Source organism: Alteromonas abrolhosensis, assembly GCF_001953635.1.
Taxonomy (GTDB): domain Bacteria; phylum Pseudomonadota; class Gammaproteobacteria; order Enterobacterales; family Alteromonadaceae; genus Alteromonas; species Alteromonas abrolhosensis.
Genome location: NZ_MEJH01000006.1, coordinates 1 through 57,671, shown reverse-complemented (window position 1 = coordinate 57,671; position 57,671 = coordinate 1). Strand labels below are relative to the sequence as shown.

Below are 57,671 nucleotides of genomic sequence, written 5' to 3'. Positions count from 1 at the left end.
GCAAAGCCAGTGATGAAGCAGTTAATGCTGACGGCGTTCCCGTATGTAAGAACGCTGCCTGTAAAGACCGAACCCTGGTACCGATGCGGTTTGTTGCTGCCTGTAACCACGGTCACCTTCAGGATATCCCGTGGGACAAATGGGCGCATAAAAAGTCCGGCGGCACATGTACGGAAGGCAGTGACTCCCGCGCCCAACTTTATTTTGAAAGCAAATCGGGTGAAGGCAGTGGCCTAGATGCCCTTAAAGTAACCTGCAGAAATCCCGACTGTGGCAGTTCACAGTCTCTTGGTTCCATCATGGCACCTGGCAGCGTGCCCGGCTCCTGTCTTGGCAAGCAACCTTATGAATTCAGGGAAACCCTCACTTCCTGCAATGAAACGCTTCGGGTGTTACAGAGAGGCGCCAGCAACCTCTATTACGGCATCATAAAATCTGCGCTGGATATTCCGGTCGGTTCCTGCTCTGAGACAGATCCGCTTATTGAAAAAATAAAGCAGAATAGTGAATACGAGGACTTGCTGGACGCGGAAAGAAGAAAGAAGGCGGGGCGAGCGGAAGCCATAGCCTTAGAGATCGCCGAAACACTAGGCACTGATACGGAATCCGTACTCAAGGCTATCCGCGGGAAAAACACCGAAAAAAGAGAATTTAAAATACCCAGGGATGAAGATATCAGAAAGGCTGAATGGCAGATCCTGACCTCTGAGGACCCCGCTTCTTTCTCGTGGCCTCTGTTTAAGGCACGGGTGCAGCAACAGCCTTCCGGTTCACCATCAGAACTACGAAAATTAATAAAGCGAGTTGTACTGATTGATAAACTAAGGGAAGTACGTGCTTTCTGTGGTTTTGAACGGATAAAGCCGGACGGTAATATTATTGCCGCAACGACTACCAGAGATGAGAGGAAATGGCTGCCTGCCACTGAAGTATTCGGGGAAGGCATTTTCATCGAGTTCAGCAGTACGCAAATCAGCGACTGGGAAGACCGCAACCACGGCCAGCTCACCAGAAGACTGGAAAATATAAAGGCCAAGCATGCATCCCTGAACAGCCTTTATCTGCCGGAGCCGTCAGCTAAATTTATAGCTCTGCATACTTTTGCGCACATTCTTATTCGTCAGCTCACTTTTGAAAGCGGCTACTCTGCCAGCTCTCTGCGCGAACGTATTTATGCGTTTGACGAAGATCAGGCGGGCATCATGATCTACACCGCAGACGGCGACTCTGAGGGCAGTCTGGGAGGCCTGGTTCAGCAGGGCGAATATCATCGTCTTTATGCAGCTATTGAATCAGCTGTTGAAACCGCGCAATGGTGTTCTAATGATCCGGTATGTTCTGAGGCAGAAACTCAGGGCGTGATGGAAATGAACAAAGCGGCCTGCCATTCCTGTTCACTGATTTCGGAGACAGGCTGTGAGTATAACAACCTGCTGCTGGACAGAGCACTGCTCACCGGCAACGATGAGGGACTGGAAGGACTGCTCAGCCTGGTCGCCGCAACTCAGGAGGACGTTAAATGAGAATGCCGAACGCCCGCGATATAAGCGATGAACAGCAGGACATTTTCGAAGACGCTCCGCTGGATGGTCGCGTACTGGTTACCGGCCCGCCGGGTACAGGAAAAACCGTTATCGCATTCCTGAGAGCCATGTTGCTCGCAAAGAAAAACAAAAAAGTTGACGTTATTATGTACAACCGGGTGCTGAAGAGATTTGCTCAGAATGTCGGTGCTGACTCGCGGAATGTGAGCTGCAGGACATTTCATTCCTGGTTCTATAACTGGTGGAGAAATCTGCAGATTGAAAACCAGGATGAAGAAAGCGCGGAGCTCATCTATCTGACCACCCCGTATGACAGACGTATTGAAGTAAGAGAAAAGGGGGCAAGATGGGATAAAAATGCGCGTTCATGGACTGCAACTCAGGCAGTAATAAACAGGGCGCCCGAAGTCTTTGCACCGTGGTTACCTGATCCAAGGGACGGAACCCCGACAACCAGAGTAAATAAGGCTACGTATGATGCGCCGGAAATACGAAAGTTTAAGCCTGACTGGGACAGGCTCATCGACCTGTACACCGATGCAGAGCCGGAAAAACAAAAAGGCTGGGGACACCTGATCATTGATGAGGGGCAGGACTTCTGCAATGACACCTACAAATTTCTTAAATACGCGTCACGTGTTTCTGAAAGTGACTCAGCCATTACAGTACTTGCTGATGATAACCAGCGGCTGGGCGAAGAGAATTCAACCACAACGCAGATTGCTGATTTGCTGAATATCGGCGAAGACAGAAAGTTTACATTAAGCCGGAATTTCAGGAATACCCGGCCAATCGCTCTGCTGGCACGCAAGTTCTATACTGGCTTACCATCCGGAACACCGGATTTACCCGATAAAAAAGGGAACAAACCGAGACTGGTCTGCGATGCAAACGTGCAGCAGCAGGTTGAATACATCGCCCGCTATCTCAGGCTCCGGGGAAATCATGAAGTCGGCGTTGTGCTACCAGACAATAAACTCAGAGAGCAGTTCTTCAGTTTACTGACCGGAATGCTAACAAATTATACCGTCCAGACTTATGACAGTAATGACCGCAGTACAAGTGACAGTCTCATATTTGACAGGCAGGGGGTTGTAACCGTTCTTAACCGGCAGAGCTGCAAAGGTCTTGAATTTGATGTTGTATTTCTCCCCTGCTTACAGGATTATGAGGCAGAAGATACAGATTCAGACACCTTTAAAATGAACATGTATGTAATGTGTTCGCGGGCAAGAAATGAACTGATCATGATGTCAGAGACCCCTGCAAAGTCTGATGCAGGCGCGATGAAATATCTGCCGGTAAATGAGCCGGAGTTGCTCGAATTAATATCCAGCCGGGAATAGTTAATGCAAACACCCACATTTATCATTATGCCCAGCAAGGCCTTTAAAAGGGTATCGCTGGTTTACGATTTGCTAACGCCAGACCTGCTAGTCAGTGTAAACGGGCAGACCTGTTTTTCGGAACAGCAGCTAAAAAACGTCAGGCTTACCGGGTCGCTGCTGGTTATACAGTTATCAGCACCAGCGGTGGAAAACGCCGCCCTGTCCATTTCGCTGGCAGAGAAGATTTTTGCGACCAGTGAAGCTGTCATAAACAAGCTCACAGCCACGTCTCTGTCTAATTATGACTTTGGCGAGTTTACCTTCGGGGTATTGGCTGAAGAATGGCTACAAGGCGAAACTGAAACTGATGAACCAGCGGACTCGAAGCCTGGTGAAATCCTCCGTCAGACAGATGCAGTACGAGGTTTTCTGTTTCACGCTGCGTTAAAAGGTTCTGCGGAAAAATTTTCATCACAACTGACCGGCTCCTCCATTAACCCTCTGGAAGCACTCGCTGATGTATATTTCAGCCGGTATGGCAATACAGACTTACTCTGCGACCTGATTAGCCTTTGTATAAAGTATGATAAGGAGGCCGGCTGGAATGCGGCAGATATTATCACTGAGCTTTCGCAGCTTCACCCGGAGTCTGGTAACTATATAGCATCGGCCTTTGCATCACTCGAGTCGGGCGCAACAGACATCCCGGATTTCAGCGACGGCGAATACCTGGTTGAAAAAGCATTTTTACTGCTGCTTCTGAATCCTGACGAGAATGCCCTTCGCGCAATAAAGCAGGATACAACGCTGGAAACCGGCACACTGGTTACAGAGCTTGCTCAGAAACTGGCGATTTTTCGCTATGGCTACAGTCGTCTGGACCATCAGGATCGTCTGCGCCCCGGACCGGATGCGGTCAACAGCCTCAGAAATATCGCTGCTGAAATCTACAATCGCCTCTCAGGTTTTGTGCCTGCTTCCTTGCCTCAGCATGTTGAGGAAAAACCTGAGAGAAACGATCAGCAAATGTCTCTCGGTATAACCGGTGAGCCGTTGATCCAGTTTTTCACTGCAGAAACCAGCGACGAACGCAAATACTACAAAGTACGCGATCTGAATCTCAAGAAAGGTTTCAGCGGAGAATTAGTTCTCGGCAAAACCAACAGTGCATACCTCGTTCTGATTAACGATATAGCGAGTGAAGGCAGTAAAAAATTCTCTCCTTCATTAGCGAAAGCGGCAATCAGTAACCAGCACTGTTTACCTGGCGGCAGCCGGTTTGAGGTTATTGATAATTCGTTTGTCCTTAAATTCACATATTCTGCTGACGCAAAGCCAAGTGAGATTCTCGGTATTCTGAGCGCAGACATATTCCCGGTAACCAATGCACTGAACCTTCACCTTAAAAAGTGCAAATATTATATGGAAGTATAAGCAGTGAAATGTAGTCTGGCTGTTTCAAAAGACTGTATGAGGGCAATCGATCGGCTTTCGGGCAGAGCACAGGCTGGTTTTGTTAAATTTGTTCTTAAGTTTACGGATAACCCGGACTCTCCGGGAATTAACTACGAAAAAATTAATGATGCCGCACATCCGGGCTACAGATCCGTCAGAATCGATCAGAATCATCGCGGCATTGTGCTGAAACCAGAAAAAGGAAATAATTTTCTTCTTGTGCATGTTAATAACCATGACAGCGCTTATGCCTGGGCACGACGCAAAAAATGTCTGGTAAATGCCTACACCGGTATGATTCAAATCTATGAGTCTTTCAGTCACACTGATTCTGATGACAGTGCTTATCATGTGAATCAGGGTACTTACGGCTCTGAAAGCCAAGCGGACGAAACAGTTACTGCTGCTGAAGTACCTTATACCTTGGGACTTGAAACTGAACAGCTCCTCAGGATCGGTACACCGGATGACTATACCGGTGTTCTACTTTCAGCCGGAACGCGTGGAGAAATTACCGCTCTGTTTGACAAACTCCCTCAGGAAGTTGCAGAAGCTCTGGAGCTGTATATGGAAGGTGAGCCTTGGCAGAGTATTGAGGATATCTATTCTGAACAGGACGAGCCGGTTTACGATACAGGTGATATCGATGCTGCACTGACCAGAGGGCGCTCGCTTTCCGGATTCCGTGTGATTGATGGCGAAGACGAGCTCAGAGACATGCTCGATAAGCCTCTGGAGCTGTGGCGCACCTTCCTGCATCCTGCACAGAGAAAGCTGGTTACACGGAACTGGAACGGACCAGTAAGAATTCTTGGTGGTGCGGGAACCGGGAAAACGGTTGTCGCGATGCACCGAGCGCGCTGGCTGGCCGCGAATACGTTACAGCCGGGTGAAAAAATCCTGTTTTCAACCTTCAACGCCAATCTCGCGGCTGATATTTCCACTGCTCTTAAATCGCTTTGCAGTGCTGACGAGTTCAGCAGAATTGAGGTTATCCATATCGATAAGTGGATAGCCAACTTCCTCAGGTCCGGTAGATATCCGTTCAGCCCGCTTTACCCCGGTAATTCAAATTCAGAGTTTTTCTGGAATAAGGCGATTAAAAGTACCGGAATAAAACCAGCACCATCAATACAGTTTCTCGAAACAGAATTTCTGAAAGTTGTTGTGAATAATCAGATCACAACCCGTGAAGCTTATCTGAGCGTTTCACGGTACGGCCGTGGTAAGCGACTGACGCGGAAAGAGCGTTTAAACTGCTGGGAGATATTTGAAGCTTTCAGAAAGCACTCTGAGTTCAAAAGATACAGGTACTACCCTGAGTCTGTTTTTGACATTGAGGAAATGCTGCAAAAAGCAGAATCGCTGCTGTACCGGTCTGTCATTGTCGATGAAATACAGGATTTCAGCCTGCCTCATCTCAGACTCATAAATGCGCTGGTACCCGATGCAGATAACAATATCCTTATGGTTGGTGACGCCCACCAGCGGATTTACGGAGACCGGATTGTTATTGGTCATTCCGGCATCGATATTAAGGGCCGGGGAAGAAAACTTAAAATTAATTACAGAACGACTCACGAAACTAAACTCTTCGCACAAGAGCTGCTGCAGGGACTAGAGATTGACGACCTGGACGGACAGCTTGATTCCGGCAGTGATTACTATTCACTGACACACGGTAATGATCCTGTACTGAAACAGTTTACTACAGAGGCAGAGGAGCAGGACTGGATTGCAGAAACACTTGGTGAGCTGTGTTCATCAGGTGAACGGGATTCGGATATTTGTATTGTAGCCAGAACAACGGCAGTAAGAGACAAACTGGCCACAGCCCTGAAAGCCCGTGGTATTACGACAGTCGTCCTGAAAAAAGGGCAGGATGACCGTTCCGTGGAGGGAGTTCGCCTGTCTACCATGCACAGGGTTAAGGGACTGGAATTCAGATTTCTGTTCATTGCTTCAGCCAATGCCAATATTATTCCGGCAGCTGACTACAGTTTTGAATTTTCAGAAAAAGAGCGGCTTGTCAGAGAACGTGCGCTTCTTCACGTGGCCGCCACGCGGGCGATAGTAAGACTACTTATCAGCGGTTACGGTGAATTGTCAGCGCTTATTACTCAACAATAAATTTTCATTCAGAAAAAGCTGGAGCAGGTATTTCTGCATAACTGCTCCGTGCTTCTCGGATCCATTTCCGGAGAAAGCTATTCACTTCATCAGACGGAATGCGTTTCCTCCCTTGCAAGCCACATTCCCATACAACCATTACCCGCCAGCCTAACTCTCGCAGGTTATCCTGCACAGCTTCATCTCTCAGCCTGTTTGCTGTCAGCTTCCTGTTCCACCACTCCCTGCGGGTAGCAGGTAACCTGAATACATCACAGTCATGCTTGTGCCAGAAGCATCCGTTCACAAATATGACGGCTTTGTAGCGGGGCAGAACAATATCCGGTTTACCCGGCAATTTTTTACAGTGTAGCCGGAACCGGAATGCCATAGCATGTAGTGACCGGCGAACAGTGAGTTCGGGTGTGGTATTAGAACCGCGGATCGCACTCATGTTTTTTGACCGGATTGCTTTGGAATGTATATCAGTCACTCTGGGCACTCCCTGACTATTTGTGTGCTCAAGCCAGAATCGGGCGAGAGGCTTTTAAATACATACTTTCCTGCAGAGACATGGATCAGCCATCGAACATGCCTCCTGACTGCAACAGTTCAGGGAATATTTAAGTTTGCTTTAATTGAAATAATTGCTAACCTGCTCGATTATATGTATATCCGTACAGCTCATGCAGACTGGTATTCCTTTACTTCCCTATATAAAATCTGCGAGAGGCTTTTCCGGACTTTATCTGTATTCATAGCACGCTGAATTACGGAAACAACTTTACACCATTACAGACTCTTACAGCTTTAGTAGTAATAATATGACGAATAAAAACGACGCGCTTAATCAGGCAGAAGATCTGCTTACCCCCCTGGCAACTCCGCATTTTCCGCAGGAAAGCCATGTCGAAGCAGTCGTTGACCAGTGGTTACATGCAATTGCCACTGACAGCCAGCTATATTGCAATCCGGATATCTCCAGCCCAGAAGCACTGAAAACTTCTGTGATATCTCTTCTCAAAGAACAGCGGCTATATGAATCCCGTGAACAGTTTTATGATGTGGTATTCAGCCAGTTGTCGCTCAAACCAGCCCTGAATCCGGAGTTCAGGTTTATTGACTTGTTTGCCGGGATTGGGGGAGTGAGACTAGGCTTTCAGCAACACGGCGGAGCCTGCGTTTTTTCCTCCGAGTTTGATAAACATGCTCAGCAAACTTATAAGGCCAATCACGGCGAGGTTCCGTTTGGCGACATAACACACGTTCCTGCAAATGAAATCCCTGACCATGACGTACTTCTGGCAGGCTTCCCTTGCCAACCTTTTTCTCATGCAGGCCTGAAACTAGGCATCGAAGACACGCGCGGTACTCTGTTTCACAATATAGCAAACATTCTGGATACTAAAAGGCCAAGATTTGCGTTACTAGAAAATGTGAAAGGCTTAATTAGTCATGACAAAGGCCACACACTAAAGGTTATCCTTAATACCCTGACAAATATAGGGTATAGCTGCAACATCCCTAAAGATGTTATTGAACACGGTAGTACGAAAGAAATACAGAAACTTGCTAAAGAAATGGTTTTAAAGTCTATAGATTATGGAATACCTCAAAACAGACAGCGAATTTATATTGTACTATGGCGTGATGGCGAGATTGAAAATTTTACTTACCCCGATCCATTTGAGCAAACAATGAAAGTCGGCGATATTCTTGAACAAGAGCCGGAGCCAAAGCTCACAATTTCTGACCGACTATGGGCAGGTCATCAAAGGCGTAAAGTTCAGAATAAGCTAAATGGTAAAGGTTTCGGATATGGTCTTGTTACGGCAGAGTCACCGTATACTAATACTATATCTGCCAGATATTACAAAGACGGAAGTGAAGTTCTTATCGAGCAGCTGGGCAAAAATCCAAGAAAACTGAGTCCCAGAGAAGCTGCGCGATTACAGGGATTTCCAGATGAGTTTAAATTAAACCCATCCACGGTTCAGTCATATAAGCAATTTGGAAACAGTGTTACAGTGAATGTTATCAATGCAATAGCGAAGCAAATCACCAAAGTACTGTAGTAAAGGATTACAATGTTAAAACGTTTATCGGATTTCAGCACAACTAAACCATTTTTGAAAAAGAAAGATCTGTCTGACCATAAGTTATCTCCCAAGTTGATCTCTATTTTGACGCCCAGTTTCAGAGCTATCGGATATGATTTTGACAGATATACTTCATACGCTATTACGGATAAGGAAACAGTGGGCAAATCTGCTAATTATGCGTTGATTCCGAATCAGTATTTTATATATGCCGTAGAAATGTATGAGCTGGCCATCGAGATTTTTAAATATTTTGAAATTTACGATAAGTTGCGCTCAACTCCAAAATTAATCCTAGGCAATTACCCCCATGTTTTACAGAACCTAAACTCCAGCACCAATGCTTCTCGGCATTTCCAATCTAATGAAGATAAAGAGCTTTTCGCTAGATTCATTGATAAGGATGACAATACCTACAGATTAGGGGCGAAAAAATTTATCAGTGATCAAGGTAAGCCAAGAGGCTCCACTGATTGCTTCGGCTCAATGATACTTAAAGAGATAAATTTACCAGATGCATCCTCCAGTATCTTCGGAAGACTTGTGTATGACCTATGCAAGCATCCCCAAGTTTATCAAAGTTTACGAGATGCCTATCTTGTCGAAAAATCAGTCAAACATGAACAGCCTGATGAAGATATTAGTTTCACCCACCTCCCTAAACCCTTCGTTCTGCTAGCAGGCATATCCGGCACTGGTAAAACCCGGTTTGTCCGCGAACAAGCAAAGCATGGAGCTTACAAATTGGTTTCCGTCAGGCCTGACTGGCATGAGCCAAGTGATCTTCTTGGATACGAAACTCGCCTTACCAAAACTGGCGATTCCGAATATTCTTCAACAGAAGTGCTTAAGTTTATAGCTTCTGCTTGGAAAGAACTCGTTGATAACGGCTTTGAATTGGAAACTTACGAACAGGATGGAATTAAATCGTTTTATGTTTCCGGCGAACAGGATGCTCTGACCCGAGTTCGTGCCCACTGGTTGTGCTTAGACGAGATGAATCTTGCGCCAGTAGAACAGTACTTCTCAGATTACCTTTCGGTTTTAGAAACTCGAAAATGGCATAAAGAGAATGGTTTGTTTAGTTATTCCTGCGATGCCCTACTCGACAACGGAAAGTTGAGCGTGGGTGGCGAAAAACTAAAAAAAGAGCTGGGTATGGATGCGGCTGAATATACTGCGCTGTGGGAATTGTTTCTGGAAGCAGGGTTGCCTATTCCTTTCAATTTAATTGTGGCTGGAACTGTTAATATGGATGAGACAACTCACGGATTTTCCCGCAAGGTTATCGATCGTGCAATCAGCTTTGATTTTAATGAGTTCTTTCCAAATGATTTTGATGCTTTTTTTGATGATGAAGAGGCTAAAAGGAAATATCCAGTGAAGCTTAGTTTTCCGTTGTCTTCACATTCAAATGCTGCGACAGCCGCTGCAAAAGAAAGCCGCTCTTTTCTTAAAGCCGTTAATGAAAAACTGAAAGGAACGCCTTTTGAACTTGCATTCCGCGCCCTGAATGAATTGTTACTTACAGTGGAGTCATTTGACGGGGACGTGGCTGACAAAGCCAAACTGCAAGCTGTCTGGGACGACTTCCTAATGATGAAACTACTCCCAAGAGTTGAAGGTGATGCAGACAAAGCAAGGGATATACTGGATTCTCTGGAAGACGTGTTAAGCACCTTACTCTGCGATATATGGAGTGGGGATAATGTTCGTCCTGATCTATGGCGAGAATCGAAAGAGTACATTGCATGCCGCTCTAAAAGAAAGATTGAGTTGATGAAGCAAAAGCTAACAAGCGGATTTACCAGCTTCTGGCCATAGAGGGAGAATACAGACGTGCCAGATATTATCACGGTTGATAGGCAGGATTTCACGCTGATCGTATGGACAAGGGATGTCAGCGCAAAACAAAAAAAATTAAAAGCCGCACTAACTAAAAGATCTCAGCCTGCAGATCTGCCTGCTCAGGATTTCTCTTTGCAGCAGGAAGCAGATGACGAGCAGTTTGAAAAACCGCTCTTTTTTGAAAATACTGAATATGAATTTGAATTTATATTCAAAGACCATCTGTCCGTTGAAACTATAAAGCCTGAAATAGCGCATCACTACACGGTATTCGCAGATGCTTTTCACGTTAAGAATCGCACAAATAGCCTTTCTGGTACCATAAATTTTCGCAACCATATAGGCAAAGCCACTCTTCCCTTGCGTTACCAGTCAACTGACGGGCAGCAGGACGTCTCCGTATCGTTTACGGTCTGGCCGACTAAAATGGACCTACGAAGCGACTTCGAAGCAATTTTCAGGGATTTTTTACCTGACTACGATGAATGGCGTTATACTTTAGTTGCACCTACGGAACACAGCTTTGAACGCCAACGCTCCAGACAAAAGGACTTTCCGTTACTATGGCTGGCTCATTTCAAAAGTCTATGGAACGAATTGCGGCAGCAAACTCAGCTCATCATTAATGCTCCGCATAACAGATTACTTTCATACGAGAAAAAGCTCCGCGCAGAAAAAATCAAAGGGAAGATTCCATCACGCTTGGAGCAAAAGATTTCCAGCGATTTTGCTGCTGGGGAGTACACCAAAAGATATACTGTAAACAAGAAAAAGTTGAGTGTTGATACACCTGAAAACCGCTTTATAAAATATGCGCTCACCACAATGATCAACCTCTTGGTTCAGTTGGAGAAAACGACCCGCAAAGCGGAAGCAGCCCGTGATAGTGAAGATTACGGATTATCAGCTCACTTTTTCTCCGATCTTCAAACTTGGAGAGATACGTTAACCAAACTACACCGAGCTCCGTTATTCAAAGAACTTAGTACGTTCAGTGGTATGAAAAAAGAGTCGCTGGTGCTGCAGCAACGAATTGGATATTCGGGGTTCTACCGTACGTGGCAAGAGCTTAAGATGTATCTGGATTTATTCGGGAAGGGCGCCTTTCTTTCAGTAAAAAGCATGGACGAGCTTTATGAGGTCTGGTGTTTTCTCAAAATTAAAAAGCTACTGCAAGAGTGTGGTTTCGAGGTTACATCTCATGAAAGCGCAACAGTACGACAGGAAGGGCTGGAATGGCAAACAAAGGATGGATTTGGCGGCGCGTTCAAGCTGGTAAAAAGAGGGATTACGGTCCGCCTTTCTCACGAAGTAACCTACGGTAAAACGAAAGGTGAGGTTAGAACGCTTACTGTTAACCAGAGGCCAGATATTGTCCTAGAAGCAAAATTTGATTCAGGTGAAACGCTTATCTGGCTGTTTGATGCCAAGTACCGCCTCGAGAGCAAATCTGACGATACCGACCGCGTTCCTGATGATGCAATAAACCAAATGCACAGGTACCGCGACTCGCTGGTATATAAGTCTAAAAATGGATACAGCAGACCCGTCTTTGGCGCATTCGCTTTGTATCCGGGATACTTTGAACAGTCAGACCCAGATGTCAAAAATGTATACCAGACTGCCATAGATGAAATAGGAATCGGAGCTTTCGCACTACTTCCGACGACTGAGGATTCAGGTCATTACTGGCTTAAAAAGTTTCTCAAGACAAAATTCGGTGATAGCTCACGTTTCTCTTATGCAACTGACTATGATTCAGTTGATCGTTTTTACGTTGAGGAACCCCCACGAATCCCAACTTATGGAATGACTCAATTTAGAAATGTCAGCCGAACTTTACTTGTTACCGGAGCTGAGGATTTTAGGACGCATGGATACTACGAACGATTCCATGACGGAACTGCAAATTTCTTTCATATGCGTTGTGAAGCTACCCAGCGTGAGCACATTGAAGAACAAATCATTAGATCACTGAAATATTTAGTAATAGTAAGTCGATCTTGCAATGACAAGCGACCCCGTATTGCGACAAGGCGATGGCGGGTCAAAGCAGTATCGAAGGCGATGCGAAAGGATCTGACCGTCGAGCAGACAGGAAAATCGAACTTTCTTCGCTCAAGTGAGAGCTACTGGCTGTTCAGTATTGAAGACGACGGTGAACTTAGCTCCCCTATAAGTAAACCCGACGGTCATCATTTATTAGAATTTTTATAATGCAAATTAACTGCTGAATATTTGATACCAACCCATTAAAAACCTCAATTGCCCTATCAAAGCTTTTAATGTTGTCGAAATAAAGCTGGCTTAGTCGGCTGTTCTTTATCTTGCAGGTGGCGCAGGCAAAGGCTAGTGTTTCTCTATAGCCATTGAACTCTCCTTCGAATTCTTTAAACACCTCACGCTGCGGTTTTGCCAACCGCTTTTTTAATACGGGTAATTATTAGCGCTAATTGAGTTTATAATAGCGGTTAAACATTTTTTTGAATTACATCGACCAACTTGAGTAGAATATGGCCCATAAAGTACGTTATAAGTTTAAAGGTGTGGCAAAGGAGATAAATTTTTCTTACAGCCGCCATCAAAATATGCATGAAGCTGTAGCCGATGCTGAGGGAATAGACCTTTCCCAGTTCCTGCAAACTGAACAGCAACTTGCCGCTATCAGTAAAGACAAAAAAACTGTAAGAAACTTCAGAGATACCGAATTTGTAAAAATGGGTTTTTCTGAATTGTACTTCTTAAAAAACGGGCAAGAATGATGGTTGCGCCCTTGCAACACATACTAGACCTTTGAACTACTTTGCTTTTGGAGATTAACGGTCAAACCTTAAAAAATGGTAGACCCGACAGGGTTCGAACCTCTGACTCCGGAGCGCAAAACCACCAATTAGCGCATTATGGGTTACCCTCAACCAACCCATGAAAAGCCTCAATCGCCCTATCAAAGCTTTCGTCATTGTCGAAATAAAGCTGGCTTAGCCGGCTTTTCTTTATTTGGTAAGTGGCGCTGGCAAAGGCTAGCGCTTCTCTGAAGCTGCTAAATTCTTCATTGAATACAGTGAATACCTCGCGCTGAGGTTTTGCCACCCGCGTAATACTCCCATTCACTTCATAGTCGAACCCTGCAAATTGAAGGCGTGAAAAGGTTTCTTTCCCCAAACGCATGCCGCCTTCTAGGCTTATTTGAAATGCCGCGTCCATTTCTTCAATTTCTTCCACGCTCCAATGGTTGAACACCCTAATGGCTTTTTTGTACTTTTCGGCTAACAGCTTTTTTAAAACAGTAACTCTAGGTTCTAACGTGGCGTTGTTTTCATTCTTTAACAGGTCAAAGCATTCATTACATGAAGGCACAGAAATAAAGTCGGCCTGTAGGTTTCCATCTTGCCAGTCGTGAATGAATTTTAAAGGTGGGATAAAGTCTTGGCGCGCCGCTTCGCAGCCGCAGTAAATACAGCGATTAAAGTCAGCCGAATGCACCGCATTTAGTGGTTCGTAATATTTTTGGTAATTCTTAACTGACATACTTTTAATTTGTTAACCTTTGAATGCTATCGATTGGCTAAAGCGGCGTATAACCACAAAGATACCTGAACAGCTTTAGTCTGTAACGTATAACGGGCTTATAGCTGTGTAGCGGAATAGAAGGTAGCAGTTAATTTTTTAGAAGATAAGAAATGGCCCGCCCTAGAGGATTCGAACCTCTGACCTCGGCCTCCGGAGGGCCGCGCTCTATCCAGCTGAGCTAAGGGCGGATCGTGCTACGGTTGTAATAACCATGTGACGTTTGCAAAGAAAAATACGCGGTTAAATGCACGCTGCAAACGGGGCGTAATAATACTTACGCCGTGGGTTAGCTTCAACTCATTTATTAAAATCTCTTTAGGTGGCTTGGCACAAGTGTTAAAAATCCTTACTTTTTATGGGTAATTGGCCTCAAATAGTTGTTCAGCCCCAATTAACCGTTATAATCTGGCCAGTTATATTTTAAACAAATTCATCATTGCCTGGAGACAGATGTGAAATTAAAGACTTGGTTAACTGTTGCTGCTACTGCGCTAACCGTTTTTGCAGCACAAGCACAAGAAATGAGTAACGATGAAATTGCCGAGCGTATTAAGCCGGTAGGTCAGGTTCACGTAGCGGGTGCAGCGGCGGCAGGTAATGCTGGAGCAGCAGGTGGTGCGAAGTCAGGTGAAGACGTTTACAACTCTGCTTGTGTTGCGTGTCACTCAGCAGGCGTTTTAGGTGCACCTAAAGTTCACGTTGCAGCGGACTGGCAACCACGTCTAGACGAGCGCGGCCTTGACGGCGTATGGCAAAATGCACTGAATGGTATTAACGCTATGCCTCCTCGTGGTACATGCGGTAACTGTTCTGATGACGAAATTAAAGCTGCAATCGAGTACATGATTGAAGGTATCTAATACCCGCTAAATCATAACAACTTGATGGAAAAAGTAGCGTTTTACCCTCTAATCGGGTAATTTAACTCTTTGGGAAAACGTTACTTTTTTATACTGGCGAGCGGAATGTCACAAGATTCGACGCAACACGAGTTGACGGAAGAAGAACTGCGCGAACTTATACCGCAGCTCCAGCAACTCACTGATAAGTACAAGCGTGCTGAACGTGTTCAGAAGGCGCTTTTTGATATTTCTGAGCTTGCCAGTTCTGTAAGTCACCTTAACCGTCTTTACTCCGCTATTCATGAAATCATTGCCGATTTTATGAACGCCGATAACTTCTTTGTTGCCTTCTACGAACCCGACAGTAACGTTGTCGATTTCGCTTATTTCATTGACGAATTCGACGAACAAACCGTTCGCCAATTGCCCGCTGAATCGTTAATGGATGGCATGACCGGTTATATTCTTAAAACCGGCGATTATCTATTTTATAAACGTGACGATGAGGAAACTTTTGCCTCTCAGCACGATATAAAACTGGTTGGCTCGCAGCCTTTTGAGCTGCTGGGCGTTCCCCTCAAGCGAGGAAGCCAGGTTATAGGCGCAATGGTAGTGCAAACCTATGATGAAGGTGTGCATTACACGCAGGAAGATTTAGAAGTACTGCTGTTCGTTTCTCAACACATCGTTACCACGGTGGATAGAGTAAAAAACCGAGAACTCACCGAACGCACCATTCGCGAACGCACACGCCAACTTCGTAAAATTAACGACGATCTTCAAGAAGAAATATTAGAGCGCCAGAAGGTAGAGTCGCTACAGCAGGCTTTATTCGAGATTTCTGAGCTAGCCGCCAACCTTGAAGGTGACATGGATGTGTTTTATTCCAGCCTGCACGAGATTCTGGCCAGGCTAATTAGCGCACCTAACTGTTACATTGCCATTCTTGATAAAGAAAACGATCTGCTTGCATTCCCGTATTTCAGTGACGCACAAGATAAAGACATAAGTTCAAGGCCTTTAGGGTTAGGACTTACTGAATTCGTACTGAGAACAGGGCAAGCTGAGCTGGTTAACCCGCCCAGAGTATTGGAACTAGCAGAATCTGGCGATTTAGATGTGTCGGTTGCGCAAACCATGCTAAACAGTGCGAACTCGTGGTTGGGTTCGCCGCTTGTTGTTGATGGGGAAATTGCAGGTGTTATTGCCGTACAAACTTACGGTAAACACGCTAAATACAATTCTCGCGACCAAGAGCTTTTACGCTTTGTATCGCACCATATTGCGGTAGCCATTGAGCGAAAACGCAATACCGAGTCGATGCAGCGCTATAACATTGAGCTTGAAGAACGCGTGAAAGAACGCACTGCCGAGCTAAACCGCGCTAATAAGTTCTTAAAACAACAAATTGAAGAGCGTAAAGAGATTGAGCTTAAGCTTATTCACGATGCGCATCACGACTCACTAACCGATTTACCCAACCGCGCCATGTTCACCAGCCGCTTAGAGCTAGCTATAGCCAGTAAGCAGCGTTACAGCGAAAACATGTTTGCGGTACTGTTTATCGATTTAGACCGCTTTAAAGTCATTAACGATACCTTAGGCCATCACGCCGGCGATGAGTTCTTAATTGAAGTAGCCAGACGTATTGCGCTGTGTATTCGTGGCCACGATCTGCTAGCGCGATTAGGCGGCGATGAATTTGTTGTGCTGCTTGATAACTTTGAAGACGAAGCAGATGTAGAAGAAGTAGCTAGCCGTATTATCGCGTCTATATCTGAGCCCTTCTTGCTTGATGGCCGTGAGATGTATTCTGGGGCAAGTATTGGTATTGCGCATTTGGAAACCTATTACCGCGCCGCCGATGAAGTGCTTCGCGATGCTGACGCTGCAATGTACCAAGCGAAAACGCTAGGTCGCGGACGCTTTGTTATGTTCGACAAAAGCATGCGCGATAGGCTTATTGAAGAACTTGAGCTTGAGAATGAGTTCAGGCGAGCACTGCGCGAAGAAGAGTTCGATTACTTCTTACAGCCGGTTATAAGGCTTAATGACGACAGCACGTTGTATAAAGAGATGTACATTCGCTGGTCGCACCCTGCCTACGGCAAGATTGCTAGAGAGCAATTTAGACAGGTGGCTGAGCATAGCGGCCTGACGCTAGATTTAGATCTGTTCCAGCTAACCAAGGCTTGTGAGCTGTTAAACCACTATAAAAACACCGACGACCCTATAAATAAAATAGCGGTTAACGTTTCGATTAATCATTTGCTACAAGCTTCTATGGTAAACCAGATGATTAATGTAATTGAAACATCTGGCATAACGCCCAGTCAGTTGGTATTTGAGTTTGATGAAAACGACTTAAATCGCCGTTCTCAGTTCATTCTTCCTGCTATTAAGAAGTTGAAACGTGCTGGAGTGACCTTGGTGCTGGATAACTTTGGAAGCGGATTGGCTTCACTCAGTTACTTGTTTGCCTACCCCTTCGACTTCATCAAAATTGATCACCGCTTTGTTAAGTCACTGCCTCGCTCTCAACGAAACTTAAAGCTTATTCAGTCTGTCATGCTTATTTCTGAACATTTGAAGTTTCAGGTTATTGCTGAAGGCGTAGACTCTCAGGCACAGTTAGATGCGCTTAACGAAATTGAATGCATTTATGGCCAGGGCAAAGTGCTGAAGCACGCAAAAGTGCTGGATATGACATCGCTAGCAAGCTAGTAGTTAGCACTCACTTGCTTGCAAAGCCCCACTCTAAGAGCAGACTATTTTTTACCTAAGATATCTCTTAGGTTTGCAATCCCCACCTGCGCCTTTTGCTGGCGCTCTTCTTTTGTTGCCTTTGGCTTTTGATTTTCCCACTGTACATCGTCGGGCGGCAGCTCGAATAGAAATCGACTTGGCTCTGGGTTTATGACTTCACCAAACTGTCGGCGCTCTTTGGCAAGGCTGAATATAAGTTCACGCTGGGCACGGGTAATACCTACGTAAGCAAGTCGGCGCTCTTCCTCTACGTTGTCTTCATCAATGCTGCTTTGGTGCGGCAATAGTCCTTCTTCCATACCCACGAGAAATACAATAGGAAATTCCAAACCTTTTGAGGCGTGCAGCGTCATTAGTTGTACTTGGTCCCCTTCTCCGTCGTCTTCGCCGCGCTCCATCATGTCGCGCAGAATTAAGCGGTTCACCACTTCTGTTAAGGTCATAGGTTGGTCTAGGTCGTTACCTTCCAGCATATCGTTAACCCAGCCGAATAAAGTACTTACATTGGCCATGGCCATTTCAGCAGCTTTGGGGCTGGCGCTGGTTTCATATAGCCATTCTTCATAACCCATGGTGCGGATCATGGTGCGCACTGCGTCAGCGGTGTTGCCACGCTCTGCATTGTCCGACAACTCCACTACCCAGCGGGCAAAGGTCGAAACCGAATGAAAGGCTTTGTCGGGCAACACGCTATTTAAGTTAGGGTGCGTCGCCGCTTCGAACATAGATACGCCCAAGCTATTCGCAAAATTACCCAGCTTTTCTAGCGTAGCACGGCCTATACCGCGCCCTGGCGTGTTAATAATGCGAAGCAAAGCGTTATCGTCGTCTTGGTTCACCAACAGCCTTAAATAAGCCATGATGTCCTTCACTTCGGCACGGCCAAAGAACGACATACCGCCGCTAATTTTGTACGGAATGCGGTTACTCATTAACAGCTTTTCGAAAATACGACTTTGATGATTCCCGCGATACAAAATGGCGTAGTCTTTAAACTGGGTGCGGTTCATAAACTTGTGCGCCAGCAACTCTGCCACCACGCGCTCACCTTCATGCTCTTCGTTCTTGGCCTCTATGACTTTAAGCGGCTCGCCATACTGCAACTCAGAGAACAAGGTCTTATCGAACAAATGCGGGTTGTTTTGAATAAGAATATTCGCGCAATGCAGGATACGGCCTGACGAGCGGTAGTTTTGCTGTAGCTTAATTACGTTTAAGCGCGGAAAGTCCTGTTGTAACAGGTGTAGATTTTGCGGTTTAGCGCCACGCCATGAATAGATAGATTGGTCATCGTCGCCAACCACGGTGAAGCGCGCGCGCTCACCTACTAATAGCTTTACCAGCTCGTACTGACTGGTATTGGTATCTTGGTACTCATCCACCAGCAGGTAGCGAATTTTACTCTGCCATTTGGCTCTTATTGCTTCGCTGCTTTTTAAAAGCAGTGTGGGCAATAAAATTAGGTCATCGAAGTCTAGCGCATTATATGCCTTAAGGTTGTCTTGGTAGCGTTTGTAGGCTTCTGCAAACTCTCGTTCGCCCGTGCTGGTAGCTGATTTTAATAAAGCATCGGGCAAGATAAGGTCGTTTTTCCAGTTAGAGATACAGCTTTGTAAAAGCTGAAGCTGATCTTTATCGCCATCGAGGGTGTCGGACGTCAAATCGTTAAGCAACGCGAACGAGTCTTTATCGTCGAATAACGAGAAGCCTGGCTTTAAGCCAAGATCTTTCACATGGGCTTTAATAATGGTTAAGCCCATGGTGTGGAAGGTCGACACTTTTAGCCCGCGCGCCTCCGGCTTGCCCAAGGTTTGCGCTACACGTTCTTTCATTTCACGTGCTGCTTTGTTGGTAAAAGTAACCGCTGCAATATAGCGTGCCGGCATATCACAGTTTCTAACTAAATGAGCAATCTTGTTGGTAATTACACGGGTTTTACCACTGCCCGCCCCTGCCAGCACCAAACATGGGCCAGACACATAGGTTACGGCAGATTCTTGAGCTTCATTTAGTTTCATTTAATACCTAAAACAACGTACATTTTGAGCACAACACGGTTTTCATTGCATGTCGTGTCGATACCGATAGAATAGCTTTCATATTTTGAGCTGCGCATTATAAGGGAATTCCATGTTGGATCCGAAGAAACTCGAAGATTTAGCGAAACAAATTGCTGATGCCGTACCACCTGGCGTTAAAAACATGGCTGAAGAAGCCGAAGGCCGCGTAAAGGCGGTATTGCAGTCGCAGCTATCTAAGCTAGATTTAGTGACTCGCGAAGAGTTCGATATTCAAAGCCAAGTACTTATTCGCACTCGCGAAAAACTAGACGCTATGGAAAGCCGCATTACTGAGCTTGAAGCGAAACTAGCACAGAAGTAGACCTTAGCGGTTTGTAGAAACCAAAAAGCGCCTTAGTGGCGCTTTTTTAATGGGTGGACGTTATCCACACGGATTGTAGTTGGTTAATTACTTTTGTTGTCACACCAAATAAAAATGCAGCGCCGTGCCAAGCGTAATAGCTAAGCCAATGTAGTGGTTTTCAATAAACGCAGTGAAGCAGCCTTCGCGCTGACGGCGTTTAATAAGCTGATATTGGCGCACACATAACAAAGCCGAGAACAGCACTGCGATGTAGTAAGGCCATGTGGCGTTAATAGCACAACCAATACACCAGAGTATGCTAAGGGCAGCAGCCTGTAGCAGCATAACTATTAGTACGTCGTATTTGCCAAACAATATGGCTGTAGATTTAATGCCTATTTGCAAGTCGTCATCGCGGTCAACCATGGCGTACATGGTGTCGTAGGCGACCGTCCATAGTAAGTTAGCAATAAACAACCACCAGCCGTACATTGGTACTGTTTCTATTACTGCCATAAATGCCATAGGAATAGCCCAACCGAACGCTGCACCCAATACCACCTGCGGTAGGTTGGTGTAGCGCTTCATGAAGGGGTAGCTTGCTGCAAGAAGTAACGCAACCACCGACAGCGCTATTGTTTGCCAGTTGAGGAATAGTACTAAGACAAATGCCAACGCGATAAGCGCACCAAAAAGTTGTAATGCTTGTTTGGCCGACACTTCCCCGGTTGCAAGCGGACGCTGCGCGGTGCGCTTTACGCTACCGTCTACTTTTCTGTCTGCATAGTCGTTAATTACACACCCAGCCGAACGCATAACAACCACTCCGGCGACAAAAATGAGCGTAATACCTAAAGGCGGTAAACCTTGAGCCGCCATTAACAGCGCCCACAGCGTAGGCCACAGCAGCAAGTAAATACCTACTGGTTTATCAAGGCGCATAAGTCGCGCATAGGCGTTCCAGTTGTGTTTCATATTTGCTTTTCGCTTTCCTTTTCATTACTGGCAGAGCGGCTATAGGCCGGCGAGTCAGGAAGAAAAACCTCTGCCACTATCATGCTGTAGTTTCCTAACGTAAACAACGAGCGTCTTCCCCACAAGGTTTGTTTGCTGTTAATACCAAACTGGGAAGCCGACACTGTGCATAGTTGAAACTCTGAGCGTGTAAAGCGCTTATCATTAAACAGGCGCTTTCCCAAAGGCTCCCGGCCAAGATCAGAAAGCTCGCTATCAACAAAGGCTTGAGGAATGATAGAACGTGCGAACACCCATGGTTTGTGGTCGCCACACAGTAGGATTTCTCGCGCTTGATAAGAGGTTTCACCATTGTTAAGCAACAGCGAAAGCTCGTTGTCGTGAGGTACTTGCGTGCGCTGGCCAATAAGTTCTAGAGAGAAATGGCCGCTTAAAGACTGAACCCGCTCGGTTAACGACCCGGTGTCTAACAGCCAGTTTTTTAGCTGTGCATTAGGAATTGTGATGCCAGAAGGTGCTTGCCAGTCAACCGCCAAACCCACTGGAAAAGTGGCATTAAAACTCACACGAAAAGCCCGAATAATGAATCTGTTAGTATGATAACACGTCATGTTCAATTATTTTCACTCGGTTAAACTTTTGCAGTAGTGTCTTTAATCAGAGTTTTGCTACACTACCAAGTGAATTTATTACTTTGGTGTTTCGGACTTCACTATGCTTAAGTCTCTAGTTTTACGCGTATTTGCGGTTAGTTTTTTCGTTTTTGGATGTAACGCGGCATTGGCACAAGAGAAGGCCAACTATGCTTATTTAGGTTTAGAGCCAGAAATCGTTACCAACTACATAAGCGACAGCGCACAAAAGCTAGGTTATGTTCGCGTGTCGGTTGAACTGATGATCCACGATGTTAGCCAGCTTGAAATTGCTGAACACCATATGCCGTTACTGCGTTCTACAGCCATTGAAATATTTGGTCAGCAACCAGCGGAAAAAGTAAAATCACTGACCGGTCGAGAAGACATTCGTCGCGCAATTCTTAAAGCGCTTCAAGAGCACATGAAGCAAGAAACAGGCGGTGAAGTGGTGAAGAACGTTATCTTCACAAAGTATCTGTATCAGGGCGGCTAAAAGCAGGTAAAGCGCTAAAAGGCTGACGTGCGCCTTTTAGCTATTTCCAAATTATTACTAGCGCTTTCCTGACCCTAGGCTTAACGCAGCAGCAAGTAAACACCCAGATATAAGCCCTGCGGTATGTGCAGCATTTGCCATGTTCACCCATAGAATGTCGGCATAGCCGATTACCAACCACACCAGCATAAAGCCAACAATTGAGTTTGGCAGCGACAACCCCCAGCTTGGGCGTAACCAACCTAACCACCACACAAAACCCATTACTGCGTATACCACGCCAGATAAGCCTCCGAACAGGTATAAGTTTGCCTGCACTGGTTCGCTAAATAGGGCCTGTGCGGCGTTTGAAATAGCCGCCGATACTAAGAACACAATAAGCAACATACTCATGCCAAGGGTGCGTTCAATTTTGGCTCCCAGCATACCCCACCACAGTAGATTAAATATGATGTGAAGCGCTGAAAAGTGAATAAATGCGGGACCAAGTAGTCGCCACCATTCGTGACTCTCCGACAACACAGAAAAGGGCTGCATCAATAAATGTTTCGCTATGGGCGCAAACAACCCAAACAACGACAACAAATAAACGGCAACACAAAGAATAAATACCACCGAGGTAAATGGTGCTTTTACTGCATCGGCAATAATATTTCCCATTGAAAAGCCACCACTGGAAGGTGCTAACTGTACATTTTTTCCATTGTCCCACGCGGCTTGCTGATACTTAGGATGTGTGGGGTTCGCCAAGAAGTCTTCAGCAATGATTTTTGCGCGGTCAATGTGTTCTGAATTATCTAGTACCACCACGAACTCTTTATCGTGCTGTACTACGTTGGCCTGAATATGCTGACTGGTTAAATAGTTGGCGAGAAGATGCGCAGGACTTTGCTGGTTAAACGCAATTAAAGGATGACCCATAAGCTAGTTGTTACCCCGAAGCAGAAGAATGTGAGTGTGATATGGCAGATACCAAGGGCGCGGTATATAACCTATTTATACTGAAATACCTCCCTTGCTGCAAAAAATAAAGGTGCACATTGTGCACCTTTATCAATACGTTAAGCGGTTACTACCGGATTCGCCAGTCGCCAGGCTTCAAAGCCACCGTCCATACTATAAACAGTTTCAAAACCTTGCTGTGCTATTACTTGCGCCGCCTGTTGGCTACTTACCCCGTGATAGCACACTACAACCACTGGAATATCCTTCGGTGCTTGTTCAATAAACGCCGCAAAGTTGTCGTTGTTTAACGGTGCAGCATTTGGCATATGTCCATTAGCAAACGATTGCGGATCGCGAATATCCACAATAGTTACGTCGCCTTGAAAGTTAGCTACGTCATTTACGCTAATGTGTGAGAATGTTGTCATTATTGCCAGTCCAGAATAACTTTACCTGAGTGTCCAGACCCCATGGTATCAAACCCTTTCTGAAAGTCATCAATAGAAAAGGTGTGAGTAATGATAGGCGATAGATCTAAGCCACTTTGCAGCAAACTCGCCATTTTGTACCACGTTTCGAACATTTCACGGCCGTAGATACCTTTTATCACTAAGCCTTTGAAAATAACTTGGTTCCAATCGATAGCAACGTCTTGCGGAGGAATGCCTAGCATGGCAATTTTGCCACCATGGTTCATTTTGTTCAGCATGTCTCTGAAAGCCGCAGGTACACCAGACATTTCCAGACCCACATCGAAGCCTTCTGTCATACCCAGTTCGTTCATTACGTCTTTCAAATCTTCCTTGCTTACGTCAACAACGCGGGTTGCACCCATTTTTTTAGCAAGCTCAAGACGGTAAGGGTTAATGTCGGTAACCACGACATGACGAGCACCTACATGCTTCGCAACAGCAGCAGCCATAATACCTATTGGGCCAGCACCTGTTATCAGGACGTCTTCACCTACCAAGTCGAAACTTAGTGCGGTGTGAACAGCGTTGCCAAACGGGTCGAAGATAGAGGCCAGTTCATCACTGATGTTGTCTGGAATTTTGAAGGCGTTAAAAGCAGGAATAACCAAGTATTCAGCAAACGCACCAGGACGGTTTACGCCAACACCCTCGGTGTTACGGCACAAATGTACTCGGCCTGCGCGACAGTTGCGGCAGTGACCACAGGTAATATGGCCTTCGCCTGAAACACGGTCACCAACTTTAAAACCTTTTACTTCTTGGCCCATACCTACAACTTCGCCCACATATTCGTGGCCCACAACCATAGGAACAGGAATGGTTTTCTGTGACCATTCGTCCCAGTTGTAAATGTGCATGTCGGTGCCGCAAATAGCGGTTTTGCGAATTTTAATCAGTAGGTCATTGTGTCCTACTTCAGGCTCTGGCGTGTCTTGTAACCAAATGCCTTTTTCTGCTTTCGCTTTAACTAGCGACTTCATGAAATTACTCCCAATTCACGGCCAACTTCAATAAATGCATCTACCGCTCTATCAACGTGTTCTAGGCTATGGCCTGCTGACATTTGTGTACGAATACGAGCCTGACCTTTCGGTACCACTGGGTAAGAGAAACCAACAACGTAGATACCTTTTTCCAGCATTTTGTCAGCCATTTCACTGGCTAAACGTGCATCGCCAAGCATAACAGGAATAATAGCGTGATCTTTACCAGCGAGTGTGAAGCCCGCTTCTTCCATGCGCTTACGGAAGTGATTAGCATTGCGCCATAAGTTAGCGCGAAGCTCGTCACCATCTTTCATCATTTCAAACACTTTAAGTGACGCTGAAACGATAGGTGGCGCAACCGAGTTTGAGAAAAGATAAGGACGCGAGCGTTGACGCAACCATTCAACTACTTCTTTCTTGCCTGAAGTGTAACCACCTGACGCACCGCCTAGTGCTTTACCTAAGGTGCCGGTAATGATGTCTACTCGACCCATTACGCCACAATATTCATGGCTACCTTTACCGTTTTCGCCAAGGAAGCCTGTTGCATGGCAATCATCAACCATCACCATGGCATCGTATTTGTCGGCTAGGTCACAAATTGAGGCAAGGTCGGCAATTACGCCGTCCATTGAAAATACACCATCGGTGGCAATAATTTTGAAACGTGCGCCATCGGCGTCAGCTTGCTTCAACTGCTCTTCTAGTGCCGCCATATCGTTATTGGCGTAGCGGTATCGCTTAGCTTTACACAGGCGTACACCGTCAATAATACTGGCGTGATTTAACGCATCAGAAATAATGGCATCTTCAGGGCCTAACAGGGTTTCAAACAAACCACCGTTTGCATCGAAGCACGACGGGTAAAGAATAGTATCTTCTGTACCTAAGAAATCGCTGATAGACGCTTCTAGTTGCTTGTGAATGTCTTGTGTTCCGCAAATGAATCGTACAGATGCTACACCAAAACCATGGCTATCCAGGCCGTTCTTCGCCGCTTCGATCAGGCTTTCGTTGTTTGCAAGACCAAGGTAGTTGTTGGCACAAAAGTTAATAACGTGCTCGCCGTTTGCAACATCAATATCCGCTTGCTGCTGCGAGGTGATCACACGCTCTTTTTTGTACAAACCATCTTCTTTCGTGGCTTCAATTTGCGATTGCAAATGAGAAATAAATGCCGCAGACATGCCATTCTCCGAGTGTAGATATATAAAAACCGCTAGTTTAATGAAAGCGCGCTAAAGGGTACACACCCTTGCGCTGTATTTAATGGGTTTGTCGACTAAGTTTGTAAATTATTCAGCACACTAGATTAAAGGTAGCCTGCTCCTGTCAAAATACTAATGGAGTATCAGGCGGAGTCTTTCCAAAAGCCAAATTCCACTTTATCGCTCAATACGTCCCATATATCGACTTCGGGAATAGGCCTGCTGATAAGATAACCTTGACCTAGGTTGCAGTCGAAGTGACACAACAGTTCGTACTGTTCGCTGGTTTCGATACCTTCTGCCACCACCTGCATTCCCATGTTGCGCACCATAGAAATAGTAGAGTGCACGATGTTTCTATCATCTGCACTGCTGGCAATGTTGGCAACAAACGAACGGTCAATTTTGATGAAGTCAGCGGGTAAGGATTTTAGATAACTCAATGACGAATAGCCGGTACCAAAGTCGTCGATAGCCAGCATACACCCCATATCGCGAATGTTTTGCATGATACTGGTTGCTCGTTTGATGTCGGAAACCAACACAGTTTCAGTTAACTCTAAACACACCTGGTCGGGCGCTATGTCGTTTTTGATAATTTGCTGTTGTAGAAACTCGGGCAAACTCGGGTCTAAGAACTGCCCTGCAGATAGGTTGATCGCTAGTTTCACATCAGGGTAGCCGTTATTTTTGAGCTCTCTGATTAAATAGGTCGCACGTGTAATAACCCAGTAATCAAGCTCAAGCATGAAAGATGTATTTTCAAGAAGCGGTATAAAGTCGGCAGGCGAAATATTTCCCTTCTTCGGGTGATGCCAACGCAATAGTGCTTCAAAGCCCACCAACCTGCCGGTGTGCATTTCAATTTGAGGCTGAAGTGCAAGACTAAATTGATTGTCTCGTAGCGCTTCACGCGCTTCCGATTCCAGCTCCACTTTTTGCATCACTTTCAAGTTCATGGTGGCGTCGTAAACGCGATATTCCGCCCCTTTCTTGGCTTTGGCTTCGTACATAGCGATATCAGCATGTCGAAGTAGCTCTACCGGCGTGGCGCGAGAGTGGTTGGTGATAGCAATACCTATACTGATAGAGACATAAAAGGTTACGCCGTCGACAATGATTGGCTCTTTAAACTCTTCTATCAGCTTTTTGGCTACTGTATCTACGTGCTTTTTACTTTCGATATTAGAAAGCAAAACCACGAACTCATCACCGCCAAATCGAGAAGCAATATCCGACTCTCGGATAGGCTTAGAGATACGCATAGCAGCAGCTTTTAAGAGTTTGTCACCGACGTCATGACCGTGACTGTCGTTAACCTTTTTAAAGTCATCAAGGTCCATGAACATCAGTGCCACTAATCTATCGTCGCGAATTGAACTAGCTAGCTGCTTTTCGATTTGAAAAGTAAGCATGTTGCGATTGGGAAGCCCGGTTAACACATCGAACATTGCCATTTTCTCGAGTTTCGCGGTGTTAATAGCCATTTGTCCGTCGAAACTCTCTAGCTGGCGCGCAAGATTATTTGCCGCGTCTTCAACTACATCTAATTCGTCAATTAGCTTAAAAATGGGAGACTTCCTGCGTTTCGCAGCAATGGTGTAAAACTCGCTAAACTTGTGTTCCGCCAGCATAGGCAAGCGTTCGCTTATGTCTAACAAGCGTATTCTGTATTGGTTTAGAAACAGATAGAGCAGTGAAGAAAAAAGAAAGAACAAAGCCACGGCGCTAGATATAACAATGTACTGATATTGTTCGTTCTGACGCACCATCGCTGACACGTCTTGTACGATAATCAGGTAAGGATGGTCTCCCGAAGCGTGGTTAAACGGCAATAAGCTAACCAACAACTGCTTATTTTCTAGCGAAACATTGGTACCTCTGATGACTAAGTCGTCAATGCGCCAGTTTTTCGGTAGTGCTTCGAATAGCGATTGGAAGTACTGTCTGTTAGCCGCTGACAATTGGCTTGCCACTCTTAACTCTGAGCGCTCGGATGAAGCTTCTTTATGCTGCACCACCGCCACTTTGTGCACGTCGGTAGCGCGGCTGAATAAGTATAAAAGCTCTCTCATTGATGTAGACACAACGATGACCGGTAGCTCTTCACTATTTGCCATGATGGGTATTGAGATGTAATGCGTACAGACATCTTCACACGACAGTAAAGAGCGGCTTTCAAACGAAGCGCGTGTTGTGTTTACTAGCCTTTCGATTGTTTTGTTTATCGGCTGTAAGGGTTTACCTACAACCCCGTTTTCGTCAAACAAGTACAGCGATTCAACTTGAAAGTTAAGATTCAAGTACTCGCTCAACCCGCTAAGAGTTTGCTGGAGCGATTCGAGACTATCCGCATTTCCTCCACTTTTTAGGCTAATAAGATCAATGAGTGTGATCATTCTGCCGTGAAGAATATCTTCGAAAAGCTGGACTCGTCGTTGATTACTAACCTGGTTTTCACGCTGTTGCAGTAGAATGCGTGCGTCAGATTCCTTAATTAGCACTGTCGATATAACAACAGCAACAGTCAGAACCATTGCCAGTAAAATAATGATGGTTTTAGTGGTGAAAGATACCTGAACCTTCATCTAATACCCTTAAAACCAATACATCAATTGCACTGACCACATTTCCCAATGTTTATCTGCATGAGATGCCACATCAAGGTTCAGCAAACTGACTACCCGTGTAGCGCCTTCCACCCAGTGATATTCTCCCTGAAGCCGCCACTTTGGCGCAATGTCCCAGCGCAAACCTACGGTATAGGTGTCTTGGTAACCAAAGTAGGCAGGAATAACGCCATCTGACATAGCTTCCAATTTTTTTCCATCTCTGTCAGACGCATTATTAACATAGGTATCGTAACCTAACAGGCCGCTTACCTCGTTATTGAACAAATATCTGAATTGGACAAAGCCACCTTCGCCCCTTCTTTTGGTTTCGAAATCTGGAAAAAACAGCCCCTTACTATCTTGAAACTCGCGAATTACCTCTGCTGACACTTCCCAATTTTCCGCAAAATATTGGCCAGAAACCACAAATCGCTCAATATTTGCTTTACCCGCAACCCTATTATCATCCTGTGATGGGGTGTATCTGAAATCAGAGTTTAACCAACTGGCACCTAGTTTCCACGTCATGGTAGCCGGTTGCCAGAATACGCTCGCCTGATGAACAAAGTCTTGTTTAATACTACCGTTAGCTTCATCGCCTAGCAGAAAGTCTCGCTGGGAGTCATTGATATTAGAACGACCGTAGCTCCAGTTTAATTCCCATATATTGTTTGCACTAAAATGTGAAAAGCTAGTCTGAATTCCGTTACTTCCCAGTGCAGCATCACGAAAGCCATCAAAGTACACAGACTGAGGAAGCACTGAGGTATATCGTGTGTGGGGTACGTCCCTGGCAACAGAATACAACCAATGTCGGTTTTTAAAGCGTCCGGCGTGAATTTGCCCTTGCCAATCACCAGGTAGGTCAGGTAGTTTCCAGTCGATAAATAAATAGTCTAAACGTGCGCCCTGCTCAAAGCGATTTCCACCGTCTAAATAGTTAACTTGCCCAGCGATAGAGATGTTTTCTGCGATTTGGTAATAACCGTTCAAGCCAATTTCAGTAAGTTCTCCTGTAATTGAGTCATTATCGGTAATCGCCCTACTCCCCTTCGATTGAGTAAGCCCCTGAGAGACATAACCGTGCCAAGAAAAGTCGCTTTGTGAAGCGAATGTCGGCAGGCTAAGTAGTCCTAACGCAAGAACGATGTGCTTATTCATTCTATACCTACCTCCACGCGTCGTAGCTTCACAATTTCGGTGTGTTCTACATAACCAATAGAACCCGATGTGCTTTCTAGTGCTTCAATCAATGCTTGATACGAGGTCACTCTGACCGGCGTAACGCCCTGCCCTGAATAAGTGATTTGGTCCCATAAGCGAGACAATTGATAAGGAAACATATGGAGTACTTCACGGCAGAATTGCTTATGTAGTTCGTGATTATCGTTCAATACAAAGACCGTGATTTTGGTGCCATCACTCCAATACTGTCGATGGCCAGTGAAAATTTGACGAAGCTCAGAGCGGTTTAATTTAGAAACCGTCACACTCTCATTTACCATGACGTTTAGTTCTGCTGCGTGTGCCGCAGGCACACCCGAAAAAAGTGCAACGTTTAGTAGTAGCACAATTCTAATGTGAGTATGAGCAAGAACAGTAGACAGCCATCGCAAAGCGGGCTTTTTCATTCAGTAACGACTCCCTGTTATTTCAAAGGAACACTTCGCAACGCTAAGTGTAGATAATAGTTGATAGTTTTACCTTACAATTAAGTAAATTAAGCGACAAATAGCTTGAGATAATGTTTTTGTCTATCAACGGTGATTTCTCCAGAAGTTCGCCTGTTTTAGCATGCATTACGCTGTGTATATTCGCCCAGGTATTGGCTTTTAGCGCTGTTTATACGCGCATTTTTTCACATCGAACCATCCCGGGTCGCCGCAATCTACCATGCATATATATTTTTTTTGGATATTGTCAGCGATACGCGCGTATGAGTGTAACAACTTAGGCTTTCATGGCTCAGTGCTTGATTTAGGCTCATAAATTCAACAATTTATATAAACCTCTTAAAATGAAGAGTAAATAAAACCATCTTTTTTATCTCAGACGCGAAGCGGTTGCTGAAAAACCAAAATAAATCATTAGAATAAAGAATTTACCATAACTTGTGGGCGACATGGCGACAATACGACGAGACATCGGTGCTGGGCACCACTTTATTTTCGACGACACTTTAGTCAGTCACCCCAACGCGGAGATGTTTAGCCCTGAGTTTTGGCAGCTCCAAAACAAGATAACAGGTCAAGCTAAAGGACGTGGTACAACCATTTTCATTGAGCACGAGGGTCAGCATTGGGTTCTGCGCCATTTTAAACGCGGCGGCCTGGTGGGCAAAGTGCTGAGCGATCAGTATTTGTTTGTTGGTGTTGAGCGCTCTCGTCCATTTGAAGAATTTAGGCTGCTTGAATATATGCGATCACAAGGTCTTCTTGTGCCGATTCCTGTTGCCGCGCGTATCCACCGCATAGGCTTGATTTATCGAGGCGATTTAATCACGCTAAGTATTCCGAATAGCCAAGATTTACATCATGCACTGTGCAATGGACCATTGAGCGAGGATGAGTGGTACAGCGTTGGCCAGTCACTTGCAGCCATGCACAATTGCCAAGTTTATCATCACGATGCCAACGTCCGAAATATCATGATCGATAGCGAAAAGCAGATTTGGCTTATCGATTTTGACCGCTGTGAGCAACGCCAGGGAGACAACTGGAAACAAAGTAATTTAGACAGGCTGCGGCGCTCTTTACATAAAGAAAAGGCTAAAAATCCCATCTTCCATTGGCAAGAGAGCGACTGGTCAGCGTGTATGGATGGTTACCGCGAGGCAGTAAAATAATAAAAGCACGTGAGATTAGCTTATTGCTGGCAACGCTCAACATACCCCATTAATGTGTTACATTAACCGTGTTGAACATATAAACCCTCTACAACGAAAAGACTCGACTTTATGCACACTAGAGCCCTTTACCCTGGTACTTTCGATCCGATCACTAACGGTCATGCAGACCTTATTGAACGCGCATCTCAATTGTTTTCTCATGTAATTGTAGCGATAGCTTCTAATCCTAGTAAAAAGCCACTGTTTACATTAGAAGAACGCGTCGAGATGATAAAAAAGGTCACTGCTGACTTACCAAACGTTGAGGTGGTGGGGTTTACCGGTCTACTCGCCGACTTTGCTGACGAACAAAATGCGACGATACTTATTCGAGGTCTACGTGCGGTTTCCGATTTCGAATACGAGTTCCAACTCGCCAACATGAACCGCCGCTTAAACCCAAAACTAGAAAGTGTCTTTCTTACCCCCGCAGAAGAGAACTCATTCATTTCTTCTACCTTGGTAAAAGAAGTCGCCCTTCATCGCGGTGCTGTTAGTGGTTTTTGTCACCCGGTTGTTGAGCAGGCGCTAAAAGACAGGCTGAGTAAAAAAGATTAAATGCCCGCAAGGGGCGCGTTAACGTTGGCAGTGAGTACAGAAAAAGGTATTTCGCTGCCCGATAACCTTACTTTCAATAGCTTTGCCACACACTTCACAAGGCTCGCCTTTTCTTCCATATACATTTAGGTGTTGCGCAAAGTAACCAGGCTTACCGTCAGTTTGTGCAAAATCTTTGAGTGTTGTACCACCTTGCTCAATCGCTTTCGCCAATACTTGTTTAATAGTAGCGGTTAGTGATTTGTAGCGCGCTGCACTAATATTTCCTGCGGCTCTTCGCGGGTCTATACCAGCTAAAAACAGTGCTTCGTTCGCGTAGATATTTCCTACCCCTACCACAATGGCATTGTCCATAATGAAGTTTTTAACAGGGCCTTTTCGATTGCGCGACATATTGAACAAACGCTTATCATCAAAGTCGTCTGTAAGCGGTTCTGGGCCTAAATTATCAAGCATGGCAACTTGCGTATTAGGCGCTTGAAATAATACCGCTCCGAAGCGCCGAGGGTCGTTAAAACGTAAACACTTACCTGTGTTTAGAACAATGTCTACGTGGTCATGTTTGATAGTCGGTGTAGACGCATCGATTACGCGTAGTTTACCCGACATGCCTAAGTGTAAAATTAGCGTACCTGTGGCAGTTTCAATAAGTAAATATTTGGCGCGGCGTTTAACTGCTGTAACAGTCTGCCCTTCAACGTTTGACACCTCTTGTGGTATTGGCCAGCGCATCCTACGCTCACGCACCACTACTTGGGTAATGGTATTGCCAATAAGATGTGGAGATACGCCCAAACGGCTTACTTCAACTTCTGGTAGTTCAGGCATTTATAATGTCCAAGGTAAAAGTTTATCAAGTTCGGTGTTGGTTAATGTGTACCAATTATTTTCAAATTTGATCACCACAGGTGATGTATTCGGATATATAGCGTAGACGTTGCCGTTATTATTGCCTGCTAGCCACACAACGACGATATAAGGCTGTATGTTGGCAATCGCTTCGGGCACTTCGGTGGCTGGCTCAAGCATCGCCCGTTGCCAGTGTGAAAACTGTACATCCGGCTTTATAGCGAGAGCGGTGTTTTGACCAGTCTGCCGCCACTGCTGCCCAATTCGTTCTAAGCTATTCCCATCGTGTTCTATTTTTAACACATAGGCGTCTTCAGGTAACAGGCTTTGAGATTGCGCAACGTTCTTTTTGGGAACAAGACTGTCTAAATTGAACAATGCAATCATGATAAGCATGGCAATAATGACCACATTATTCATTGCTCGCTGAGAAATTCTAGCCACCTGTCTTTCCATTAGATATGAATACTGAAATTAGGAATATAGTAATACCTCGCTAATTCATAAGCTAATTCAATTCAAAGAAAGCCTAGAGGCTAATGATCTTTGCACTACGAATTTTGGCCTAAATGGAAGTCTTTTAATCGCGGACGGTCCTGCAAGCCTAGTAAGCTAAGTCAGTGATCGCATGAAAAAGATAAGGGATCTTAATGAGATAAATGATGGATCTGATGGGATCGTGACATGAAGAAGCAATGTTATTCCTTCAAAACGCAAAAAACCCAGCAAGGGCTGGGTTTTCGTGGAGACAAAAGCAAGCTAATTACTTGATTTTGGCCTCTTTAAACATAACGTGCTTACGCACAACGGGATCATACTTTTTGATCTCCATTTTGCCAGGCATGTTACGCTTGTTTTTATCAGTAGTGTAGAAGAAACCTGTACCTGCTGAAGAAACTAGTTTAATTTTATCACGCATTGTCGGCTTCCTTAGATTTTCTCACCACGGGTACGGATGTCAGTTAGAACTGAATCAATACCTTTCTTGTCGATGATACGCATGCCTTTAGCAGACAAACGTAGTTTTACAAAACGGTTTTCGCTCTCAACCCAAAAACGGTGTGTTTGAAGGTTTGGCAAAAAGCGACGACGAGTCGCATTTCTTGCGTGTGAACGGTTATTACCAACCGTTGGACGCTTACCTGTTACTTGGCATACTCTTGACATTGTATTTGTCTCCAGAACAACGATAACTGTCGCGTCAGTTAATCCCAAGCGCTCAAACAGTGGTTGGGTCAAATGACGTATTACTATAAATTAGAGGGCGCATTTTATACAGCAAAGGCAGGATCATTTCAATAAGAAAGTACAAAAAGGTTACTTTTTGGCTTTTTTTTGCTCGAAAAACTACCAACACTCATTTTTCACGGCCTGTATTGTACTTTTCCCTAAGCGGTTAGGCTATGAATAAATACGCAATCTACGCTTTAATTTTTTAGATCGTATAGAAGGTATTTAAAGATACCCTCATACGAAAACACGCTTTAATGACGTGAGGTGCGTCTATTTAATCGAAAAACGGCGACCTTATTTCAGTCACGTCAATCAAACGAATAGGTCGACGTAGCATCTGACCGCCATCACGAGAAATCGGCACCCATGGGAATAATCCACGACCTTTCGATGGTTCTAATAAGAACAGATCGGTAGGTATAGAGATATAGAAGCCTTTGGTAAAGCTTCCTTCACCATATTCTTCTGACGATACATCTGTGAATGCCGCGTACGCACCAACAATGATACCGCTATCGAAACGCTTCGCGTAATCGATATTCACGCCTTTATCTTTAGCTAAGAATTGCCCAGCACTTACGGTAATTTGCGTGTCGTCTAAGAATTCAGGCTGCCAATAAACACTCGCGTGCCCGGTAAGTGCAGTGTAGTCTTCAAGACCTGTTTGACTATAAGGATCGCGCTGTTTTACGTAGTTGATATCAAGTCCGTAGGCCAAGTTACTATCAACTGGGCGATACAGAATTTCACCACCAACACCTGAAAACATGGTTTCTAGATAACCTGCGTACGCCTGAGCATAGAGGTCTTCAGCGATATTGTCTTTGTAATGTAAGAATGCAGTATCTAGCCATACATCATTTGCCGACACATATTCACGAACACGAGTACGTACACGCGGTAACGACACTTCTTCGTTGTCTACCAAGTAGTTAAACTTGTCGAAGTTATCAAGAAGCGTAACCCTAGCGCTGCTCATGATGGCGAAGTTTTCGTTAAAGGCATAACCGCCGTTTAGCAATAATCCGGTTTGATACAGGTAAAAGTCTTCTGGGTTACCAAATGACTGGGTAAAGAAGAAATCTGTACTGTAGTAAAAGCCTGACGTATTGGCAGGTTCATAGGCATCGAGCACTTCTTTTGACGGTGATGTTCTGAAGTAGGTTTCAGTGATATCAGCATCAACAGATTCATAACGCGCAGCGGCAATAAAGGCCTCGGCGTCCACCTGCGTATCGACTAAAGGGAGACCTGCACGATTGTCTACTACGTGATAGGTTTTTACAGAATCAGGAAGCTCTGAAGCGGCTACACGACCAATACGCTCAATGGCTTCATCCTGGTCACGGTAGGCAACCTGAGTACCATAAAACGTAGCGCTGTCTTCTTTAATTTCAGCATCGGACAGCACAAAGCCCCCAGAATTATACAGGTCGTTGTAAAGACGAGATTTATCTACGTCTTTTACATCTGTTGGCACTTTCCTGCCCAACAGGTTCTTAGGCGGTTCATCAAACTTTATCTGAGAAGCCGTATTCATGTTAAAGCGATAAGTGACACCGAAGCCGACCGTATTCCCACGTTGATAATTCAATGTGAAATCAAAATCTTTGTAACGGTAAACCGCACCAATGTTCCAGCGAGAATCTTGCTCTAGCTGACCTGCTCTATCACGAGAATAATCGTTACCCTCGAACTCAAGTTTTAACGTTAGTGGCTCCCATGGCGTTTGGTATTCCACACCACCGAAGAAGGCGGTTGTTCCTTTGAAAAACTGGTCGTAGTCTACCTTTCCGCCGCGGCCAGAGAAGCCTCCCGGGCGTTCACAGAAGCTGTCTTTTAGCTCGCAAAACGGGTTGCTGATGTCATCGGCTGTACCAAGATACCCCCAGCCCAAGCCAAGGTGAAAGTCGAAAGGCCCAATAGATTTACTGGCATTAACGTATTCACTTTCAAAAAAGCCCGTTCCACCAAAATCCCTGAAACCAACGCTGATATCTGGTAGGTAGTAGCTTTCTTTCCACAACCTGAATTTAACGTCTAAGCCCTTATCTTTCAGCGTTTGATCACCGCTGAACGATTCCACTTGGCTGTAGAGTCTTGTGCGCACATCGGTATAACGCGCTGTCGCTTCCATCCAATCGTAAAGTTGAATATTGACAGACCAGAAGCGATATTCACCATTGTCGGTGTAGTTAATGGCCATTCCTCCTTCATCGCGCATACGAGCCGTTGGCGTTTGAATAAGACCATTTCCGCCCTGCACCATCTGTGAAGGGGTAACGCGAATTTGAGTATCAGCAAATGCGGTAGAGGAAAGCGCGCTGCCAATTACAAGCGCGAGTGTTTTTTTCTTAGAAAGTAGTGGCGCACTCATTGAGGTAAAACCCTATGTACTGCTAAAGCGGCTACGCGCTCATTTAGTTGCTTAAGTTTATTGCTGAATAGTTCTGAAGAGATAGGAACATAAACCTGACTGCCCGGCATCAGCTGGGCAAAATCTAAATTCCAATACGCAATTCCCTTTTCTTCAATATTTCCCATTGGGTCAATTACGTAGACATGACTTCTGTCGGCATCAACCGCTTTTTTCACCGTGTGAACCGCCGTATAAACCGACGTATCGCTTTGATGCTTGTACGCACCAGGCTTTACAACAGCGCCAGAGAAATGCACAACGTCAGGTCGTCCATTTAGTCTAATCCAGTATTTGCCTGGCTGAAACATGGGGTTATCTTCAAAAAATAAACGTGCTCTGTTGTAAGAAATTGGCATGTCTATACGCGTAGACACTGTCCAAGAGCTTACCTGTTCATAAAGGTTCTGAAGGGCTTTGTGCGTTTCAGAGTCGGCATCAAATTGATTGAGCAGCGCGTTAATTTGAGATAACGCCATTTCTTTCTCTTTCTCAGCTTCAGGGTTAGCCAAATCAAAGGCCGAAGCTGATGGCCAGTACCAATCACCGTTATCAGCAACAATGGACAGTACACTTGATAGCCGTATCGGTCTGTCAAACTGATAGGTTTGCTTGTTAATCATGACACTAACAAGGTTATCATTGGCACATAACTTAGTAGATGCGGTTAGGCCTAAGGCAATAAAAAGCGTGTAGATATACTTCATTATTGCGTTGCTCCTTGTTTCTTCATCTCACGTACCACACGGCTTAGATAAACCATGTCGTAAACATCCCCTTCGGGGCTGAACTGCTGCTTTGAGGCCAGAAGTTCCTTTGAGTACTTGTGTAAGAAATACGTGTTTTCCCACGATAATCCTACGTCGATAAATGGGGTGTATTCAGAAAACTCTACGGTTTCAATAATCTTAATTACAGGAACAGAAAACCCCAGATACTCGCGAGTTTCTTCCCCTTCTATTCGCCAAGACGAATCCACAGGCACACCGTATCCTATAGAAGCAATATCAACTTTACGTTTCCAGTTGAATGGCAGTACGTTGTTGGTGGCAAGCGGGTTGTGCTGAAGGTTTCCCGTATAATAAAGGTCGTGATCCAAACCTTCTGTTTTCACAATGATGCCATGATGCATGGTAAAGATGACTTTATCACCAGACACCCATCGATACTTTTCACCATCGATATACGCAAGGGCAAGCGAAGCTGCATCTCTGTCACCCGCTTTTATTTGCATTAGATCAGCTTTACTCGCTGCAATCTCTTCAACGGTATAACTGACAGTTCTATCTTTTAGCGCTAGCTTCAGCGTGTTGTAATACGCTAGTGACGTGGTGGAACATCCGGAAAGAAAAAGGCAAACAACACCCGAAAGGGCAAATAAAGTGTGTAGTTTCATTAAAATGCGCCGACAAAAACTAAAAACAAATGTACTTTGCTATAAAAATAAAAAAAGCCGCTAAAAAAAGCGGCTTTTTCGAATACTCTTAAATTTACTGTACGGTCGGTGCGTAAGTAAATGTAACAGGTACGGTGATGGTTTTTGTTACAGAACCAGAGGTAGTTACAGTAACAGTTTCGGTTGTACCTACGCACACACCATCAACGATTTGGTCGTCACCTTCACAAGTAGGTTGACCTGGAGTAGTGCCGCCATTTCCTGGTGCATCAGCAGAGTTGTTGTTTACAACACCCGCAACGATACCCGCAACAACAACACCAGACGCGATCATACCGCCGCTTACGCCACCAGCGCCAGTGGTACCTTCACCACCTTGACCATCTTGTGCGTTAACGCCTGCAACCATAGTTGCAGCTGCAAATAATGCAATGATTGACTTCTTCATAACAGTCCTTTAATAAAATAACCCACTAAATCCTATGCTAAATCATTTTCAACCTTTTGACTAGATTATAATCGACAAATGACTTAGATTTCTTATCTTAACAAGCCTCGCTGTGCGAATGAAACAGTTTCTTTATCACCAACTACAAAATGATCTAAAACAGGCACATCGATCGACGCCATTGCGCTTTTGATCTCTGCGGTTAATCTTATATCCGCTTGACTAGGCTCAGCAACGCCTGAAGGATGATTATGAACTAAAATGATCGCTGCTGCATTATCGATCATTACTTGTTTGATCAATTCTCTTGGATATACGGCGGCACTATTGATCGTGCCATTAAACATGGTACGAAAAGCAATCAGTTGATGCTGGCTATCAAGCATTAGAAGCGCAAATTTCTCCCTCTCACAATCTCTTAGTTTCGCTTGTAGATAACGCTTGGTGTCGTCTACATTATTAAAAACGTCCTGACGCTTCAGCTTTATTTCTAAATTGCGTTTAAATATTTCAAAACCCGCTTGAAACTGCGCATATTTACACGGTCCGACTCCCGTTATTTTGGCAAACCGTTCTTTCGTTGCCGTTACCACACCCCTTAAGCAGCCTAGCTCGTTGATAAGTTCATGTGCCACAGACACAGCGCTTTTTCCTTTTACACCTTTTCCCAGCAATACAGCGATGAGTTCAGCGTCACTTAAGCTCTCAGCCCCATGCTGCAATAACTTTTCTCTTGGCCTTTCATTCTTTGGCCATACTTTTATCGACATTCATCTAGCCCGACTATTCTATAAAAGGTTGTTTATAGATGAATGGTGACAAAGAAACGACTGTATAAAAGACGGGTTTACTAACGGTTTTTACCACCTTTAAGGACTGCTTATACGCCGCTTTCGAAACAAGACCTACTTTCGTTCAGCTATCCGATTTTCTGTCACCATGGTAGGCTAACGCTAATTTAGAGATTTTGTGTTCTTCTATGTCTATTGCTAACAAAAATATTTTGCTAGGTGTTACTGGCGGGATTGCCGCTTATAAAGCACCTGATCTTGTGCGCAAGCTTACTGCGTTAGGCGCAAACGTGCGTGTGGTTCTAACAGACTCTGCTGCAGAGTTTGTCAGTTCACTATCGCTTCAGGCTGTGTCAGGAAACCCTGTGCATCGCCAGCTACTTGATCCTGCTGCCGAAGCCGCTATGGGGCATATTGAATTGGCAAAATGGGCCGATATCTTACTTATCGCTCCCGCAACTGCGAACACTATTGCCAAGCTTGCTCACGGTATGGCGGATGACTTGCTGACTACACTGTACCTTGCAACAACAGCGAAACTCTTTATTGCACCTGCCATGAATCAACAAATGTGGAAAGCGATAGCAACAAAGCGCAATATCGATACTTTAAAAGAACACGGCGTAACCTTTATTGGCCCAGCAAGCGGTGAACAAGCCTGTGGCGATGTGGGTTCAGGTCGAATGGTTGAGCCTGTTGATATTGCTAATGTTATAAATGATGCAGAGAGAAACGCTTTATCCCTTTCTTCAGCGCTAAAGGCGTTATCGGGTAAGAATGTAACGATAACTGCGGGACCAACCAGGGAGCCTTTGGACCCTGTACGATATATTTCAAATCACAGCTCGGGAAAAATGGGATTTGCCATTGCTGAGTCAGCAGCACTGGCCGGTGCAAATGTGACCTTGGTAGCGGGCCCCGTATCGCTTGAAACACCTAGTCAATGTGACCGTATCGATGTCACCACTGCCGATGAAATGCTTAGCGCTTGTGAAACGCTTAAGTCTGCCACTGATATATTTATTAGTACGGCAGCTGTAGCAGATTACAAGGCCGTGAGCGTTGCAGATAATAAAATTAAGAAAACTGGTGATGAGTTAACACTTACTTTTGTTAAAAACCCTGATATTCTAGCAACTATATCCACCAGCCAAGACAGACCATTTTGTGTGGGCTTTGCAGCCGAAAGCCAAAATGTGGAAGATTATGCTCGTTCAAAGCTAGCCAAAAAGAAGCTAGACATGATTGCGGCTAATGATATTACTGCCGAAGGTTTGGGGTTTAACAGCGATAAAAATGCACTGCACGTTATATGGCAAGATGGTGATAAACGTTTACCTGCAACTAGTAAAAGCGAGTTAGCGGGTCAATTGCTTGCACTTATTGCAGAGCGCTATGCTTTAAACAATAAAAACTAACAGATGCTTATTAAGTGTCGATAATAAAAACGATAAATATAAACGCTTTGGTGTAAGCCAACTTAACATGGAGCCCGAGTTGCTATAACTCGGTAGCGGAGGAAATACTTTCGTCATGCCTGCTGTCAAAAAAACAAATCGCAGAGCTCAAATTCTGCAAGCACTTGCTGGAATGTTAGAAACCAGCCCAGGTCAACGTATCACTACTGCTAAATTAGCGGAAAAAGTGGGAGTGTCTGAAGCAGCACTGTATCGCCACTTTCCAAGTAAAGCGCGAATGTTTGAAGGGCTTATCGAGTTTATTGAAGAAACGCTTTTTACGCGTATCAATAAGATTGTGAATGAAGAAAAAGACTCGCTTACGCGCTGTCAGCTTATCCTTCACCTTATTTTAGGCTTTGCCGAGAAGAACCCAGGTATTACCCGAATATTAAATGGTGATGCACTAATGGGTGAACAAGACCGATTGCGCGCGCGCATAGCAAAGCTTTTCGAGCGTTTAGAAACGCAACTCAAACAAGTGCTAAGAGAGCGCAAGCTACGCGAAGGTAAAACCCTTTCTGCTGACGAAGCGATTATCGCCAACATGATGATTAGCTACACCGATGGCCGTATTAACGGTTTTATCCGCAGCGGGTTCACGCGTAAGCCAACGGAACAGTTCAATGAACAATGGGCTGCTTTCAAGCAAATGTTTGTTTAAAACTAAATTTCGTAACAAAGGCGCTTTATAGCGCCTTTTTTATTTCTTGAGAGCCATCCTAAATAGCGTTAGCACTTCTCAATATTAATGGGGCAAGGGCAATTAAATTAAGTAAATGCCGAAGGCGATTCCCCCGCGTACTAACATGCGCATAGTTCATTACTGTAGTCACTATCCGTAAGCTTCAGGCACAAAAAAAGCAGCATAAAAAATGCTGCTTTTTAGCGTTTAGTAAATATGAACTTACTTGCTAAACGTGTTTCCAAAGAAATCGCCGTCGTTCCACTTTGGCTTGTTCTTTTGGTTTGCTAGTGTCCAACCAATTTGCGCGTTAACTTTGGTAAACGTCTCTGCCGCATTCCAGTTGAATGGCTGGTTAATATCGTCGCTAGGCTTGTGGTAGTGCATAGATAAAAACTGACCGAACACCTTACTTCCGTCTACGTTAGGATCTTTTGATTTAAGACCTGGCACCATAAACACTGAAGGTACACCCTGTTTTACAAACGCATAGTGATCTGAGCGCGTGAATAACGCTTGCTCTGGCCATGGGTCAGGGCTTAGCTCGATATTGGCATTGGCCGCCGCTTTTTCCACTGATTCTTGCAAGTCACTGTGGTTCGCACCAAACGCAATTACGTCTGCAAACTCGTAAGTCAAAATTGGCATATCTAGATTTACGTTCGCCACCATTGAAGTAACCGGTACGGTTGGGTTACGAGCAAAATAGTCAGCACCTAGCAGACCTTTCTCTTCACCGGTTACCGACACGAAAAGAATTGAACGCTTTGGCTTTTCTTTCATTTCGCTAAACAGACGTGCAGTTTCTAACATTACTGACGTGCCAGACGCGTTGTCCATAGCACCGTTGTTAATGTTGTCTTTCTTCACCGTTTTAGCAAAACCAATGTGATCAGAGTGAGCAGAGAAAACCACGTACTCGTTTTTAAGCTCTGGGTCTGAACCTTCAAGTACACCCACAACATTTGGGCTTGTGATAGTGTCATGTACGCTAGTCTTACTGATATCAACTACGCCGTTTAACGCAAAGCCCTGCGGTACTTTGTCGGCTTCAAGCTGAGCATAAACATCATCAAGACTCTTTTCTGCGCCTTCAAATAACTTACGCGCAGCGCCTTCACTCATGTAAGCTCCACCTTTAAGCTGAGAAAAGCTGTTAGCAGGCTGACCGCTGTCGTCTAACCAAGCCATACGCGGCGTATGGATGTAGTTCAAACGGCTTTGATAAGGACGTACTTTTTCGTTCTTTGGCGTGGTTATGGTGATCATGCCAATAGCGCCATTGTCTACCGCATACTTTTGCTTTTGATAGCCAGACGCAAAGTGAGCGCCCTCTTCTGATGGAAAGTCGCTTGGCTTACCCGCTAACGCTACTACAATCTTGCCTTTTACATCTAAGTCTTTGTAATCGTTGTGAGACAATTCGTCAGCCACGATACCATAGCCTACAAACACCATTTCACCTTTTAGGTTGGCCTCAGTGCTAAGCAAGCTCGGGCTAGCTAGGTATTCTTTAGGGTAGTCAAAATCAATGGTTTCGCCGTTTTGCGTGAAAGTAAACTTGGGTGACTCTTGAACCAGATTCGCTTTGCGAAACGTTACGTTCTGCATGTAGCCGTCTGTACCCGCTGGCTTTAAACCATATTTGGCAAATTCGGTCGCAATATAAAGCGCCGCAATTTCATGGCCACGAGAGCCGGTGTCACGACCTTCAAGCAAATCATCTGCTAGGAAAAACAGGTGCGATTTGATTCGCTGCGTATCAGGGTTAAAAGTGTTCTCTGTCGATGCGTGGTTATGGGCAGTAGCAGCAAAGGTCATTGCTGTCATTGCACTACCTATAAGGAGTTTTTTTATCATTCTAATTTCACCATATAACTAAGTGTGCATCATGGTAACGCAGTTAATAGGCGGAATACCATTAAACTGCTTACGTTTACCATGTGTTTCCTACCGTTGCTCGCATTTTAGGAGCAAGGTAAAATTGTTAGCCATATGCCGGCTCAGCTTCCGGGTGTTTTTATATTTTTTAGTGAAGAGCAGCATCTATGTCAAAAGACGACATTCTTTACCGCGTTCAGTTCATCAGCAACGGTGAGCGCTATGAGTTATACGTGAAAAGCCTTATGCAGGGCGCTTTGTTTGGCTTTATCGAGATAGGTGACTTTGTGTGGGATACTCACACAAGTGTTGTTGTAGACCCTAGTCATGAAAGGTTGAAAACCGAATTTTCTGAAGTAACAAAAACTTATGTTCCGATGCACAACATTTTGCGCATTGACGCCGTAAACAAAAAAGGTTCAGCCAAAATTACTAAATTAGAAAATAAATCTGATAAAGTAACTGCTTTCCCTAGTCCAATATATACACCAACGAAAGAGTAACCGCCGGGTCATTCCGGTGAAGGTTGCCGGAGACCCTTATGTATCGCTATGTTTTAGCAGCATTATTATTTATTTGCAGCGTTAGCTCATCTGCAAAGGACCTTAACGATGAAAGCTTGTATCAACTACTTGATGACATTTGGCAATACGAGCTTTCGGTTTCCCCACTTCTAGCTTCTCGCGAAGGCGATGCTTCACTTGCCCACGTATTACCGGATATTTCTCCCAAGGCTCTGAAAGCACAAGATGAACAATGGCGTGCTTTTCAAAAGGCCTTAAGTCAGTATAAAAAAGAAGATATCTCTACTGATGCCTATATTGCCTTGCTGATGCAACAATATCGTTTGGCTAACTATGTGGACGAATATACGTACCGCGCGCATTTAGTACCGATCAATTCAGAATATGGCTTTCACGGTGCAATGGCCTCGCTTCCTAATTTATCCACCTTTAAGCGCGTAGAAGATTATCAGGCCTACATTAGCCGCCTAAACGCGCTTAAGCCTTATTTTGACCAACAAATTGCGTATATGAAACAAGCGCTAAAAGAAGGCTACACGCAGCCTAAAGTAGTGTTAAAAGGGTTTGAGAACTCGGTAGCGTCGTACATTGTTGAAAAGGCTGAGGACAGTGGTTTTTATTCTCCATTTACCCGCTTTCCAGAGTACTTTACTGCCGAGCAAAAATCAGCGCTAACGGAACAAGGCAAGGCTGCTATAAACAGCAGCGTGTTGCCTGCATATCAAATGTTCTACGATTTCATGGTAGACGAATACATTCCCAATGCCCGTGAAGATATTGCCGCAAATAACTGGCCTGACGGCGTGGCGTATTACGCCAATAGAGCAAAGCATTACACCACCACAGATATGACACCTCAGGAAATCCATGATTTAGGTTTGTCTGAAGTAAAACGCATTCGCGCGCAAATGCAGCAAATTGTGGATGAGCTTGGCTTTGATGGCGACATTAACGAATTCATTGCGTTTTTACGCGAAGACCCGCAATTCTATGCCACCAGCGCTGAAGATTTACTAAAAGAAGCGTCGTTTATTGCAAAGAAAATGGACGCAAAACTACCTTCGCTCTTTGAGTATCTGCCAAGAACGCCCTACGGTGTAGCGCCTGTACCAGACGCTATCGCGCCCAAATATACAACAGGCCGTTACATCCATCCTAGCCGCGACGATCAGCCTGGATATTACTGGGTAAACACTTATGCCCTTGATAAGCGCCCTTTGTATGCATTGCCTGCACTGACCTTGCACGAAGCAGTGCCTGGCCACCACCTTCAAATATCGTTGGCAGCAGAGCTTGAAGACTTACCTATGGTGCGCCGTAACACCTATATTTCAGCCTTTGGTGAAGGCTGGGGACTGTACTCTGAGTTTTTAGGTATTGAAGCAGGTATTTATGAAACGCCGTACGACAACTTCGGTCGTTTAAGCTACGAAATGTGGCGAGCATGTCGTTTGGTTGTGGATACCGGTATGCACACGATGGGCTGGAGCCGTCAACAAGCAGTTGATTATATGATGGAAAATACCGCGCTTTCAGAGCACAACGTAAATACTGAAATAGACCGCTATATCTCTTGGCCAGCGCAAGCCTTGTCTTACAAGATTGGTGAAATCAAAATTAAAGGCCTTCGCAAGAAAGCAGAAGAAGCGTTAGGAGAGCGTTTTGACGTGCGCAAATTCCACCGTGCCGTGTTAGAAAACGGCTCAGTTCCACTGTTTATCTTGGAGCAAAATATCAACACGTTTATAGAAGAACAAAAGGCACAATAAACATGATCGTTGCATTTGGTGTTATTGGATTACTTATCCTGTTTTTAATTTACTTTGTGCTGCGAGCGCAGAACTTACAGAAAGAGCTGGCGCTGTTGCGCCACTCAAATAAGCAGACCAGTAATAAGGTTACGTATGCTTACCGCAACCTTGTTCTTGTTACAGATGCGTTGGAAAAAAACCTTACTGCTCGTATTGAAAGTGCCTACAAAAGTCGCCTTATCGACCAAACTCAATACAATGCGCTGCACCCACTTATGCGCAACTTTTCAACTATTGTCATGACCTGTTGTGAAAAAGGAATGTCATTTGAGGAATCGTTAAATAAAGTGCTGCTTAATGAAGAAGTGACACTTGAGGAAATTCGTGAAGTGGTAAAGGCTCTACCTAGCAACGTTCGCATGGTGTGGGCAAAAAATACCGCAGATGGATTTATTGCTTTTTGCCAAACCGTTACAGCAACAGTAAGCGGCACGACAGCAAAGGCTCAAAAAGAACCATCATCTGAAGAGTAACATTTTACTCTGTGTCTCTCGTTAGCACTGATGCAGCGCTAACTGTACAACAGGGTCGCCCGCTTTGCTATGTAGTAAGGTCAGCGACCCTAGTCCAAATCCCTACACTTTTAAAAGTTTAATCTTTTTACCTTTCCAAACTAATCAGTAAGTTAGCGCTTAAAACAACAAGCCAAAAACCTTTTGTCTTGAAAAGGGTTATTGCTGCACTATAATACTGTATAAAAATACAGTTTATTTTGAGTGCCATGAACAAATCGTTATCCGTGCTTAATAACCACCCGCATATTTGGCGGGCCAGAGATCAGAGACAAAGTGAAACCAAGTTTTCGCTGGGTTTTCCGCGTCTGGATAAAGCACTTAACGGTGGTGTAGCATCTACAGGCCTTGTCCGTATCTCTTCGTTAACCGGTGTGGGTGAGCTTTCACTCTTTAAACAGGTTATATGCCAACACCGCACGCACAAACTGGTTGTATTTATTAACCCTCCCGGGCTACTACAGTCGCCATGGTTAGAAAATCTGGGGCTTAAAGCGCAACAAGTTCTGGTAGTAAAACCAGGTTCTGAACAAGAGTCGTTGTGGGCAGCAGAGCAATGTTTAAAAAGTACGGCTTGCCATTGCGTAGTGCTGTGGAGTAATGCTGTAAATCAAAAAGAAGCACGACGCCTACAGGTAGCAGCAACGCATAATGATGCGCTGTGCTTACTGTATACTCCACCGCAACAGCAGGCATCACAGTTAGGTTATCCGAAGGCCAACTTAAGTGATTCACCAGCCACTCCTTCGAATCAAAGCGACAGTGCATTACCCATTACGTTGGATATCGCGCTAAAGGGTAAACCCCACGCTTTGGCAGTGAACATACGCAAGCAGCGTCATGGGTGGCCAGAAGATAACATTGTTATTTCCCACCGGTGGACACCTGACAATCAGGCCATTAAATGGGCCATGGCACACAACACGCTTTCCGATCAGGCATTACACTCTGTGAGCTAATGATGCTGTGGGCTTATATTTACTGCTATCAACTAACTTTAGACAGCCATACCAAAGCGGCTAGAAGTAAGCGTGCACATAGCCAATTGTCGAAACACGAAACTAACAACCAGTATTCAGCGTTAGCGTCGAATACTCCCGTTGCAGTGTACTGCAGTAAAACAAACAAAATTACGCAGTGTAATGATATTGCGAAAAAAGAAGGCATTGAAATTGGGCATGGGCTAGCCCAAGCGGCGGCGCTATGTCCTTACGTACATATTCTGCCTTTCAGTGAAGAAGCCGAAAAGCATATGCTGACGCAGTTAGCCCATCGGCTTTATCCACTGGCTTCTGATATCGTATTAGACAACCACATTCACTCAAATAGTGTAAACGGTCTAGCAGTAAGGCTAGATAACCTAACTCATTACTATGGCGGTCATACGCCACTGTGGAAAACTTTAACCCAAGCTCTGGCAGAAGCAGATATTCGCTATCATTTTGCTAGCGCATGGACGATAGAAGCCGCAAAAGTATTAGCGCTTCATAAATTTAACACCTACTTACATACACCCGATGAAATAAAAAAAGCGCTAAGTTCCTGCCCGCTTTCTATTACGGCTTTATCACCCAAAGTCATTGACTCGCTGGCAAGGGTGGGCGTTTCCTGCGTACAACAGTTGCTTGCCATGCCGGTACAAGAGCTGGGGCGGCGCTTTGACAATAACACTATTATGTATCTTACTGCGTTAAGGGGAGAAACCTTTCCACGCGTTACGTTATTTAGGCCTTTGGAGCACTTCGATAACTTTATCCTATTGCCTTTTGATATTGAAAACACGCAGCATCTAACCCCTTTTGTCACCCAGCAGTTTGAGCATTTGTCTCACTATTTACGGGCAAGAAACTTATATACATCCAGCATCAGTGTACATATTCATTTCAGAGAAGCACCTGTAATGGATATTAATATACGTTCGGCACTTCCTCAGTCCTCAGTACAAAGTTGGCTGCCGTTGTTTAGTCTTAAAACTGAGAATCTGGTGTTGCCTGAGCCAGCTACAGCCATTGCGCTTACCTGTCAGCAATTTGAAGAAATGGATACGCAGAATGGCGACTTTTTTAGCGACAGATTTAACGATATCGCACAGAAGAAATTAATTGGGCGCTTAAACGCGAAGCTAGGCGATAACAGTACGTTTCAACCTCGCGCTGCCGACAGCCATCAGTTTGAATATATGACGGTGACGGAGCCGAGCGTCGGTAACTGTGCCGGTAATTACGCTTATAGCAGTGACATTACGCCCACCTTCACCTTTGATATACCTAAACCGCTTATTCAGGCTACCCAAATTTGCTTTGGCCCCGTGCGATTACACAGTGAGTGGTGGCATGACAGCCCAACAAAGCGTGATTATTTCATCGCCCAAACTGAGCAATGCGTAAAGCTTTTAGTGTTTAAAGATGAAGAGAGCCGCTGGTGGGTGCAGGGCCTTTTTTGCTAGCGGTATGCGGTTAAAGAAAAAGGTAAAGGCAATATCATGAAATACAGTGAGCTCTTTTGCCAAAGCAATTATAGTTTTCTTTGCGGTGCCTCTTCCCCCGCAGAGCTTGTTACCACGGCTTCTTTCCTTGGTTACGACGCACTTGCCATTACCGATGAATGCTCAGTAGCGGGAGTGGTACGGGCTTTCGACGAAATTAAGCATCAGGGCCTACCGATTACGCTTATTGTGGGTAGTTACTTTGTATTTGATGACACTTTATCTTTTGTGCTGTTGTGCCCGAACAAAGCGGCCTATAGCGAACTGTGCCGAATTATTACTAACGCGAGGCGTCGCTCTGATAAAGGTGAATACCAACTAGCTGAGTGGGACTTGCGTACCATTCGCCATTGCAAATTCATTTGGTTACCAAGCGGCAAAGAAGCTAAAGACAAGCATTGGGCTGAATGGCTGCAAAAACACCCTAGTATTGATGCCTATATTGGCGCTCAGCGCCTATTAGACGGACGGGATCACCACAGGTTTGCGCATTACAATCATCTGCAGTCTGCTTATCCTTTTCCTGTTATTGCCTGTACAGGTGTACTCATGCATCACGCTGACAGACTGCCGCTTCAACATGTATTGCATGCTACTAACGTGCATACCAGTGTAGATAAAATAGGTCGGGATGCGTTGAGTAATGCAGAGCGTAGTCTGCGAACCGTACAAAAAATTAAGAAGCTTTACCCTGAGAAATGGATTGCCAATACCAATGCCCTTGCTCACGCTTTCACATTTTCTTTAGAAGAGCTGCGCTACCACTACCCTGCGGAACTTGTACCTGAAGGGTATACACCCACATCGTATTTACGGGAACGTGTAGAGGCCGGTATAAAAGTGCGCTTTCCTGAAGGTATAACCCCTGATATCCGCCAAACCATAGAAAAAGAACTTACGCTTATTGCCGAGCAAGAGTATGAGTATTTCTTTTTAACCATTTACGACATTGTTCAGTTTGCCAAGCGACAACGCATTTTGTATCAAGGGCGCGGCTCTGCGGCCAACTCGGTAGTGTGCTATTGCTTGGAAATAACCGCGGTAGACCCCAGGCAAATAAGTGTGCTGTTCGAACGCTTTATTTCCAAAGAGCGTAACGAACCACCCGATATTGATGTGGATTTTGAGCATCAGCGTCGTGAAGAGATCATCCAATACATTTATAAAAAATACGGCAGAGAAAGAACCGCTATCGCGGCTACCGTTATTTGCTACCGCTTTAAATCAGCGTTTAAAGATGTGGGCAAAGCGCTTGGTTTTAGCGAGTCACAACTTGATTTTGTAGTTAAACAAATCAATCGTCGAGACAGTGTTATTCCGTGGAAGTCTCAGCTAGCAGGGCTTGGACTAAACCCTGAAGAGCCTAGAGTACAGCAGTTAATTACCCTTACCGAAGCTTTACTAGGCACGCCCCGACATTTGTCGCAACATGTAGGTGGTTTTGTTATTAGCGCAGGGCCGCTCTACGACCTTGTTCCTGTTGAGAACGCCGCGATGGAAGACCGCACTATTATTCAGTGGGATAAGGACGACATTGAAACCTTAGGCCTATTAAAAGTGGATGTACTAGCCCTTGGGATGTTAAGCGCTATTCGTCGTGCATTTTCTCTTATCAACAAGCAATATCCGGTTGAAACCAGTATTCCATTCATTACTAAGCTTGGGGATGACAAACAGGTTTTCGATATGATTTGTCGGGCCGATACGGTAGGCGTTTTTCAAATAGAATCACGGGCTCAGATGTCTATGCTGCCAAGGCTAAAACCTCGTCGCTATTACGATTTGGTCGTACAAATAGCCATTGTACGGCCAGGTCCAATTCAGGGTGATATGGTCCACCCTTATCTGATACGTCGACACGGCAACGAAACCATTAGCTACCCATCTAAAGATGTGGAGAAAGTTCTGTCTCGAACCATGGGCGTGCCTATCTTTCAAGAACAAGTGATCCAGCTTGCCATGGTTGCAGCAGGCTTTAGTGGCGGAGAAGCCGACCAACTGCGGCGCGCCATGGCAAGCTGGAAAAAGGACGGTAGAATTTTTGAGTTCAGAGATAAACTCATTAAAGGTATGACAGATAAAGGCTATGACAGTACGTTTGCCCACAACTTATTTGAGCAAATAAAAGGCTTTGCAGGTTACGGCTTTCCTGAATCTCACTCAGCATCTTTTGCCGTATTAGCTTATGTGTCTTGCTGGTTGAAGTTTTACTTTCCCGTTGAGTTTTACGTAGCGCTGTTAAATAGCTGGCCTATGGGATTTTATTCGCCGTCTCAGTTAGTTCAGGATGCTAAGCGTCATAACATAAGGGTAGAGGCCCCCTGCGTTAACCAGTCTGAGGTTGAGCATTCTCTAATGGTACAAGGCCAAGAAAAATATATTCAGCTTGGTCTTACGCTTATTAAAGGCTTAAGTGAAGCTTCGTCTCAGCTTATTGTGGAAAACCGCTCAGATAAGGGCTACACCAATGTCGAGCAGTTGCAGCAGCTTTCGCTTAAAAGTAATGAACTAGAGGCACTGGCTAGCGCCGATGCTCTTCGCACGATTTCAGGCAATCGGTATGAAACCCGCTGGCGAATTATGGATACCCAAACCCGTCTACCACTTTTCGATACCGACGAATTTTATGCAGATAAACATACCACAGCGCTCGGCGCTACGCCTTCTGAGGCAGAAAATTTACTAGAAGACTATGCTTCAACTGGCTTATCGGTAAATAACCACCCTATTTCTTTACTCAAAAAGCAACATAAGCTTAAAGACATAAGCTGGTCCAATTCCCTAAAAGATAAGACCAATAAATCTCTTGTAAAAGTACTCGGCGCAGTGACAGGTCGACAGGCCCCGGGTACAGCCGCAGGCGTTACCTTTCTAACTTTAGAAGATGATATAGGCAATATGAACGTTGTGGTATGGCAAGCCACCGCTCGTGCTCAGCAACAAACATTCTTAAAGGCTAAACTACTACAGGTAAATGGTATTATCGAACGCTCAAAAGAAGGAGTTATTCATATCATTGCAGGTAAGCTAATTGATCGTACGCCTTGGCTCGAAAAGCTGTCATTAAGTTCAAGAGATTTTCACTGAGTATTTTACACCCGCAAAACGATAAATTATGGTGTATAGATACGCGATTTATTTTTGTATTAAAAAACTTCCTCTCAAGGAAATGCTTCAAAGATAATTTATTTGTATATTGTAAATTGCTGTAGTCATTTTGGAGTGTAGAATGATGCGATGTATTGGGCTTTTTATTGGCTGTTTGTTTAGCCTTAATATTTATGCAGAAAAATATGTGATTGGCGCACAAAACTTAGCTTATTTCCCCCATTACGATTTTGCATCATCCACAGATAAAGGGGTTGCCTGGTCAATTTTAGAAGCTTTTTCTGAAGCTTCGGGACACGAGTTTGTGTATTTAAGCTTGCCTATAAGACGGCTTCAACTCGAGTTAGTTAAAGGTAATGTTGACTTTGTATACCCTGATAATAGAGGCTGGTATAACAGCATTACCACTTCAAATGACAAGTACTTTTCCCTCCCATTAACCAGCGCAGTAACGGGGACAATTGTAAAACGACAGAACGCTGGGAAAGGCATCAAAAAGATAAAAAACCTCGCCATGCCGTTAGGCTTCACACCGGTAAATTGGCAAGAAAGAATAGACACCCAACGTACCCAAATAACTTGGGTTACGGATATTCAACAAGGCTTGGCGCTTTTGTACCAAGAACGTGTAGACGGGTTAGATTTAGAGTATTTCGTTAGCCAGCGATCTGCTCCTCTATCATATGAGCAAGATGCATTTACTTTAGATTTGACGCTTCCACATAATGAAATTCCTTTTTCCCTATCTACGCTTTATCATCAAGACATTATTAGTGAACTTAATAAGTTCATATCCTCAAATCCAGAATTAATTGATAGTATAAAAACAAAATACGGAATAACCCCTTTCGAGCAGTTGTCTCAGAAGCTTTTGATAGAACAAGGATTGAAAATTGAAGAGGTTTGGAAATAGTATTCGTCGCTTTGTGCAAATGGTTGTACTACCAGTTGCATGCACACTTTCAAGCCCTTTTGTTTCAGCCGACACCTATATCGTAGGCGCTCAAAATATTGAATATTATCCGTATTACAACTTCTCATCGGATTATGAAAAGGGGTTGGGTTGGGCTATTCTTGAAGCATTCTCCAAGAAAAGTGGACATGAATTTGTTTACTTGAGCATGCCTGTCAAACGCCTTCAAATAGAGTTAAAGAAAGGCAATGTAGACTTTGTCTTTCCCGACAACTCTAGATGGTACGATCAAATAACCCACGGCCTTAAAAAGGTTTACTCTAAGCCGCTAACTGAAACGTTCGCAGTCACTTTGGTTAAAAGTGAAAACGTAGGCAAGGGAATGAACCATATATCTAAAATTGCGACACCAGACGGATTTTCACCTGTTAAGTGGGAACAACAAATTCGACAAGGAAACGTTGATGTGACTGGCGTAGAGGGTATTCACGACGGCTTAAGACTACTTCAGGACAAAAAAGTAGATGCTTTAGATGTAGAATATAATGCTGCCCAGCACATTGTTCGTCGTTTTCCCCAAATGGGACCGTTCACCGCAGACTTAACCCTGCCCCACAATGTAGTAACCTTTTCGTTATCTACCTTAAAGTATCCAGACATTGTCGATGAGTTAAACGCGTTTTTGGTTTCTGAGTCTGATGACATAAATAAAATTAAAGCCAAATACGGTATAGAAGATAGTAAAGAGCTGATAGATAGGTTAATGAAAGAACAAGGCATTAGCGAAAATACGCGCTGGAAACCTTTGTAAAAACTTCTTTTTTGTCAGTAAATTACACTTTTCTTTAATTCTCTCACTTTACAAATCATTCTTTATCCAACTGAAATTACTAGGTTTTTTAGTTGGATAACTTTTTGCTTGTTGATTATTAAATCAAGGAGCAAACATGAAACAGATATCACTACTTTTATTTTCTTTTTTAATTATTTTCATTACCAATAGCGTACAGGCAAAACAAACCGTGAGTGTTGATTATATGCATGGTTTTGATGATATCGACGGAATGCGCTTCGCATACAGACCGGTCGAACAAACGCTATTAACGGATTGGTTTGGCGACATAAAGCTATATTGGGAAGTAAGTGCTGTAGTATGGGAATATGGTGAAAATGATACGCATAGTACAAGCTACGGCGCGTCATTAACTCCTGTATTTATGAAACAGGTTTCAACGCTCTATGACAAATACCCCGTATATATAGAAGCGGGGATAGGGGCGAGTTACATAGGTAACCAGAAAGTCGCTGGTAAAGATATTGGATCTAACTATCAGTTCGAAGATAGATTGGGTGTGTTTGTAGAGATCGATAAGAAACAACATGTAGCCCTACGCTATATGCACTTTTCAAACGGCGGCTTTAACAACGATAACCCCGGATTAGACTTCCTTAACCTATCCTACGCCTACCACTTTTAAAGAAATGGGGTCAGAGTACATTTCTGCACTGTAAACAATGAGGCTAAGCGCCGTTTTCACGCTGTTAAAATCATCCGTTCAAAAAAGTACACTGACCCCATTATTCTATGTTCAAGCTGATGTCCCTCGACCTATTTATCATAAGGGAGTAAAGCCTTTAGGCTGCCCATAAAATGAGATGGAAAAACTTTGGGGTCAGAGTACATTTTCATTTGCCATCATCTGGTTAAGGGCTGTTATTACTTTGATGAGAATTGAAAATATTAATGTACTCTGACCCCATTTCGATGTTTTGAAGGGGGAATTGGGGATTAATGTACTCTGACCCCAATTTTTTATTTCTTCCAGACGCAAAAAACCCGCCGTTAGGCGGGTTCTTCTTATTGGGACCTGGCAGTGTCCTACTCTCACATGGGGAAACCCCACACTACCATCGGCGCTAATACGTTTCACTTCTGAGTTCGGAATGGAGTCAGGTGGTACCGTATCGCTATGGCTGCCAGGAAAAACTGGTTTGCAGTAGCGTTTACTGCGTAAAGCTGATGCTCTATCAAATTTACTAAATTCTGTTAGCTCGCATACATAAAATGCTATAGCTTCTATATAAAGCAAAAAACCCGCCATTAGGCGGGTTTCTTTTAATGGGACCTGGCAGTGTCCTACTCTCACATGGGGAAACCCCACACTACCATCGGCGCTAATACGTTTCACTTCTGAGTTCGGAATGGAGTCAGGTCTAAAGCTTCTTGGGCGTTGTATGGTTAAGCCTCTCGGGCAATTAGTACAGGTTAGCTTAACGCCTTACAACGCTTCCACACCCTGCCTATCAACGTCATCGTCTATAACAACCCTTCCAGACCTTAAAGGTCAGGGATGACTCATCTTTGGGCCGGCTTCCCGCTTAGATGCTTTCAGCGGTTATCCGTTCCGAACATAGCTACCGGGCAATGCCATTGGCATGACAACCCGAACACCAGCGGTTCGTCCACTCCGGTCCTCTCGTACTAGGAGCAGCTCCCATCAATCATCCAACGCCCACACCAGATAGGGACCGAACTGTCTCACGACGTTCTAAACCCAGCTCGCGTACCACTTTAAATGGCGAACAGCCATACCCTTGGGACCGACTTCAGCCCCAGGATGTGATGAGCCGACATCGAGGTGCCAAACACCGCCGTCGATATGAACTCTTGGGCGGTATCAGCCTGTTATCCCCGGAGTACCTTTTATCCGTTGAGCGATGGCCCTTCCATACAGAACCACCGGATCACTATGACCTACTTTCGTACCTGCTCGACGTGTCTGTCTCGCAGTTAAGCTAGCTTATGCCATTGCACTAACCTCACGATGTCCGACCGTGATTAGCTAACCTTCGTGCTCCTCCGTTACTATTTGGGAGGAGACCGCCCCAGTCAAACTACCCACCAGACACTGTCCACATTCCCGATAAGGGAACAATGTTAGAACATCAAACATACAAGGGTGGTATTTCAAGGACGGCTCCACACAATCTAGCGACTGTGCTTCAAAGCCTCCCACCTATCCTACACATGTAGGTTCAATGTTCAGTGCCAAGCTGTAGTAAAGGTTCACGGGGTCTTTCCGTCTAGGTGCGGGTACACAGCATCTTCACTGCGATTTCAATTTCACTGAGTCTCGGGTGGAGACAGCGTGGCCATGGTTACACCATTCGTGCAGGTCGGAACTTACCCGACAAGGAATTTCGCTACCTTAGGACCGTTATAGTTACGGCCGCCGTTTACCGGGGCTTCAGCCTACTCACTTTCACTTGGACAACCAACGCCAAGCTTGCCTAGCCTTCTCCGTCCCTCCATCACTGATTATATAAGTACGGGAATATTAACCCGTTTCCCATCGACTACGCATTTCTGCCTCGCCTTAGGGGCCGACTTACCCTGCCCTGATTAGCATGGGACAGGAAACCTTGGTCTTCCGGCGTGGGAGTTTTTCACTCCCATTATCGTTACTCATGTCAGCATTCGCACTTGTGATATGTCCAGCAAGCTTTACAACTCACCTTCATCCACTTACACAACGCTCCCCTACCCAGCAWGTAAACWTGCTGCCGCAGCTTCGGTATATTGCTTAGCCCCGTTACATCTTCCGCGCAGGCCGACTCGACTAGTGAGCTATTACGCTTTCTTTAAAGGGTGGCTGCTTCTAAGCCAACCTCCTAGCTGTCTATGCCTTCCCACATCGTTTCCCACTTAGCAATATTTTGGGACCTTAGCTGGCGGTCTGGGTTGTTTCCCTCTCCACGACGGACGTTAGCACCCGCCGTGTGTCTCCCGGATAGTTCTCATTGGTATTCGGAGTTTGCAAAGGGTTGGTAAGTCGGGATGACCCCCTAGCCTTAACAGTGCTCTACCCCCAATGGAATTCGTCCGAGGCTCTACCTAAATAGATTTCGGGGAGAACCAGCTATCTCCCGGTTTGATTGGCCTTTCACCCCCAGCCACARGTCATCCCCTAACTTTTCAACGTTAGTGGGTTCGGTCCTCCAGTTGATGTTACTCAACCTTCAACCTGCYCATGGCTAGATCACCGGGTTTCGGGTCTATACCTAGCAACTAAACGCGCAGTTAACACTCGCTTTCGCTACGGCTCCGTTATTCACTTAACCTTGCTACTAAATATAAGTCGCTGACCCATTATACAAAAGGTACGCAGTCACCACACGAAGTGGCTCCCACTGCTTGTACGTATACGGTTTCAGGTTCTATTTCACTCCCCTCACAGGGGTTCTTTTCGCCTTTCCCTCACGGTACTGGTTCACTATCGGTCAGTTAGGAGTATTTAGCCTTGGAGGATGGTCCCCCCATATTCAGTCAAGATAACACGTGTCCCGACCTACTCGATTTCACTGTAAAGAATCCGTCGTGTACAGGGCTATCACCTTGTATCGCTCCTCTTCCCAAAGGATTCCACTAAATTCTAAACAGCTTAAGGGCTGCTCCCCGTTCGCTCGCCGCTACTAGGGGAATCTCGGTTGATTTCTTTTCCTAAGGGTACTTAGATGTTTCAGTTCCCCTCGTTTGCCTCGTTAACCTATGTATTCAGTTAACGATACCTGTTCAGTCAAGATAACACGTGTCCCGACCTACTCGATTTCACTGTAAAGAATCCGTCGTGTACAGGGCTATCACCTTGTATCGCTCCTCTTCCCAAAGGATTCCACTAAATTCTAAACAGCTTAAGGGCTGCTCCCCGTTCGCTCGCCGCTACTAGGGGAATCTCGGTTGATTTCTTTTCCTAAGGGTACTTAGATGTTTCAGTTCCCCTCGTTTGCCTCGTTAACCTATGTATTCAGTTAACGATACCTATAAATAGGTGGGTTTCCCCATTCGGACATCTGTGGCTCAAATGCATTTTGTCGGCTCACCACAGCTTTTCGCAGACTTACACGTCCTTCATCGCCTCTAACTGCCAAGGCATCCACCGTATACGCTTCGTCACTTAACCATACAACCCCAAACAGCCTTTTGACTTCTGTCCAAGTTACGTTGCATGAATGACAAGCTAATCGGAAGAATTGCCTTGCTATCAAATCATCGATTGATAACAAGCAATTCAGTCAAGTAGAGTAAAAAGTTCATCTTTCGATTTCTCAGTTACTCAATTTTGATTGATTACTATTAATATCAGCTTTCCAAATTGTTAAAGAACATAAGTGTTGTTCAATAAAAACAAGACTATCTGTGTAGGCACTGCATCAAGGCGTCTTTCGACGTAATGGTAAGGAGGTGATCCAACCCCAGGTTCCCCTAGGGTTACCTTGTTACGACTTCACCCCAGTCATGAAACACAAAGTGGTAATCGTCCTCCCGAAGGTTAGACTAACTACTTCTTTTGCATCCCACTCCCATGGTGTGACGGGCGGTGTGTACAAGGCCCGGGAACGTATTCACCGCAGTATTCTGACCTGCGATTACTAGCGATTCCGACTTCATGGAGTCGAGTTGCAGA

Annotated in this window: 47 protein-coding genes, 1 tRNA gene, 2 rRNA genes and 1 other annotated feature (1 of these 51 running past the window's edge); of the genes, 25 read left to right on the top strand and 25 right to left on the bottom strand. The window is 44.9% G+C overall.

The annotated features are described in order from the left end of the window. The 4 genes in view from drmB to BGK61_RS10585 are tightly spaced (at most 36 nt apart) and all read left to right on the top strand, a layout consistent with a single transcriptional unit that may run on beyond the window. Window positions 1-1,523 carry the 3' portion of a DUF1998 domain-containing protein gene (gene drmB / locus BGK61_RS10600; RefSeq protein WP_076026058.1) on the top strand. Its footprint begins 277 nt before the window's first position, so 1,523 of the gene's 1,800 nt are visible here — the last part of the coding sequence; its start codon lies beyond the left edge, outside the window; the stop codon is at window positions 1,521-1,523. Beyond that, window positions 1,520-2,890, top strand: a complete 1,371-nt coding sequence (locus tag BGK61_RS10595) for an AAA family ATPase (protein WP_076012899.1) — start codon at window positions 1,520-1,522, stop codon at window positions 2,888-2,890. The genes drmB and BGK61_RS10595 overlap by 4 nt, the downstream gene beginning before the upstream one ends. 3 nt (window positions 2,891-2,893) lie before the next feature. Then, complete coding sequence (locus tag BGK61_RS10590; RefSeq protein ID WP_076012898.1) at window positions 2,894-4,306, top strand: hypothetical protein; 1,413 nt, start codon at window positions 2,894-2,896, stop codon at window positions 4,304-4,306. A gap of 36 nt (window positions 4,307-4,342) precedes the next feature. Continuing rightward, window positions 4,343-6,457 (top strand): 3'-5' exonuclease, encoded by a 2,115-nt coding sequence (locus BGK61_RS10585; protein WP_076026057.1) that lies wholly within the window; start codon window positions 4,343-4,345, stop codon window positions 6,455-6,457. 4 nt (window positions 6,458-6,461) lie between these two features. Here the strand turns inward: BGK61_RS10585 and BGK61_RS10580 are convergent, their stop codons facing one another. Continuing rightward, on the bottom strand, window positions 6,462-6,929 hold the full coding sequence (locus BGK61_RS10580) for a very short patch repair endonuclease (RefSeq protein WP_076011425.1): 468 nt from the start codon (window positions 6,927-6,929) through the stop codon (window positions 6,462-6,464). 331 nt (window positions 6,930-7,260) lie between these two features. Here BGK61_RS10580 and BGK61_RS10575 point away from each other — a divergent pair, with 331 nt between their 5' ends. The 4 genes from BGK61_RS10575 (at window position 7,261) to BGK61_RS10560 (ending at window position 13,145) form a co-directional block, all read left to right on the top strand. Further along, window positions 7,261-8,511, top strand: a complete 1,251-nt coding sequence (locus BGK61_RS10575) for a DNA cytosine methyltransferase (protein WP_076011424.1) — start codon at window positions 7,261-7,263, stop codon at window positions 8,509-8,511. Between the two features lie 12 nt (window positions 8,512-8,523). After that, window positions 8,524-10,359 (top strand): McrB family protein, encoded by a 1,836-nt coding sequence (locus BGK61_RS19675; protein WP_199820710.1) that lies wholly within the window; start codon window positions 8,524-8,526, stop codon window positions 10,357-10,359. 15 nt (window positions 10,360-10,374) lie between these two features. After that, window positions 10,375-12,600, top strand: coding sequence for a DUF2357 domain-containing protein (locus BGK61_RS10565; RefSeq protein ID WP_076011423.1), 2,226 nt, complete (start codon window positions 10,375-10,377; stop codon window positions 12,598-12,600). A 296-nt stretch (window positions 12,601-12,896) separates the two neighbouring features. Beyond that, window positions 12,897-13,145, top strand: a complete 249-nt coding sequence (locus BGK61_RS10560) for a DUF2960 family protein (protein WP_012516628.1) — start codon at window positions 12,897-12,899, stop codon at window positions 13,143-13,145. Window positions 13,146-13,281: 136 nt separating this feature from the next. Here the strand turns inward: BGK61_RS10560 and BGK61_RS10555 are convergent, their stop codons facing one another. Together BGK61_RS10555 and BGK61_RS10550 are read right to left on the bottom strand one after the other, a co-directional pair. After that, window positions 13,282-13,911, bottom strand: coding sequence for a hypothetical protein (locus tag BGK61_RS10555; RefSeq protein WP_076011421.1), 630 nt, complete (start codon window positions 13,909-13,911; stop codon window positions 13,282-13,284). A gap of 153 nt (window positions 13,912-14,064) precedes the next feature. After that, window positions 14,065-14,141, bottom strand: a tRNA-Arg gene (locus BGK61_RS10550). Between the two features lie 264 nt (window positions 14,142-14,405). On the opposite strand from BGK61_RS10550, the gene BGK61_RS10545 reads away from it, so the two are divergent. Next, the gene (locus tag BGK61_RS10545; protein WP_014996819.1) at window positions 14,406-14,813 is read left to right on the top strand and encodes a c-type cytochrome; all 408 of its coding nucleotides are present in this window, start codon (window positions 14,406-14,408) and stop codon (window positions 14,811-14,813) included. A gap of 105 nt (window positions 14,814-14,918) precedes the next feature. Continuing rightward, entirely contained in the window at window positions 14,919-17,519 is a 2,601-nt protein-coding gene (locus tag BGK61_RS10540; RefSeq protein WP_014996818.1) for a sensor domain-containing diguanylate cyclase, read from the top strand. Window positions 17,520-17,563: 44 nt separating this feature from the next. Here the strand turns inward: BGK61_RS10540 and rep are convergent, their stop codons facing one another. Further along, window positions 17,564-19,579 (bottom strand): DNA helicase Rep, encoded by a 2,016-nt coding sequence (gene rep / locus BGK61_RS10535; RefSeq protein ID WP_076011420.1) that lies wholly within the window; start codon window positions 19,577-19,579, stop codon window positions 17,564-17,566. A gap of 112 nt (window positions 19,580-19,691) precedes the next feature. Here rep and ubiK point away from each other — a divergent pair, with 112 nt between their 5' ends. After that, window positions 19,692-19,943 (top strand): ubiquinone biosynthesis accessory factor UbiK, encoded by a 252-nt coding sequence (ubiK, locus tag BGK61_RS10530; RefSeq protein WP_076011419.1) that lies wholly within the window; start codon window positions 19,692-19,694, stop codon window positions 19,941-19,943. Between the two features lie 99 nt (window positions 19,944-20,042). On the opposite strand, the gene ubiA is transcribed toward ubiK, so the two are convergent. Beyond that, window positions 20,043-20,900 carry a 4-hydroxybenzoate octaprenyltransferase gene (gene ubiA / locus BGK61_RS10525; protein ID WP_076011418.1) on the bottom strand — a complete coding sequence of 286 codons (858 nt, stop codon included), beginning with the start codon at window positions 20,898-20,900 and terminating at the stop codon, window positions 20,043-20,045. Next, window positions 20,897-21,466: a chorismate--pyruvate lyase family protein gene (locus BGK61_RS10520; RefSeq protein ID WP_076011428.1), complete on the bottom strand. Its 570-nt coding sequence runs from the start codon at window positions 21,464-21,466 to the stop codon at window positions 20,897-20,899. The genes ubiA and BGK61_RS10520 overlap by 4 nt, the downstream gene beginning before the upstream one ends. A 148-nt stretch (window positions 21,467-21,614) precedes the next feature. Here BGK61_RS10520 and BGK61_RS10515 point away from each other — a divergent pair, with 148 nt between their 5' ends. Beyond that, the gene (locus tag BGK61_RS10515) at window positions 21,615-22,028 is read left to right on the top strand and encodes a flagellar basal body-associated protein FliL (protein WP_076011417.1); all 414 of its coding nucleotides are present in this window, start codon (window positions 21,615-21,617) and stop codon (window positions 22,026-22,028) included. Between the two features lie 57 nt (window positions 22,029-22,085). Here BGK61_RS10515 and glpG read toward each other — a convergent pair whose 3' ends face one another. From glpG to BGK61_RS10480, 7 genes are all read right to left on the bottom strand, one after another. After that, entirely contained in the window at window positions 22,086-22,949 is an 864-nt protein-coding gene (gene glpG / locus BGK61_RS10510) for a rhomboid family intramembrane serine protease GlpG (RefSeq protein WP_076011416.1), read from the bottom strand. Between the two features lie 140 nt (window positions 22,950-23,089). Further along, a complete protein-coding gene (gene glpE, locus BGK61_RS10505) occupies window positions 23,090-23,401 on the bottom strand; it encodes a thiosulfate sulfurtransferase GlpE (RefSeq protein WP_014996811.1) in 312 nt (103 codons plus the stop codon). Then, entirely contained in the window at window positions 23,401-24,426 is a 1,026-nt protein-coding gene (gene tdh / locus BGK61_RS10500) for an L-threonine 3-dehydrogenase (protein WP_014996810.1), read from the bottom strand. The genes glpE and tdh overlap by 1 nt, the downstream gene beginning before the upstream one ends. Further along, window positions 24,423-25,619, bottom strand: coding sequence for a glycine C-acetyltransferase (locus BGK61_RS10495; RefSeq protein ID WP_076011415.1), 1,197 nt, complete (start codon window positions 25,617-25,619; stop codon window positions 24,423-24,425). Before BGK61_RS10495 ends, tdh begins: the two co-directional genes overlap by 4 nt. 164 nt (window positions 25,620-25,783) lie before the next feature. Further along, window positions 25,784-28,228, bottom strand: coding sequence for a bifunctional diguanylate cyclase/phosphodiesterase (locus tag BGK61_RS10490; RefSeq protein ID WP_076011414.1), 2,445 nt, complete (start codon window positions 28,226-28,228; stop codon window positions 25,784-25,786). A 9-nt stretch (window positions 28,229-28,237) separates the two neighbouring features. Further along, a complete protein-coding gene (locus BGK61_RS10485; RefSeq protein ID WP_076011413.1) occupies window positions 28,238-29,413 on the bottom strand; it encodes a hypothetical protein in 1,176 nt (391 codons plus the stop codon). Next, the gene (locus tag BGK61_RS10480) at window positions 29,410-29,883 is read right to left on the bottom strand and encodes a hypothetical protein (protein ID WP_014996806.1); all 474 of its coding nucleotides are present in this window, start codon (window positions 29,881-29,883) and stop codon (window positions 29,410-29,412) included. Before BGK61_RS10480 ends, BGK61_RS10485 begins: the two co-directional genes overlap by 4 nt. A gap of 482 nt (window positions 29,884-30,365) precedes the next feature. On the opposite strand from BGK61_RS10480, the gene BGK61_RS10475 reads away from it, so the two are divergent. Together BGK61_RS10475 and coaD are read left to right on the top strand one after the other, a co-directional pair. Further along, complete coding sequence (locus BGK61_RS10475; protein ID WP_083648667.1) at window positions 30,366-31,097, top strand: 3-deoxy-D-manno-octulosonic acid kinase; 732 nt, start codon at window positions 30,366-30,368, stop codon at window positions 31,095-31,097. Window positions 31,098-31,208: 111 nt separating this feature from the next. Further along, window positions 31,209-31,697: a pantetheine-phosphate adenylyltransferase gene (gene coaD / locus BGK61_RS10470; RefSeq protein WP_014996804.1), complete on the top strand. Its 489-nt coding sequence runs from the start codon at window positions 31,209-31,211 to the stop codon at window positions 31,695-31,697. Between the two features lie 18 nt (window positions 31,698-31,715). Here coaD and mutM read toward each other — a convergent pair whose 3' ends face one another. The 9 genes from mutM to radC all read right to left on the bottom strand — a co-directional run bounded on the left by mutM (window position 31,716) and on the right by radC (window position 38,809). Further along, window positions 31,716-32,525, bottom strand: coding sequence for a bifunctional DNA-formamidopyrimidine glycosylase/DNA-(apurinic or apyrimidinic site) lyase (gene mutM / locus BGK61_RS10465; RefSeq protein ID WP_014996803.1), 810 nt, complete (start codon window positions 32,523-32,525; stop codon window positions 31,716-31,718). Further along, the gene (locus BGK61_RS10460) at window positions 32,526-32,990 is read right to left on the bottom strand and encodes a hypothetical protein (RefSeq protein ID WP_014996802.1); all 465 of its coding nucleotides are present in this window, start codon (window positions 32,988-32,990) and stop codon (window positions 32,526-32,528) included. A 319-nt stretch (window positions 32,991-33,309) separates the two neighbouring features. Beyond that, window positions 33,310-33,465 (bottom strand): 50S ribosomal protein L33, encoded by a 156-nt coding sequence (gene rpmG, locus BGK61_RS10455; protein ID WP_012516577.1) that lies wholly within the window; start codon window positions 33,463-33,465, stop codon window positions 33,310-33,312. Window positions 33,466-33,476: 11 nt separating this feature from the next. After that, entirely contained in the window at window positions 33,477-33,713 is a 237-nt protein-coding gene (gene rpmB / locus BGK61_RS10450; protein WP_014947757.1) for a 50S ribosomal protein L28, read from the bottom strand. A gap of 340 nt (window positions 33,714-34,053) precedes the next feature. Next, entirely contained in the window at window positions 34,054-36,156 is a 2,103-nt protein-coding gene (locus BGK61_RS10445) for a YjbH domain-containing protein (RefSeq protein WP_014996801.1), read from the bottom strand. Further along, on the bottom strand, window positions 36,153-36,902 hold the full coding sequence (locus BGK61_RS10440) for a capsule biosynthesis GfcC family protein (protein WP_014996800.1): 750 nt from the start codon (window positions 36,900-36,902) through the stop codon (window positions 36,153-36,155). Before BGK61_RS10440 ends, BGK61_RS10445 begins: the two co-directional genes overlap by 4 nt. Then, window positions 36,902-37,591, bottom strand: coding sequence for a YjbF family lipoprotein (locus BGK61_RS10435; protein WP_014996799.1), 690 nt, complete (start codon window positions 37,589-37,591; stop codon window positions 36,902-36,904). Before BGK61_RS10435 ends, BGK61_RS10440 begins: the two co-directional genes overlap by 1 nt. 94 nt (window positions 37,592-37,685) lie before the next feature. Beyond that, on the bottom strand, window positions 37,686-38,039 hold the full coding sequence (locus tag BGK61_RS10430) for a hypothetical protein (RefSeq protein ID WP_014996798.1): 354 nt from the start codon (window positions 38,037-38,039) through the stop codon (window positions 37,686-37,688). A 92-nt stretch (window positions 38,040-38,131) separates the two neighbouring features. Beyond that, window positions 38,132-38,809, bottom strand: a complete 678-nt coding sequence (radC, locus tag BGK61_RS10425; RefSeq protein ID WP_014996797.1) for a RadC family protein — start codon at window positions 38,807-38,809, stop codon at window positions 38,132-38,134. 209 nt (window positions 38,810-39,018) lie between these two features. Between radC and coaBC the strand changes: the two genes are divergently transcribed. Further along, window positions 39,019-40,248 (top strand): bifunctional phosphopantothenoylcysteine decarboxylase/phosphopantothenate--cysteine ligase CoaBC, encoded by a 1,230-nt coding sequence (gene coaBC, locus BGK61_RS10420; RefSeq protein WP_076011412.1) that lies wholly within the window; start codon window positions 39,019-39,021, stop codon window positions 40,246-40,248. Window positions 40,249-40,363: 115 nt separating this feature from the next. Next, entirely contained in the window at window positions 40,364-40,951 is a 588-nt protein-coding gene (gene slmA / locus BGK61_RS10415) for a nucleoid occlusion factor SlmA (RefSeq protein ID WP_014996795.1), read from the top strand. A 243-nt stretch (window positions 40,952-41,194) separates the two neighbouring features. Here slmA and BGK61_RS10410 read toward each other — a convergent pair whose 3' ends face one another. After that, on the bottom strand, window positions 41,195-42,832 hold the full coding sequence (locus BGK61_RS10410) for a M28 family metallopeptidase (RefSeq protein ID WP_014996794.1): 1,638 nt from the start codon (window positions 42,830-42,832) through the stop codon (window positions 41,195-41,197). 188 nt (window positions 42,833-43,020) lie between these two features. Between BGK61_RS10410 and BGK61_RS10405 the strand changes: the two genes are divergently transcribed. The 9 genes from BGK61_RS10405 (at window position 43,021) to BGK61_RS10365 (ending at window position 53,684) form a co-directional block, all read left to right on the top strand. Then, a complete protein-coding gene (locus BGK61_RS10405) occupies window positions 43,021-43,356 on the top strand; it encodes a DUF1820 family protein (RefSeq protein ID WP_061438894.1) in 336 nt (111 codons plus the stop codon). Window positions 43,357-43,394: 38 nt separating this feature from the next. Further along, window positions 43,395-45,146, top strand: coding sequence for a DUF885 domain-containing protein (locus BGK61_RS10400; RefSeq protein WP_076011411.1), 1,752 nt, complete (start codon window positions 43,395-43,397; stop codon window positions 45,144-45,146). 2 nt (window positions 45,147-45,148) lie between these two features. Then, complete coding sequence (locus BGK61_RS10395) at window positions 45,149-45,661, top strand: hypothetical protein (protein ID WP_076011410.1); 513 nt, start codon at window positions 45,149-45,151, stop codon at window positions 45,659-45,661. A gap of 248 nt (window positions 45,662-45,909) precedes the next feature. Further along, window positions 45,910-46,659, top strand: a complete 750-nt coding sequence (locus BGK61_RS10390) for a recombinase RecA (RefSeq protein WP_076011409.1) — start codon at window positions 45,910-45,912, stop codon at window positions 46,657-46,659. Beyond that, complete coding sequence (locus tag BGK61_RS10385) at window positions 46,659-48,146, top strand: Y-family DNA polymerase (protein ID WP_076011408.1); 1,488 nt, start codon at window positions 46,659-46,661, stop codon at window positions 48,144-48,146. The genes BGK61_RS10390 and BGK61_RS10385 overlap by 1 nt, the downstream gene beginning before the upstream one ends. A 36-nt stretch (window positions 48,147-48,182) precedes the next feature. Then, on the top strand, window positions 48,183-51,272 hold the full coding sequence (locus BGK61_RS10380; RefSeq protein WP_076011407.1) for an error-prone DNA polymerase: 3,090 nt from the start codon (window positions 48,183-48,185) through the stop codon (window positions 51,270-51,272). Between the two features lie 142 nt (window positions 51,273-51,414). Next, on the top strand, window positions 51,415-52,206 hold the full coding sequence (locus BGK61_RS10375; RefSeq protein ID WP_076011406.1) for a hypothetical protein: 792 nt from the start codon (window positions 51,415-51,417) through the stop codon (window positions 52,204-52,206). After that, window positions 52,187-53,017, top strand: coding sequence for a type 2 periplasmic-binding domain-containing protein (locus BGK61_RS10370; RefSeq protein WP_076011405.1), 831 nt, complete (start codon window positions 52,187-52,189; stop codon window positions 53,015-53,017). The genes BGK61_RS10375 and BGK61_RS10370 overlap by 20 nt, the downstream gene beginning before the upstream one ends. Before the next feature lie 136 nt (window positions 53,018-53,153). After that, window positions 53,154-53,684 carry an acyloxyacyl hydrolase gene (locus tag BGK61_RS10365; protein ID WP_076011404.1) on the top strand — a complete coding sequence of 177 codons (531 nt, stop codon included), beginning with the start codon at window positions 53,154-53,156 and terminating at the stop codon, window positions 53,682-53,684. Between the two features lie 388 nt (window positions 53,685-54,072). Here the strand turns inward: BGK61_RS10365 and rrf are convergent. Both rrf and BGK61_RS10350 read right to left on the bottom strand, forming a co-directional pair. After that, window positions 54,073-54,188: ribosomal RNA gene (gene rrf, locus BGK61_RS10360) — 5S ribosomal RNA — on the bottom strand. A 142-nt stretch (window positions 54,189-54,330) separates the two neighbouring features. Beyond that, window positions 54,331-57,167, bottom strand: a sequence feature (most likely nonfunctional fraction of RNA operon). A gap of 274 nt (window positions 57,168-57,441) precedes the next feature. After that, window positions 57,442-57,671, bottom strand: a 16S ribosomal RNA gene (locus BGK61_RS10350); the annotation flags it as partial.

Coding starts and splice junctions, on each gene's coding strand:
- BGK61_RS10595 (WP_076012899.1), top strand. CDS start 1,520: ATGAGAATGCCGAACGCCCGCGATATAAGCGATGAACAGCAGGACATT.
- BGK61_RS10590 (WP_076012898.1), top strand. CDS start 2,894: ATGCAAACACCCACATTTATCATTATGCCCAGCAAGGCCTTTAAAAGG.
- BGK61_RS10585 (WP_076026057.1), top strand. CDS start 4,343: ATGAGGGCAATCGATCGGCTTTCGGGCAGAGCACAGGCTGGTTTTGTT.
- BGK61_RS10575 (WP_076011424.1), top strand. CDS start 7,261: ATGACGAATAAAAACGACGCGCTTAATCAGGCAGAAGATCTGCTTACC.
- BGK61_RS19675 (WP_199820710.1), top strand. CDS start 8,524: ATGTTAAAACGTTTATCGGATTTCAGCACAACTAAACCATTTTTGAAA.
- BGK61_RS10560 (WP_012516628.1), top strand. CDS start 12,897: ATGGCCCATAAAGTACGTTATAAGTTTAAAGGTGTGGCAAAGGAGATA.
- BGK61_RS10555 (WP_076011421.1), bottom strand. CDS start 13,911: ATGTCAGTTAAGAATTACCAAAAATATTACGAACCACTAAATGCGGTG.
- BGK61_RS10540 (WP_014996818.1), top strand. CDS start 14,919: ATGTCACAAGATTCGACGCAACACGAGTTGACGGAAGAAGAACTGCGC.
- rep (WP_076011420.1), bottom strand. CDS start 19,579: ATGAAACTAAATGAAGCTCAAGAATCTGCCGTAACCTATGTGTCTGGC.
- ubiK (WP_076011419.1), top strand. CDS start 19,692: ATGTTGGATCCGAAGAAACTCGAAGATTTAGCGAAACAAATTGCTGAT.
- ubiA (WP_076011418.1), bottom strand. CDS start 20,900: ATGAAACACAACTGGAACGCCTATGCGCGACTTATGCGCCTTGATAAA.
- BGK61_RS10515 (WP_076011417.1), top strand. CDS start 21,615: ATGCTTAAGTCTCTAGTTTTACGCGTATTTGCGGTTAGTTTTTTCGTT.
- glpG (WP_076011416.1), bottom strand. CDS start 22,949: ATGGGTCATCCTTTAATTGCGTTTAACCAGCAAAGTCCTGCGCATCTT.
- glpE (WP_014996811.1), bottom strand. CDS start 23,401: ATGACAACATTCTCACACATTAGCGTAAATGACGTAGCTAACTTTCAA.
- tdh (WP_014996810.1), bottom strand. CDS start 24,426: ATGAAGTCGCTAGTTAAAGCGAAAGCAGAAAAAGGCATTTGGTTACAA.
- BGK61_RS10495 (WP_076011415.1), bottom strand. CDS start 25,619: ATGTCTGCGGCATTTATTTCTCATTTGCAATCGCAAATTGAAGCCACG.
- BGK61_RS10490 (WP_076011414.1), bottom strand. CDS start 28,228: ATGAAGGTTCAGGTATCTTTCACCACTAAAACCATCATTATTTTACTG.
- BGK61_RS10485 (WP_076011413.1), bottom strand. CDS start 29,413: ATGAATAAGCACATCGTTCTTGCGTTAGGACTACTTAGCCTGCCGACA.
- BGK61_RS10480 (WP_014996806.1), bottom strand. CDS start 29,883: ATGAAAAAGCCCGCTTTGCGATGGCTGTCTACTGTTCTTGCTCATACT.
- coaD (WP_014996804.1), top strand. CDS start 31,209: ATGCACACTAGAGCCCTTTACCCTGGTACTTTCGATCCGATCACTAAC.
- mutM (WP_014996803.1), bottom strand. CDS start 32,525: ATGCCTGAACTACCAGAAGTTGAAGTAAGCCGTTTGGGCGTATCTCCA.
- rpmG (WP_012516577.1), bottom strand. CDS start 33,465: ATGCGTGATAAAATTAAACTAGTTTCTTCAGCAGGTACAGGTTTCTTC.
- rpmB (WP_014947757.1), bottom strand. CDS start 33,713: ATGTCAAGAGTATGCCAAGTAACAGGTAAGCGTCCAACGGTTGGTAAT.
- BGK61_RS10445 (WP_014996801.1), bottom strand. CDS start 36,156: ATGAGTGCGCCACTACTTTCTAAGAAAAAAACACTCGCGCTTGTAATT.
- BGK61_RS10440 (WP_014996800.1), bottom strand. CDS start 36,902: ATGAAGTATATCTACACGCTTTTTATTGCCTTAGGCCTAACCGCATCT.
- BGK61_RS10435 (WP_014996799.1), bottom strand. CDS start 37,591: ATGAAACTACACACTTTATTTGCCCTTTCGGGTGTTGTTTGCCTTTTT.
- BGK61_RS10430 (WP_014996798.1), bottom strand. CDS start 38,039: ATGAAGAAGTCAATCATTGCATTATTTGCAGCTGCAACTATGGTTGCA.
- radC (WP_014996797.1), bottom strand. CDS start 38,809: ATGTCGATAAAAGTATGGCCAAAGAATGAAAGGCCAAGAGAAAAGTTA.
- coaBC (WP_076011412.1), top strand. CDS start 39,019: ATGTCTATTGCTAACAAAAATATTTTGCTAGGTGTTACTGGCGGGATT.
- slmA (WP_014996795.1), top strand. CDS start 40,364: ATGCCTGCTGTCAAAAAAACAAATCGCAGAGCTCAAATTCTGCAAGCA.
- BGK61_RS10410 (WP_014996794.1), bottom strand. CDS start 42,832: ATGATAAAAAAACTCCTTATAGGTAGTGCAATGACAGCAATGACCTTT.
- BGK61_RS10405 (WP_061438894.1), top strand. CDS start 43,021: ATGTCAAAAGACGACATTCTTTACCGCGTTCAGTTCATCAGCAACGGT.
- BGK61_RS10400 (WP_076011411.1), top strand. CDS start 43,395: ATGTATCGCTATGTTTTAGCAGCATTATTATTTATTTGCAGCGTTAGC.
- BGK61_RS10395 (WP_076011410.1), top strand. CDS start 45,149: ATGATCGTTGCATTTGGTGTTATTGGATTACTTATCCTGTTTTTAATT.
- BGK61_RS10390 (WP_076011409.1), top strand. CDS start 45,910: ATGAACAAATCGTTATCCGTGCTTAATAACCACCCGCATATTTGGCGG.
- BGK61_RS10385 (WP_076011408.1), top strand. CDS start 46,659: ATGATGCTGTGGGCTTATATTTACTGCTATCAACTAACTTTAGACAGC.
- BGK61_RS10380 (WP_076011407.1), top strand. CDS start 48,183: ATGAAATACAGTGAGCTCTTTTGCCAAAGCAATTATAGTTTTCTTTGC.
- BGK61_RS10375 (WP_076011406.1), top strand. CDS start 51,415: ATGATGCGATGTATTGGGCTTTTTATTGGCTGTTTGTTTAGCCTTAAT.
- BGK61_RS10365 (WP_076011404.1), top strand. CDS start 53,154: ATGAAACAGATATCACTACTTTTATTTTCTTTTTTAATTATTTTCATT.